Annotated in this window: 52 protein-coding genes and 2 riboswitches (2 of these 54 cut by a window edge); of the genes, 27 read left to right on the forward strand and 25 right to left on the reverse strand. The window is 55.9% G+C overall.

Going from position 1 to position 57,671, the window contains the following annotated elements:
* The 3 genes from ACXAF0_RS16240 to ACXAF0_RS16250 form a co-directional block, all read left to right on the forward strand.
* Positions 1-692 carry the 3' portion of a DMT family transporter gene (locus ACXAF0_RS16240; RefSeq protein ID WP_475346884.1) on the forward strand. The gene continues 181 nt to the left of window position 1, outside the view, so only the last 692 of its 873 coding nucleotides appear in the window; the start codon falls outside the window, past its left edge; its stop codon occupies positions 690-692.
* A 312-nt stretch (positions 693-1,004) separates the two neighbouring features.
* Positions 1,005-1,565, forward strand: a complete 561-nt coding sequence (locus ACXAF0_RS16245; protein WP_475346885.1) for a gamma-glutamylcyclotransferase — start codon at positions 1,005-1,007, stop codon at positions 1,563-1,565.
* Entirely contained in the window at positions 1,565-2,539 is a 975-nt protein-coding gene (locus ACXAF0_RS16250; RefSeq protein WP_475346886.1) for a DMT family transporter, read from the forward strand. The genes ACXAF0_RS16245 and ACXAF0_RS16250 overlap by 1 nt, the downstream gene beginning before the upstream one ends.
* Positions 2,540-2,610: 71 nt before the next feature.
* On the opposite strand, the gene ACXAF0_RS16255 is transcribed toward ACXAF0_RS16250, so the two are convergent.
* The 4 genes from ACXAF0_RS16255 to ftsE all read right to left on the reverse strand — a co-directional run bounded on the left by ACXAF0_RS16255 (position 2,611) and on the right by ftsE (position 6,267).
* Complete coding sequence (locus tag ACXAF0_RS16255; protein ID WP_475346887.1) at positions 2,611-3,441, reverse strand: lysophospholipid acyltransferase family protein; 831 nt, start codon at positions 3,439-3,441, stop codon at positions 2,611-2,613.
* Between the two features lie 76 nt (positions 3,442-3,517).
* Positions 3,518-4,246: a YdcF family protein gene (locus tag ACXAF0_RS16260; protein ID WP_475346888.1), complete on the reverse strand. Its 729-nt coding sequence runs from the start codon at positions 4,244-4,246 to the stop codon at positions 3,518-3,520.
* 381 nt (positions 4,247-4,627) lie between these two features.
* A complete protein-coding gene (locus ACXAF0_RS16265) occupies positions 4,628-5,530 on the reverse strand; it encodes a cell division protein FtsX (protein WP_475346889.1) in 903 nt (300 codons plus the stop codon).
* A gap of 59 nt (positions 5,531-5,589) precedes the next feature.
* A complete protein-coding gene (ftsE, locus tag ACXAF0_RS16270) occupies positions 5,590-6,267 on the reverse strand; it encodes a cell division ATP-binding protein FtsE (RefSeq protein WP_475346890.1) in 678 nt (225 codons plus the stop codon).
* Between the two features lie 375 nt (positions 6,268-6,642).
* Here ftsE and ACXAF0_RS16275 point away from each other — a divergent pair, with 375 nt between their 5' ends.
* On the forward strand, positions 6,643-7,473 hold the full coding sequence (locus tag ACXAF0_RS16275) for a DUF3426 domain-containing protein (RefSeq protein ID WP_475346891.1): 831 nt from the start codon (positions 6,643-6,645) through the stop codon (positions 7,471-7,473).
* A gap of 79 nt (positions 7,474-7,552) precedes the next feature.
* On the opposite strand, the gene ACXAF0_RS16280 is transcribed toward ACXAF0_RS16275, so the two are convergent.
* The 4 genes from ACXAF0_RS16280 to argH form a co-directional block, all read right to left on the reverse strand.
* The gene (locus tag ACXAF0_RS16280; protein ID WP_475346892.1) at positions 7,553-10,000 is read right to left on the reverse strand and encodes a DUF4175 domain-containing protein; all 2,448 of its coding nucleotides are present in this window, start codon (positions 9,998-10,000) and stop codon (positions 7,553-7,555) included.
* A 168-nt stretch (positions 10,001-10,168) separates the two neighbouring features.
* Positions 10,169-11,440 (reverse strand): diaminopimelate decarboxylase, encoded by a 1,272-nt coding sequence (lysA, locus tag ACXAF0_RS16285; RefSeq protein WP_475346893.1) that lies wholly within the window; start codon positions 11,438-11,440, stop codon positions 10,169-10,171.
* Positions 11,437-11,583: an LPS translocon maturation chaperone LptM gene (gene lptM / locus ACXAF0_RS16290; RefSeq protein WP_181838522.1), complete on the reverse strand. Its 147-nt coding sequence runs from the start codon at positions 11,581-11,583 to the stop codon at positions 11,437-11,439. The genes lysA and lptM overlap by 4 nt, the downstream gene beginning before the upstream one ends.
* Positions 11,580-12,995 carry an argininosuccinate lyase gene (gene argH, locus ACXAF0_RS16295; protein WP_475346894.1) on the reverse strand — a complete coding sequence of 472 codons (1,416 nt, stop codon included), beginning with the start codon at positions 12,993-12,995 and terminating at the stop codon, positions 11,580-11,582. Before argH ends, lptM begins: the two co-directional genes overlap by 4 nt.
* A 31-nt stretch (positions 12,996-13,026) precedes the next feature.
* On the opposite strand from argH, the gene ACXAF0_RS16300 reads away from it, so the two are divergent.
* The gene (locus ACXAF0_RS16300) at positions 13,027-13,587 is read left to right on the forward strand and encodes a TlpA disulfide reductase family protein (protein WP_475346895.1); all 561 of its coding nucleotides are present in this window, start codon (positions 13,027-13,029) and stop codon (positions 13,585-13,587) included.
* Positions 13,588-13,605: 18 nt separating this feature from the next.
* On the opposite strand, the gene ACXAF0_RS16305 is transcribed toward ACXAF0_RS16300, so the two are convergent.
* From ACXAF0_RS16305 to ACXAF0_RS16335, 7 genes are all read right to left on the reverse strand, one after another.
* Positions 13,606-14,532 carry a ribokinase gene (locus ACXAF0_RS16305; protein WP_475346896.1) on the reverse strand — a complete coding sequence of 309 codons (927 nt, stop codon included), beginning with the start codon at positions 14,530-14,532 and terminating at the stop codon, positions 13,606-13,608.
* Positions 14,533-14,682: 150 nt separating this feature from the next.
* Entirely contained in the window at positions 14,683-16,149 is a 1,467-nt protein-coding gene (gene xylB / locus ACXAF0_RS16310) for a xylulokinase (protein WP_475346897.1), read from the reverse strand.
* Between the two features lie 162 nt (positions 16,150-16,311).
* Positions 16,312-17,199, reverse strand: a complete 888-nt coding sequence (locus ACXAF0_RS16315) for a 3-hydroxybutyryl-CoA dehydrogenase (protein WP_475346898.1) — start codon at positions 17,197-17,199, stop codon at positions 16,312-16,314.
* Positions 17,200-17,267: 68 nt separating this feature from the next.
* Entirely contained in the window at positions 17,268-18,203 is a 936-nt protein-coding gene (locus ACXAF0_RS16320) for an electron transfer flavoprotein subunit alpha/FixB family protein (protein WP_475346899.1), read from the reverse strand.
* A gap of 15 nt (positions 18,204-18,218) precedes the next feature.
* Complete coding sequence (locus tag ACXAF0_RS16325; RefSeq protein WP_167720998.1) at positions 18,219-18,968, reverse strand: electron transfer flavoprotein subunit beta/FixA family protein; 750 nt, start codon at positions 18,966-18,968, stop codon at positions 18,219-18,221.
* A 242-nt stretch (positions 18,969-19,210) separates the two neighbouring features.
* Positions 19,211-19,783, reverse strand: a complete 573-nt coding sequence (locus ACXAF0_RS16330) for a cob(I)yrinic acid a,c-diamide adenosyltransferase (protein WP_475346900.1) — start codon at positions 19,781-19,783, stop codon at positions 19,211-19,213.
* Positions 19,784-19,822: 39 nt separating this feature from the next.
* Positions 19,823-20,017, reverse strand: a complete 195-nt coding sequence (locus tag ACXAF0_RS16335; RefSeq protein WP_475346901.1) for a twin transmembrane helix small protein — start codon at positions 20,015-20,017, stop codon at positions 19,823-19,825.
* 364 nt (positions 20,018-20,381) lie between these two features.
* Here ACXAF0_RS16335 and ACXAF0_RS16340 point away from each other — a divergent pair, with 364 nt between their 5' ends.
* Positions 20,382-21,086 carry a glutathione S-transferase N-terminal domain-containing protein gene (locus ACXAF0_RS16340; RefSeq protein WP_475346902.1) on the forward strand — a complete coding sequence of 235 codons (705 nt, stop codon included), beginning with the start codon at positions 20,382-20,384 and terminating at the stop codon, positions 21,084-21,086.
* Positions 21,087-21,190: 104 nt separating this feature from the next.
* Complete coding sequence (locus ACXAF0_RS16345) at positions 21,191-22,357, forward strand: adenosylhomocysteinase (protein WP_475346903.1); 1,167 nt, start codon at positions 21,191-21,193, stop codon at positions 22,355-22,357.
* Positions 22,358-22,466: 109 nt separating this feature from the next.
* Here the strand turns inward: ACXAF0_RS16345 and ACXAF0_RS16350 are convergent, their stop codons facing one another.
* From ACXAF0_RS16350 to ccrA, 3 genes are all read right to left on the reverse strand, one after another.
* Positions 22,467-24,557: a methyl-accepting chemotaxis protein gene (locus ACXAF0_RS16350; protein WP_475346904.1), complete on the reverse strand. Its 2,091-nt coding sequence runs from the start codon at positions 24,555-24,557 to the stop codon at positions 22,467-22,469.
* A 235-nt stretch (positions 24,558-24,792) separates the two neighbouring features.
* Positions 24,793-26,460: an acyl-CoA dehydrogenase family protein gene (locus ACXAF0_RS16355; RefSeq protein WP_475346905.1), complete on the reverse strand. Its 1,668-nt coding sequence runs from the start codon at positions 26,458-26,460 to the stop codon at positions 24,793-24,795.
* Between the two features lie 451 nt (positions 26,461-26,911).
* Complete coding sequence (gene ccrA / locus ACXAF0_RS16360; RefSeq protein ID WP_475346906.1) at positions 26,912-28,192, reverse strand: crotonyl-CoA carboxylase/reductase; 1,281 nt, start codon at positions 28,190-28,192, stop codon at positions 26,912-26,914.
* Positions 28,193-28,482: 290 nt separating this feature from the next.
* Between ccrA and ACXAF0_RS16365 the strand changes: the two genes are divergently transcribed.
* Complete coding sequence (locus ACXAF0_RS16365) at positions 28,483-30,540, forward strand: methylmalonyl-CoA mutase family protein (RefSeq protein WP_475346907.1); 2,058 nt, start codon at positions 28,483-28,485, stop codon at positions 30,538-30,540.
* Between the two features lie 88 nt (positions 30,541-30,628).
* Here ACXAF0_RS16365 and ACXAF0_RS16370 read toward each other — a convergent pair whose 3' ends face one another.
* The 4 genes from ACXAF0_RS16370 to ispH all read right to left on the reverse strand — a co-directional run bounded on the left by ACXAF0_RS16370 (position 30,629) and on the right by ispH (position 35,683).
* Positions 30,629-32,989, reverse strand: coding sequence for a putative bifunctional diguanylate cyclase/phosphodiesterase (locus ACXAF0_RS16370; protein WP_475346908.1), 2,361 nt, complete (start codon positions 32,987-32,989; stop codon positions 30,629-30,631).
* 267 nt (positions 32,990-33,256) lie between these two features.
* Positions 33,257-33,706, reverse strand: coding sequence for a ribonuclease HI (gene rnhA / locus ACXAF0_RS16375; RefSeq protein WP_044828176.1), 450 nt, complete (start codon positions 33,704-33,706; stop codon positions 33,257-33,259).
* A gap of 25 nt (positions 33,707-33,731) precedes the next feature.
* Complete coding sequence (locus ACXAF0_RS16380) at positions 33,732-34,700, reverse strand: homoserine kinase (RefSeq protein ID WP_475346909.1); 969 nt, start codon at positions 34,698-34,700, stop codon at positions 33,732-33,734.
* 35 nt (positions 34,701-34,735) lie between these two features.
* Positions 34,736-35,683 (reverse strand): 4-hydroxy-3-methylbut-2-enyl diphosphate reductase, encoded by a 948-nt coding sequence (gene ispH, locus ACXAF0_RS16385; protein WP_475346910.1) that lies wholly within the window; start codon positions 35,681-35,683, stop codon positions 34,736-34,738.
* A gap of 258 nt (positions 35,684-35,941) precedes the next feature.
* Between ispH and ACXAF0_RS16390 the strand changes: the two genes are divergently transcribed.
* The 7 genes from ACXAF0_RS16390 (at position 35,942) to ACXAF0_RS16420 (ending at position 43,013) form a co-directional block, all read left to right on the forward strand.
* Positions 35,942-36,499: a hypothetical protein gene (locus ACXAF0_RS16390; RefSeq protein WP_475346911.1), complete on the forward strand. Its 558-nt coding sequence runs from the start codon at positions 35,942-35,944 to the stop codon at positions 36,497-36,499.
* Positions 36,500-36,602: 103 nt separating this feature from the next.
* Positions 36,603-36,700, forward strand: a riboswitch (glycine riboswitch).
* Between the two features lie 3 nt (positions 36,701-36,703).
* Positions 36,704-36,811: riboswitch (glycine riboswitch) on the forward strand.
* A gap of 61 nt (positions 36,812-36,872) precedes the next feature.
* Positions 36,873-37,982 (forward strand): glycine cleavage system aminomethyltransferase GcvT, encoded by a 1,110-nt coding sequence (gene gcvT / locus ACXAF0_RS16395; protein WP_475346912.1) that lies wholly within the window; start codon positions 36,873-36,875, stop codon positions 37,980-37,982.
* A 69-nt stretch (positions 37,983-38,051) separates the two neighbouring features.
* Complete coding sequence (gene gcvH / locus ACXAF0_RS16400; RefSeq protein WP_475346913.1) at positions 38,052-38,423, forward strand: glycine cleavage system protein GcvH; 372 nt, start codon at positions 38,052-38,054, stop codon at positions 38,421-38,423.
* Between the two features lie 2 nt (positions 38,424-38,425).
* Complete coding sequence (gene gcvPA / locus ACXAF0_RS16405; RefSeq protein ID WP_475346914.1) at positions 38,426-39,781, forward strand: aminomethyl-transferring glycine dehydrogenase subunit GcvPA; 1,356 nt, start codon at positions 38,426-38,428, stop codon at positions 39,779-39,781.
* Positions 39,778-41,274 carry an aminomethyl-transferring glycine dehydrogenase subunit GcvPB gene (gene gcvPB / locus ACXAF0_RS16410; protein WP_475346915.1) on the forward strand — a complete coding sequence of 499 codons (1,497 nt, stop codon included), beginning with the start codon at positions 39,778-39,780 and terminating at the stop codon, positions 41,272-41,274. The genes gcvPA and gcvPB overlap by 4 nt, the downstream gene beginning before the upstream one ends.
* A 202-nt stretch (positions 41,275-41,476) precedes the next feature.
* Complete coding sequence (locus ACXAF0_RS16415) at positions 41,477-42,397, forward strand: protein phosphatase CheZ (protein WP_475346916.1); 921 nt, start codon at positions 41,477-41,479, stop codon at positions 42,395-42,397.
* 211 nt (positions 42,398-42,608) lie between these two features.
* Entirely contained in the window at positions 42,609-43,013 is a 405-nt protein-coding gene (locus ACXAF0_RS16420; RefSeq protein WP_475346917.1) for a hypothetical protein, read from the forward strand.
* Between the two features lie 95 nt (positions 43,014-43,108).
* Here ACXAF0_RS16420 and ACXAF0_RS16425 read toward each other — a convergent pair whose 3' ends face one another.
* Entirely contained in the window at positions 43,109-43,588 is a 480-nt protein-coding gene (locus tag ACXAF0_RS16425; protein WP_475346918.1) for a redoxin family protein, read from the reverse strand.
* Between the two features lie 216 nt (positions 43,589-43,804).
* Entirely contained in the window at positions 43,805-46,021 is a 2,217-nt protein-coding gene (locus ACXAF0_RS16430; RefSeq protein ID WP_475346919.1) for a protein-disulfide reductase DsbD family protein, read from the reverse strand.
* A gap of 318 nt (positions 46,022-46,339) precedes the next feature.
* Between ACXAF0_RS16430 and ACXAF0_RS16435 the strand changes: the two genes are divergently transcribed.
* A complete protein-coding gene (locus tag ACXAF0_RS16435; RefSeq protein WP_475346920.1) occupies positions 46,340-46,918 on the forward strand; it encodes a YqgE/AlgH family protein in 579 nt (192 codons plus the stop codon).
* An 87-nt stretch (positions 46,919-47,005) separates the two neighbouring features.
* On the opposite strand, the gene ACXAF0_RS16440 is transcribed toward ACXAF0_RS16435, so the two are convergent.
* Complete coding sequence (locus tag ACXAF0_RS16440) at positions 47,006-47,830, reverse strand: hypothetical protein (RefSeq protein ID WP_475346921.1); 825 nt, start codon at positions 47,828-47,830, stop codon at positions 47,006-47,008.
* 791 nt (positions 47,831-48,621) lie between these two features.
* Here ACXAF0_RS16440 and coxB point away from each other — a divergent pair.
* From coxB to thrC, 11 genes are all read left to right on the forward strand, one after another.
* A complete protein-coding gene (coxB, locus tag ACXAF0_RS16445) occupies positions 48,622-49,470 on the forward strand; it encodes a cytochrome c oxidase subunit II (protein ID WP_475346922.1) in 849 nt (282 codons plus the stop codon).
* Positions 49,471-49,481: 11 nt separating this feature from the next.
* Positions 49,482-51,065, forward strand: coding sequence for a cytochrome c oxidase subunit I (ctaD, locus tag ACXAF0_RS16450; RefSeq protein WP_475346923.1), 1,584 nt, complete (start codon positions 49,482-49,484; stop codon positions 51,063-51,065).
* An 80-nt stretch (positions 51,066-51,145) separates the two neighbouring features.
* Positions 51,146-52,072 carry a heme o synthase gene (locus tag ACXAF0_RS16455; protein WP_475346924.1) on the forward strand — a complete coding sequence of 309 codons (927 nt, stop codon included), beginning with the start codon at positions 51,146-51,148 and terminating at the stop codon, positions 52,070-52,072.
* Positions 52,069-52,209 carry a hypothetical protein gene (locus ACXAF0_RS16460; RefSeq protein ID WP_200892645.1) on the forward strand — a complete coding sequence of 47 codons (141 nt, stop codon included), beginning with the start codon at positions 52,069-52,071 and terminating at the stop codon, positions 52,207-52,209. The genes ACXAF0_RS16455 and ACXAF0_RS16460 overlap by 4 nt, the downstream gene beginning before the upstream one ends.
* Positions 52,210-52,215: 6 nt before the next feature.
* Positions 52,216-52,806, forward strand: a complete 591-nt coding sequence (locus ACXAF0_RS16465) for a cytochrome c oxidase assembly protein (protein ID WP_475346925.1) — start codon at positions 52,216-52,218, stop codon at positions 52,804-52,806.
* A gap of 84 nt (positions 52,807-52,890) precedes the next feature.
* Complete coding sequence (locus ACXAF0_RS16470; RefSeq protein WP_114097826.1) at positions 52,891-53,691, forward strand: cytochrome c oxidase subunit 3; 801 nt, start codon at positions 52,891-52,893, stop codon at positions 53,689-53,691.
* Between the two features lie 104 nt (positions 53,692-53,795).
* Positions 53,796-54,083: a DUF983 domain-containing protein gene (locus ACXAF0_RS16475; RefSeq protein WP_363928341.1), complete on the forward strand. Its 288-nt coding sequence runs from the start codon at positions 53,796-53,798 to the stop codon at positions 54,081-54,083.
* A gap of 6 nt (positions 54,084-54,089) precedes the next feature.
* Positions 54,090-54,821 (forward strand): SURF1 family protein, encoded by a 732-nt coding sequence (locus ACXAF0_RS16480; protein WP_475346926.1) that lies wholly within the window; start codon positions 54,090-54,092, stop codon positions 54,819-54,821.
* 78 nt (positions 54,822-54,899) lie between these two features.
* Complete coding sequence (locus ACXAF0_RS16485; protein WP_475346927.1) at positions 54,900-56,387, forward strand: carboxypeptidase M32; 1,488 nt, start codon at positions 54,900-54,902, stop codon at positions 56,385-56,387.
* A 116-nt stretch (positions 56,388-56,503) separates the two neighbouring features.
* Positions 56,504-56,923, forward strand: a complete 420-nt coding sequence (locus ACXAF0_RS16490; protein ID WP_475346928.1) for a cyclic nucleotide-binding domain-containing protein — start codon at positions 56,504-56,506, stop codon at positions 56,921-56,923.
* Positions 56,924-57,117: 194 nt separating this feature from the next.
* On the forward strand, positions 57,118-57,671 hold the 5' portion of the coding sequence (thrC, locus tag ACXAF0_RS16495) for a threonine synthase (RefSeq protein WP_475346929.1). The gene runs 844 nt beyond the window's last position; 554 of the gene's 1,398 nt are visible here — the first part of the coding sequence; its start codon is at positions 57,118-57,120; its stop codon lies beyond the right edge, outside the window.

Raw genomic sequence — 57,671 nt, forward strand, 5'->3', positions numbered from 1 at the left:
CGAAAACCTGGCGCGAGGCGGCCCATATCGGCACCACCGGTGTGCTGGTGCATGGGGTTTATCTTGGTGGGGTGTTCTGGGCGATTGATACCGGACTGCCTGCCGGGCTGGCGGCCCTGATTGTCGGGTTGCAGCCGGTTGTGACGGCATCGGTTGTCGGGTCGCTTCTGGGTGAGCGGGTCTCAATACGCCAGTGGGGCGGCTTGATCCTTGGCCTGATTGGTGTGGCATTGGTGCTGTTGCCCAAGATCGGCGACGGTGTGGGCATTACCGCATTTGGCATTGGATTGGCGGTTGCTGCCCTGCTTGGCATGACGGCGGGGACACTTTATCAAAAACGGTTCTGCACAGGCATGGAGCTTATGAGCGGCACGGTCGTGCAATATGTCGCTGCCAGTGTCTTTGTTGGTGTCGTTGCCCTGTTCAAGGAACCACTGCACGTTGAATGGAGCATGGATTTCATTCTGGCGATGGCGTGGCTAGTTTTGGTTCTGTCCATCGGGGCGATCATGCTTTTGATGGTGCTGATCAAGCAGGGCGAAGCCACCCGTGTGGCCAGCATGTTCTATCTTGTGCCGCCCACAGCTGCGTTCTTTGCCTGGCTCCTGTTTGACGAGCAACTTGGCGTTCTTGGCTTTGCCGGATTTGCAATTGCGGCCCTTGGGGTGGCATTGGTGATCATGAAGCGCTAGGGTCCAAATTCATTCACATGACCGTCCCGGCAACTGATATGAGAGAAAAACAAGGAAAATGCCGCGGAGCGCGGTGATCCCCGGTCAAGGGATTTGACGTAGAGGTTTTCTCCCATATCAGTTGTCCTTCGGATCCCCCGGATTGGCACGGGCTATTTTGTCGCAAAATCTTGAAAGATGTAGATCTTCCTGCGATTTTGCTCCGCATATCCGCACAAATCCGGGAGACCGGGTCGATCATGTGAATGAGTTTGGACCCTGTTTCCCGTAAACCAACTAATCAAATGAACAGCAAAGCTGTCGGAGGAAAGTTTGACGGACGCCCGCGAAAAATGGGTTTTTGGATATGGTTCGCTTCTGTGGCGGCCCGGTTTTGAGTTTGCCGAGTGCGCGCGTGCGCTGCTGCCGGGCTACCACCGGTCGTTCTGCATCTATTCCCATCATTACCGCGGCACCCCGGAAAATCCCGGTTTGGTTCTTGGCCTGAACAAGGGCGGGGAATGTGTCGGTAACGCGTTTCGCATCACGCCGGAAAACTGGTCAAAGGTGAAAGCTTATCTTGATGAGCGCGAACTTGTGACCAACACCTATATCCCGGCGGATGTCGAGGTCGAGCTTGATGACGGGCGCAAGGTGATTGCGCACACCTATGTTGCCGATCCGACCCACGAACAATATGCCGGGAACCTGCCGGTGCGCACGGCGGTCGAGATCATCGTGGCGGCCCATGGCAATGTCGGCCCGAACCTTGAATATCTTGAAAACACGGTGAGCCATCTCGACGAGATGGGCATCATTGATCCGCCGCTGCATGATCTGATGGATCTGGTCCGCCGCGAATATGGCGAGATCAACATGGGAGCGGGTATCTGATGAGCCAGTCCAGCGGAAGCGCCGTTGCTTCTGGTCAGAGTGGTGCGCAAACACCCATGACCGTGGCCTATATCATGTTGGTGTGCTGCACGTTGATGTGGGGGTCAAACCACGTCGTGGCACGTGGTATCAATGAAACAGTGCCGTTTGAAGCACTTTCCTTCTGGCGCTGGATCGTCGCGATCTGCCTGTTGTTGCCGTTCTGCGCCAAATATTTGCGCCGCGATCTTGCGATCATGTCCGAACACAAACTGTCGATGTTCTTGATCGGCTTTACCGGTGTGTTCCTGTTTTCCGTAGTGATTTATCTCGCGGCCTATAACACGACGGCGGTCAATACCGGGCTTTTGAATGCGACGACACCGATCTGGGTATTGTTGTTTGCAGCCCTTTTAACCGCCGACAAGCCGCGTCTTGGTCAATGGCTGGGTGTGCTGATTGCCGGGGCGGGGACCGCGACCATCATCGCCAAGGGTGATCCGTCGGTTTTTGCCCGTATGGATTTCGTTCTGGGTGATGTTCTGGCAATGATGTCGGCCATGGTCTGGGCAGCCTATTCGATGTTTTTGAAACGCGCACCCAAAGGTGTGCATCCGCTCAGCCTTGTGTTTGTGTCGGCCCTGATCGGTTTGTGCTTCCTGACCCCGCTTTATATCTGGGCGCTGGTGGTAAATGGAAAGCCGTTCTTCACCACCCTTGATCCGGTTTGGCCCGATATGCTCAAGATTTTCTATATCGGGGCGGGCCCGGCGTTTTTGGGCTATATGTTCTGGAACAAGGGGGTGTCGATGGTCGGCCCGGCCAAGGCCGGGGTGTTCATGTATCTGATCCCGGTCTGTTCAAGTGGCCTTGCGATCGCGTTTCTGGGCGAGGCGCTGCATCTTTATCATCTGGCGGGGATCATTCTGATCGTGTCGGGCATCTGGCTTGTGACCCGCAAAAAGACAGAGCGTGTTCGCGTTACAAAGCCATAGATAAAAAAGGCCCGCATGCCAGATGGTGTTGCGGGCCTTCTTGTTTATGGAAACTGCTGTGAGCCAGCCGTTCAGGAGACCTTGTTGCTGCTTGGGTCTTTGACAGGGTCGACGCCAAGTTGCGCGTCCTCTTTTTCCTGCTTTGCCTCGATGTCATCTGTGGTGAGCATGGGCAGCTGGAATTCAGCCTGTGCTTCGCTCTCAAGCTCGCGGGTGCGGGTATCAATGCGGTGCTTGATTTCCTTCATGAAGGTCTTGCGATCCAGTCCGGCTTCCATGGCAGGCAGGAATTCCATGGTGACCCGACCGCCATATTTCATGAAGCTGTCGCGTCCCCAGAACATGCCGGAATTGAGCGCAACCGGAATGACCTTGGTATCGGGGAAGGCTTTGTAAAGCGCGAAAATTCCCGGGTGATACGGGCGGTTTGAGCCCGGTGGGGTCCGCGTGCCTTCGGGGAAGATGACCACCTGACGGTTTTCTTCCAAAGCCTTGCCGGCCCCCTTGATCATGTCCTTGAGGGCAGCACTGCCTGCCGACCGATCAACGGCGATCTGGCCCGACAGGACAAGGAACTGTCCGACCAGCGGAATGCGTGTCAGTTCCTTTTTGAGGATATAAGCCGGATCGCTGACCACAGTATGAAAGGTCAGGGTTTCCCACGCCGATTGGTGTTTGGCGACAATGATGCAGGGGCCACTGGGCAGATTTTCCAGACCGGTAAAGCGTTTGCGCATGCCAACCGAATAGCGCAGCGCCAATTGGGTCAATCGACACCAGGCATGCCCGACAAACTGGTTGGCCTTGCGGCCACACACCATCAAGGGCATCAACACAATGCACAGAATGGCAGTGCCGCCGAAAAACAACACGTTAAAGAGCAACGCGCGCAATGCAATCATTCAGACAAAATCCTTCATGGGCCGAAATATTCGCTGTTTTGTAACAGCAATATGACGATCAGAAAATGCCGATTGTTCAGCCATCCTTGCCCGTGACATTGGATGCGGAATAATCATCAAGGTCCGGGGCGTCACCGGATGTTCCGCCGGGGCTGCGCAGGGCCTTGCGGTCACCGTTCGGCAACCAGTTGAGCAAGGTGTTGCGCAGGCTGGCAAAAACATACTTGTTATATTCGCTGGCGATCAGCGCGGTGCTGCCCGGGAAACGCCACCAATTGTCGATTTTGACATTATCGGGAAAAACCGGGTGGGCGATGATTTCGACATCGGGCATCAGGCTTTTGAATTCCAGAAGCGATCTTGGCATGTGGTAATTGGCCGTGACGATGCGCAGGCTTTTATAGTCTTCCTCATACATCCAGACGGCAGTTTCAATCGCATTGCCACGCGTGTTTTCCGCGACATGGCCCAGAACGACACAGCATGAAATCAGGCGCGGGTCGGATTTGCCAACCGAGAGCAATTCATCAACTTCAACACCGCGATAGACACCCGATATGAACAGCTTGTCGGCAAGACCGCGCAACAGAAGACGACGACCTTCGGACAGCCGTTCGCTGCCACCGGTCAGAACGACAATGGCGTCGGTTTTTTCGGACGGGCTATCGACGGCCTTGGGGATGTAATCGACATACCACACAAAGCCCGCCGCCCAGATCAGCCCGCAGACAATCAGGGTCGAAAGCAAAAAACGAAACCGCCGGAAGCGGCGGCGATGCTGCACACTAAGCGGGGGCTTGTTCATGAATGCGTGCCTAAAGCATGTTGCATTTAATCTGCTCCATTGTGTTTGTTTTTGGCGTGTCGTTTGGCAAGGCACAGCGTGCAGAGCGATGCGGTGCATCGGTCAAACGGTGTAACGCCGCGAAACGTCGCCAAAATCAAACCCTCCGGGCCGGGATAACCTTCGGCCCCGCAGCGTCAAGCTCCTTGCACGTAGCCCCGCTACGTACTGCGGTCCTTTCCTTGCCGGACAGAAGGTTCTCTCCGGCAAAATGGGGCAGATTAGATGCAATATGCTTTAAGTGGGGGCAATCTGGCATGAATTCGGAGCTCCTGAGAGGGCTAAGGCCATGATCCCGAAAGGGAAGTGGTAACAACCGACTATACGAAGACCATCAACGGGTTACAACATCCGGTGTAGGACACGCAGCACGGTTCGGGTGGCGGTGATACCTGCGACCATCGCAACAATGAAGGGAATGGCGACGATCAGGCCGATAAAGGTCGGGCTGAGAACAAGGGACGGAACCGGCCAACCCGCACGCATGCCAAGCCAGCCGATCAGGGCCGATACCGGCAGCGCAATCAGAAGACCGATCAGCGCGCCAAAGAAGGCCAGGCGTTGATTGTGACGGCCAAACTGACGGGCGATATAGCCATCCTGCGCCCCGATCAGATGCAGCAATTCAATGATGCGATGATGGATCGAAAGCCCGGACCGGGTGGCAAAAACCACCGACAGCATGGTCGCGCCAAACAGAACAATGATCAAAAGGGCGAGTGCGAGTTCAACCGAAAAGGCGACATCGGCAATGCGTTCGATCCAGATGCGGTGATCATCCAGAACGGCTTCGGGGGCGATCACGCCCAGACGCCGTTCAAGCGCATCAAAGTTGAACCCGGTTTCAGGGGTGACTTCGATGATGCGCGGAATGGGAAGTTCGCTGACGACTTCATCGGGGCCGAGCCACGGTTCGAGCAGGGCGGCCATGGTGTCGGGGCTGAGTTCCTCGATCCGGGCGATGCCAGACATGGTGGACACCTGTTCGATGATGCTGTCGACTGTTCCTTGCAGGGCCGCTTCACGTTCGGCAGGGGTTCGGTTGGCAAGCTCGGTCGGGGGGACCTGGATCGACAGGCTGCCTTCGATCTGGCCCGACCATTGGCCGACACTGTCATGCAGGGCCGCCAGCCCTACGATCGAGAAGGTCAGAAGCGCCACCATCAGGGCGACGATGCTCGGCAAGAAGCGCGAGGAAGAGTCGCTTTCAAGAGGAAGGTGCGATGGTGGTGCGCGAAATGCCATGATCGTGTGTTGGTCCTGTTGATCCCGTTTACGAGTCTTGAAGGTTAAGAGGTCGGGCGTTAGCCGCTGTTGGTGACGTCATGCAAGGTACCACCTTCAAGCAGCCATTGGGTATGGCCAAAGCGCCGGACAAGGTTGCGGTTGTGGGTGGCGATCAGAACGGTGGTGCCGAGCTTGTTGAGCTCTTCAAACAGATAAAGCAACCGCATGGCGATTCGGTCATCGACGTTACCGGTCGGCTCATCGGCCAGAAGCAGGGCCGGGCGACCAATGACGGCACGCGCGATGGCAACACGCTGTTGCTGGCCACCAGACAGGCGCGAGGGCGGTGCATTGACGTGATCGCCAAGCCCAACCCATTCGAGAAGTTCGGTGACGTTTTTGCGAATCTGCAAATCTTCGACGCCCGCCACACGCAGCGGCAGGGCAACGTTTTCGAACGTGGTCAGGTGGTTGATCAGGCGGAAATCCTGAAACACGACGCCGATCTTGCGGCGAATCGCGGGCAGTTCTTCACGCGGGATGCGGATATTATCGCGCCCGAAAATCGAAATTTCGCCCCGTGTCTGACGCAGTGCCAGATATAAAAGCCGCATCAGGGTCGATTTGCCTGCGCCCGATGCGCCGGTCAGGAAATGAAAACTGCCGCGGCCCAAAGAAAAATTGAGGTCGCGCAGGATTTCCGGTCCGGATTCATAGCGGACTCCGACATTCCTGAAACTGACGACGTCGGTCAAAACTCTTGCTCCATCTGGGCGAATGACGGTCTTTGCGGGCAGAAGGCTTGGGTTGGGACCCTAGCAGTTTATAACGGCTTTCTCCATTATCTGACAGGGTTGGAAAGCGGCCCTGTCATGACAATATCGAAAATGAATTAACTGGTTAGAACGGTTTCTTGTCTATTTTAGGGTGTCATGAACAGCGGGGCTATCCGGTGGTTTGACACCCAAATCCGGGCAGCTTCTGTTATCTGTGCTTAACAGTCTGTTAAATCGCGGCTATTTACATATAGTGTAAGTCTTCACTGACGGCACAGGGGGACCGTCAGTCGCGATCAGCTACTTACCTTCCCCCGTGTTTGACGCCGCCGTCATCGATATGCCAGGTTTGCAATGATCATTACTTGCCCAGAGTGTTCCAAGAAATACTCAGTTAAGACAGAAGCAATCGGCCCCAAGGGCCGAACCGTGCGCTGTAAAAGCTGCGGCAATAGCTGGCATCAGGACCCGCCCGGCGCAAAGAAGGCTGCCCCGGCACCTGCTCCGGCCCCGGAAAGTGATATCCCGGCCCCGTTCAACGAGGAAGGATCGCTTGGTGCTGATTTCAATGCAGATCAGATGGGCGGAGCCCCGGTTGATCCGGGCTTTGAAGAAGCCGACAAAATCCCTGATCCGCCCCCGATTCCCCAGCAGCTGATTCGCAACAATCCCAAGCCGGAGCCCAAAAAGAAAAAAGGCATCATTGGCTGGATCATCTTCCTGCTGTTGCTTGGCGGGATTGGTGCGGGCGCATATTTCGCCAAGGACCAGATCATCGAGATGTGGCCGCCGATTGCCAAGGTCTATGACATGGTCGGGCTTGATGTCCCGCATGTGGGCGAAGGTCTTGATATCCGCGAACTGCCGCCGACCCGTGAAGAAGAAGACGGGGTTGATGTGCTCGTGGTGCGGGCCGAGATCGTCAATGTCAGCGAAGAGCCGCGTGCGTTGCCTTACCTTCTGATCGAGCTGCTTGATCCGCTTGATCGTGTGGTTCAGCGCAAGAAGGTACCGCTGATTTATGATGAGTCGCTTGTCTCGACCGGTGCGGAAATGCCGATGGAGCAGCAGATGCTGCCGACTGGCGAAAGCATGCAAGTCGAAACCAAGATCCGCCGTCCGAACCCGACGGCAACCCGCCTGCAGGTGACGTTCCTTGACCCGCGTGAGGCGATTGAGCCTTAAGCGACCGGGAATGATCCAGAAAATGAGAAAGGCAGCACACTGTGTGCTGCCTTTTTTGTTTGCGGGCAGTGCCGGATGATCAGAACCGTTTGAGAAGGCGGTCGATATATTCCTGTTCGATCTGCGGGCGGTCAGGATCGCCCGATCGACGCCGGAGTTCTTGCAAGATGCGCCAGGCGCGCTCAAGGGTGTTTACATCCGGGATGATGGTGGTGCCATTGCCGCCGACCGGTCGGCCCAGCGGATCACGGCGGCCCGATCCATCAAGATCTTCGAGCATCGGGGCCATCTGACTGAGGCCTTCGAGTGCGCGGCTGATTTCACCAATGCCCTGTTGCAGGGCGTCCATGGCCTGGCGTTGGTATTGCAGCGCCTCGTGCGATCGATTGTGTTCAAGCGCATCGGCGGCACCGCGCATGGCATCAATCACCGAATTCATGCCGCTGACATCGCCAAACTGACCAAGACCGGGATCGTTGAGAATTTGACCGGCATCATCGGCAAGGCCCTGTTGCTGGCTGGCGCGCGGGCCATTGCCGTTCTGGGTGGAGGCATTATCCCCATCATTCATCAGGTCCTGCTGACGGCGCGACAGATCACGCATGCCATCGAGCATCTCGCGAAGCGTCGAGGTGATATCCATGCCGCCTTCGCCGGTGGTGACCTGCATGTTTTCGACAAGTTCACGCAGACGATCAATCAGTTGGCGGGCCTGATCACGGGCACCCGCCCGCATCAGAGCATCAATCTGATCAATGATGCGTGACAGGTCCTGTTGTTCCAGCGTTGCACTGGCGGCCGGTTGTTCTTCGGTCGCTTCGGGGCTTTCGCGCATCAGGGCGGCGAGATATTCATTCAGCGCCTGACGGTATTCATCAATCAGTTGCGCGATTTCACTTTCGGTGACGTCCGGGTTCGCAAGCGCTTCGAGCAGGCGTTCCTCGGCCTCCATCAGGTTGCGTTCGGCAATGCCGTAAGATCCACGCTCGATCTCCTCGGCGACGTGCCAGAGAAGGCCTGCTACGTTCTGATGGGTGTCACGTTTATGCAGGTTGGCGGCCAAGCGGTTCTCGGCAACCGACAGGGTCAGGAAGACGCCGAGGTGGCCGTTGAAAGCCTGCGGCGCGAACAGGATCGGCAACAACGCATTGTGCATCTCAAGAGCGCGGTCGGGATAGCGCAGCAAGCCACGCCGGATGGCAATCAGCTTTTGCGCTACCGGATGGCTGAATTCGCGTTCGGGCAGCATCAGCGATCGGATATCGCTTTCGCCGCGCTGATCGGCATTGTCGCGCGAGACCATCTGAATATTGACCGGCAGGCCCGCCCAGGGATGGGCAACAAGGTCGACAAAGCGTGGGCCATCAATGCGGGTCGGCATGGCGCCCGAACCAACAGCACCACCTGTACCCGCCGCGTCGCCCTTAAGATCAATCACGACCTGCTCAATCGGGCCATATTGTTTGATCGTGCCGTTTTCGGCCGCAGGCGTAATGACAAGGTCAAGACTGGCCAGGCCGTAATCGTCACTGGCAACATAATCAAGGCGGACGTGATCACGGCGAGTGACAGTGGGCGGGCTGACAAAGGACAGGCTGGGGACGTTGTCGGCCAGAAGTTCGATATTCAGTGTCAGACGATCATTGCCCCAGACCGATATCCGCCACTGGCCGGGTTGATCGATGGCCGTCGAAAGCACATAGCTGTTTTCACTGCTTTCGGTGAAGGTCTGTTCACCGCCTGGCGTGGTCAGGGTCGGTTCCCAGATGCTCGATATGCTGCCATCAAGGGTAGAGCCCGCCGGGACCTGAACCGTCATGACATTGCTGGTGCGGGCCGATGTGCTGTCGGCATCGCCATCGGCGCGGCTGGCGGCATCATCGGAGAGCGAGCTGAATTGCAAGATGCGCGGGATTTGCCCGGTATAGGCCGGCGGGGTAACCCACAGGGTGGCGGTGAAGTCGGCTGCGCCAAGACGTTGAAGCGGGCTAAAGGCCTTTGAAAAGCGTTCGGTGACATGATCCGTCCCGGTCATGAGGCCGACAAACAGCAACAAGACCGGAATGGCGGTCAGGCCAAATCGGTCAACATGCGTGATGGTGGGTCGGGGACGCGACAGCCGGAGCTTGGCAAGTGCTGCTTCATGCAGGCCAAGCTGGCGTTGCCAGAGAAGGCTGGTCAGCGGATCGTCGGTTTCGGGGATGTGATCTTCAAGGCTTTGCAGCGGGTTGTTATCAAGATGGTTGTCGATCTCGATCCGGTGCAGCACATCGCGCCGGGTGGGCATTTTGAAATTGCGCCACGGGGCGACCACCGAAACCATGACCGCAACCGACAGAATGGACAGCAATATGATGTGCCCGGTTGCGGGCAACAGTTCGAACACGCCGGTCAATGTCAGACCAACCACCAGAAGCCCGATCGACAGGGCCGGGATCAGGCAGGGCCAGACGGATTCCCACACCATCACCATGCGCGTCTTGCGCACATGACGTTCCATCTCGGGATAGGGTGGTATCAACGACATGCGTCTGGTGATCCCTGCTTGCCGACAATGTGCCTATTCTAGCACAACCCGCTTTTTTAAAGCTTGGGGTTTTGCGCGGTCGGGTCAAGCAGTTCGGGCGTTCGGCGCGAAATAAAAGGGCGGCTGGCTTGTGGCCAACCGCCCCTAAAGCAGGTCTGATACTTTGCCTTATGCGTTGCTCAGCCACGAGGGGACCTGATCCATGTTGATCAGATCATCGATTTCCTGACGTGGGCGGACGATGGCGAAGTTGTTGCCCTTAACCAGCACTTCCGGCGTCAGCGCGCGGGTGTTGTAGGTCGAAGACATCACCGCACCATAGGCGCCCGCTGACATCACAGCGACCAGATCACCGGCCTTGAGATCATCGGGAAGGTCGCGGTCCTTGCCAAAGGTGTCGCCGGTTTCACATACCGGGCCGACCACATCGACCTTGACCTGTTTGTCGTCTTCAGACTGTTCATCGACCGGGATGATTTCGTGATAGGCGCTGTAAAGCGTCGGGCGGATCAGGTCGTTCATCGCGGCATCAAGAATGACAAAGCGTTTGGCTTCGCCTTCCTTGATATACATGACGCGCGAAACCATGATCCCGGCATTGCCGGCAATCAGACGGCCCGGCTCCAACGTGATGTGGCAACCAAGATGGCCGACGGTTTCGCGCACCATCTGACCATAGGCATCGGGAAGCGGCGGTGTTTCGCCCTGATAGGCGATACCAAGACCGCCCCCAAGATCAAGATTGCGGATATCGATGCCTTCGGAGCGCAGCTGTTCGACGAGATCGGCCAGACGTGTGAAAGCCTCGCGGAACGGGGCAAGGTCGGTTAGCTGGGAGCCGATATGCATGGCGATGCCGGTAACTTCGATGCCGTCCATGGCGGCCGCGTCGCGATACACTTCAATCGCGCGGGTCCAGTCGATGCCGAACTTGTTTTCGGCCTTGCCGGTCGCGATCTTTTCATGGGTTTTGGCATCAACATGCGGGTTCACGCGCAAGGCAATGCGGGCCTTTTTGCCCATGCTGATGGCAACGCTGTTCAGTTCAACCAGTTCGGGAATGCTTTCGACATTGATCTGGGCAATGTCGGCCTCAAGGGCTTCGCGCATTTCCGCATCGGCCTTGCCGACACCCGAAAAGATGATCTTTGCCGGATCCATGCCCGCACGCAGCGCACGGCGCATTTCCCCAACCGACACCACGTCCGCACCCGCACCAAGATTGGCAAGGGTCTTCAGAACCGCCTGGTTTGAGTTTGCCTTGACCGCGAAGCAGATGGTGGCATCCAAGCCGTCAAATGCGTCGGCATAGACATTGTAGTGGCGTTCAAGGGTCGCGGTCGAATAGCAGAAGAACGGGGTGCCGACCTTATCAGCCATTTCCCGGATCGAGACGCCTTCGGCGTAAAGTTCGCCGTTGATATATTCAAAATGGTTCATTGGGCCGGGTAATCCCTTGGATATTCGTAACCTTTGTCGGTCGGCGGTTCGAGCGGGCCTTTTTTGCCACACGCCGCAACCGACAGTCCCAGCATGATGGCCAGCGTGACCACGGTGCCGCGTTTCAACAGGCTGTTGTTCATTTCAGAAACCTTTCCTTTGCGGCCGCAACGGATTCCTTCACACGGACCGGGGCGGTGCCGCCAAAGCTTTGGCGGGCGGCAACCGATGCCTCGACGGTCAGGACGTCATAAACCGCATTGGTGATCTTGGGTTCGATCCCCTGCAGGTCTTCAAGTGACAGCTGATCAAGATCGCAGCCCTTGGTTTCGGCAAGTTTCACGGTCGCGCCAACAACATGGTGGGCATCACGGAACGGCATGCCAAGCTCGGCAACCAGCCAGTCGGCAAGGTCGGTCGCGGTGGTGTACCCCGCACCGGCAGCGGCACGCATATTGTCGGCAAAGACTTTCATGTCGGCGATCATGCCGGTCATGGCCGCAACACACAGACCAAGATGGTCATGGGCCTCAAAGACCGGTTCCTTGTCTTCCTGCATGTCCTTGGAATAGGCCAGCGGCAGGCCCTTCATCGACAGCATCAAACCGTTATAGCAGCCAACAATGCGCCCGATTTTGGAGCGGATCAGCTCAGCCGCATCCGGGTTGCGTTTTTGCGGCATGATCGACGAGCCGGTCGAGAATTTGTCGGACATACCGATAAAGCGGAACTGGGCAGAGCACCAGATGACCATTTCTTCGGCGAGACGCGACAGATGCATGGCGGCAATCGATGCGGCATTGAGATATTCAAGCGCAAAGTCACGATCCGAGACGGCATCTAGCGAGTTCGCCGTCGGGCGATCAAAGCCAAGCGCGCTTGCCGTCATGTGACGGTCAATCGGATAGGGCGTACCGGCAAGGGCGGCAGAGCCCAGCGGGTTTTCATTGATGCGCGTGCGGCAATCGGCAACGCGCCCGCGATCACGACCAAACATTTCGACATAGGCCAGAAGATGATGACCAAAGGTGACCGGCTGGGCTGCCTGCAGGTGGGTGAAGCCGGGCATGATGGTTTCAGCATGGGTTTCAGCCTGCGTGATCAGGGCGTCCTGAAGGCCCTTAAGGCCAGCTTCGAGATCGCCAAGTGCGACGTCACGGACCCAGAGTTTGAAGTCGGTCGCGACCTGATCATTGCGCGAGCGCGCGGTATGCAGGCGACCAGCCGCCGGGCCGATCAGTTCGCGCAGGCGGCTTTCGACATTCATGTGGATGTCTTCAAGGGCAGCGGAAAACTTGAACGCGCCGCTCTCGATTTCTTGAAGAATCTGGTCTAGACCGTTGGTTATCTTTTCGCCATCTTCTGCAGGAATGATCTTCTGCTTGACCAGCATGGCGCAATGGGCCTTGGAGCCCTGAATGTCCTGGGCGTAAAGGCGTTTGTCAAAGCCGATGGAAGCGTTGATTTCTTCCATGATGGCTGACGGGCCTGCTTCAAAGCGGCCGCCCCAAAGGGAGTTTGCGTTTTTCTGGTCAGTGGCGTTTTGGTCGGTCATCGTGATCCGCAGTCTTGGAAAGGTGGGTGTTGTGAAAGCATTGCTTCGTTACGTAAAACTTGGCGTGATTGTCGCCATCTCGGGCATTTATGCAACCCCTGCCTTTGCTGATACGCAATTCCCGCAAGAACTTTCAAAGATGGTCATGCCATCGGATGGGGGTTCTTTGCCCGAAGATCTGGCGTTTGTCGATGAAAATGGCAATGAAGTCGCCTTTAACAGCCTGAAAGGACAGGTTGTTCTGGTCAATCTATGGGCGACCTGGTGTGTGCCATGTGTCAAGGAAATGCCCGATCTGGATCGTCTGGCCGTTGAAATGGATGGCAAGCCGTTTCGGGTTCTGGCGTTAAGTCAGGACCGCGGCGGGGCAGATGCCGTCAAAGAATTCTTTGATGAGAATGGAATCGAGAACCTTGATGTGGTGCTTGATCCTCGCGGGGCGCTTGCACGCACCATGGGCGCACGCGGACTTCCGACCAGTTTTGTCTATGACGCCAAGGGTGATTTGCGCGGTAAGCTTGAAGGCATTGCGCGCTGGGACGCACCAGCGGTCATCAGCTATTTCGATACGTTGATTGATCAGACGTCCTGAGGATTTCAGGAAAGGTTTCTAGGCCGCGCGGGTTTCAATCAGGTTCAGAACATCTTCAAGAAGCGGTGCGGCATCGGCCGCGCCATTGCTTGTCGTGGCAAGTGCGCCGGTGGCACAGGCAAAGCGCACAGCATCATCAAGGGCCTGACCGCCATGCAGGGCAACCGCGAGCCCGGCATTAAAGCAATCCCCGGCGCCGACCGTATCAATCGTGTCGACGTCAAAGCCCTGGACCATCCCGGTTTGCCCGTTCGATGAATAAAATGCTCCAGCACCGCCCATTTTGAGGATGACGGTTTCCGGGCCCATTTCATGGAGCTTGAGGCTGGCGGCACGCGCGGTGGCGCCGTCCACCGGTTCAATCCCGGTCAGGGCCAAGCATTCGCTTTGGTTCGGGGTGACGATATGGGTGAGTGCGAGCAGGTCCCGCATGACGACCAGATCGGCAACCGGGGCCGGGTCGAGCATGACCTTGGCATTGCCTTCACGGGCATATTTGATGGCGCAATCAATGGCGACCACCGGGCATTCCAACTGCAACAGCAAATAGTCGCAATCGCGCAGGTAACCCTGTTTTTCATACAGGTCGGAACGGGTCATGGTCATGTTGGCGCCGCCAACCACCGTGATCATGTTTTCGCCCGCCTCATCAATCGAGATCAGGGCAATACCGGTTTGCGCTTCGTTGGCGACGATCAGATGGGTGGTATCAAGCCCCTCAGCGGCAAGCGTTTCAATCAGCTGGTTGCCCAGCATGTCATCACCGATTTTGGAGATGAAGACGGGATCAACCCCAAGCCGTGCAACCGCAAGCGCCTGATTACAGCCCTTGCCGCCCGGCCCGGTTTTATAGCCCTGGGAGGATACGGTTTGTCCCTGTACTGGAAGCTTTGCCACACGGGCGGCAAAATCAAAGTTCGAGCTTCCAACCACTGCAATCGTCATGTCTGTCCTTGCTTGTAAATTAATGCCATTATTTTGATGTTGGCACCCGGGAGGGGGTTTAAAAGGCGCGACTGGAAAATTTCGCCAAGATCGCAGAATTTTCTTTAAAAACGGGCCTTTAGCCTATCCTTTGGATGGGGAATAGTAGCCCTAATTCGGGGTGAATTCGTCTGACAGGGCGGCGTAGATACGCTGGAACTTGGCAAAGCGGGGTTGATAGGCCTCGTGGTGGGCCAAATCGGGCTCCATGACTTCCTCGATCGACGGTTTGACGCAGACATCCGCAACCGCCTCGTTCGTCAGGGCCAGACGGGCCAGTCGGGCTGCACCAAAGGCCGGGCCCTTGGTCGCCCCTTCATAACGGGCAAGCGGTTTGTCAAGGATATCGGCGATCAGCTGAATCCAGTATCGGCTGCGTGCGCCGCCACCAATCACGCCCGGCAGATCGCAGTGGGTTCCGGCCTTATTCAGGCGGGACTTGGCGTCACTTAATGCAAAGCCGACCCCTTCCAGCACGGCCTGGACTATGATTTCACGGTCCGTGTCACTGCCCAGACCAAAGAAAACACCACGGGCATAGGGATTGTTGTGCGGGGTACGTTCCCCGTTGAGATAGGGCAGAAACAGCACATCAGACGGTGCCTTGTGCTGTGCCTCCACCCGGTTGAGCAAGGCGGTGATATCGCCTTCGCGCAGAAGGTCTGCTGCCCATTTCAGGCAACTGGCGCCGTTTAGCAGCACCGCCATCTGGAACCATTGGTTCGGGATGGCATGCGCAAAGCTGTGCAGCAGTTCTTCGGGTTTGGGCCGGTATTTGTCCGAGGCGACGAAAATCTGCGAAGAGGTGCCAAGCGAGATAAAGCCATCGCCATGGGAAACTGCCCCGACCCCGATGCCCCCGGTGGCGGCATCACCGCCACCCCCGGCGATGATGACGTTATGGGTCATGCCCCAGCGCTGAGCCAGTTCGGCACGAAGCGTACCGGTGATATCAGACCCCTCGACCAGTTTTGGCAGTTGATCGGGGCTCAGGCCGCAGGCGGCAATCGCACTTTCATTCCAGCTTCGGCTTTGTTCATCAAGCCACAGCGTGCCTGCGGCATCCGACATTTCGGTCACCTTGTCGCCTGACAGGCAAAAGCGGATGTAATCCTTGGGCAGCAAGATGGTTTTGATCTTGGCGAAAACATCCGGTTCGTGCTTTTGCAGCCAGATCAGCTTGGGGGCGGTCATGCCCGACATGGTGGCAACCCCGGCCTGTTGCCCCAGATTTGGCAGGGTGGTATCAAGTTCGCCGCATTCGCGCGTGGCGCGACCATCATTCCACAGGATGGCCGGACGCAGCGGCGTGTCATCGCTACCGAGCAAGGTCGCGCCATGCATCTGGCCCGAAAGGCCAATGGCACGGGTCGCGGCAATGGCCGCGGGGTTTTCGCGCTGCAAGGTGTCGATGGCCTTCTGGGTGGCGTCCCACCAATCGGTCGGGTTCTGTTCGCTCCAGAACGGGTGGGGGGTCGATACGGACAAGGGGATATCGGCCTCGGCACGGGTTACCGAGTTTTCGTCAATCAGCAGTGCCTTGACTGCCGATGTGCCGACATCAATTCCGAGATACATTTTCGGACGGCCTCCTGAAACCGCTTTGATTGTTCCCTACATCGTGATTGTGCGGGTTTGAGTAGCGTCTATTCGAGATGCTTGTCGCGTTGATTGCAACAAAAAAAGCCGCTGCGGGGCAGCGGCTTTGATGTCTTGATGCCAATGACGACCAGCGATGCCTTAGCGGGTCGGGGTCGGTTCATCACCGCTATAGTCATAGAAACCACGACCAGCCTTGCGGCCAAGCCATCCGGCTTCGACATATTTGACCAGAAGCGGGCATGGGCGATATTTGGTATCGGCCAGACCATCATGCAGGACATGCATGATCGACAGGCAGGTATCGAGACCAATAAAGTCGGCCAGCTGCAGCGGACCCATCGGATGGTTCGCACCCAGACGCATCGCGGTATCGATGGACTCGACGTTTCCCACACCTTCGTAAAGGGTGTAGATCGCCTCGTTGATCATTGGAAGCAGGATACGGTTGACGATAAAGGCCGGGAAGTCTTCGGCACTTGCCGTATTCTTGCCGAGCTTTTTGGTCAGTTCGTGAATGGTGCGGTAGGTGGTTTCGTCCGTAGCAATACCGCGGATCAGTTCCACCAGCTTCATCAGCGGTACCGGGTTCATGAAGTGCATGCCCATGAACTTCGCCGGGCGGTCGGTATAGGACGCCAGACGGGTGACCGAGATTGATGACGTGTTGGTCGCGATGATTGCTTCCGGGCCAAGCACCGGGCACAGAGCCTTGAAGATCTGTTTTTTGATCTCTTCGTTCTCGGTTGCCGCTTCGATGACCAGATCACAGTCCGACAGGAAGGAATATTCCGTTCCGGTTGAGATCAGCTTCAGCGCCGCATCTTTTTGCGCTGCAGTAATAATCTCTTTTTTGACCTGACGGTCCATGTTCTTTTCCATCACAACGATGGCCTTATCAAGGGCATCCTGCGAGATGTCGAGAATTCGGACGTCGTAGCCGGCAAGGGCGATCACATGTGCAATGCCATTGCCCATCTGACCGGCGCCAATTACGCCAATGGTTTTAATATCTTCTAGCGAAGCCATTTGTTCCCCACTCGTCCCCAAGGGTCAAAACAAGAGTATGCGCTGTTTTGACCCTAACGGGGATCAGATTATTTGTCGAGTTCGCTCGCCAGAGCGGGAAGGGCCTCGAACAGGTCACCGACAAGTCCGTAATCCGCGACCGAGAAGATCGGCGCTTCTTCGTCCTTGTTGATCGCGACAATGACCTTACTGTCCTTCATGCCGGCAAGGTGCTGAATAGCACCCGAAATGCCTACAGCAATGTATAGCTGCGGTGCAACAACTTTGCCGGTCTGGCCGACCTGCCAGTCGTTCGGGGCATAACCCGCATCAACCGCAGCGCGAGAGGCGCCGATGGCAGCGCCGAGTTTGTCGGCAATCGGTTCGATCAGGTGGAAGTTTTCACCCGAACCCATGCCACGACCGCCAGAGATGACGATGCCAGCAGCGGTGAGTTCCGGACGTTCCGACTCGGTCAGTTCCTGACCAACGAAGGACGACTTGCCAGCATCAGCTGCCACAGAAACGGCTTCGACGGCAGCAGAACCGCCTTCGGCCGCAACCGCATCAAAGCCGGTGGTCCGGACGGTGATCAGTTTGAGGCTGTCAGACGACTGCACGGTCGCCATGGCGTTACCGGCATAGATCGGACGAACAAAGGTGTCGGCATCGACAACGTCGGTGATGTCGGAAATCTGTGCGACATCTTTCTTGGCAGCAACGCGCGGCATGAAGTTTTTGCCCGACGAAGACGCCGGAACAAGAACGTGGCTGTAATCGCCTGCCAGTTCGCCAACCAGGCCTGCCATGTTTTCGGCCAGGAAGTGACCGTAGGCAGCGTTGTCTGCGAGGAGAACCTTGGAGACACCTTCGACCTTGGCAGCGGCGTCAGCAACGGCTTGGCAGCCTTCGCCCGCGACCAGAATGGTGATGTCGCCACCGATTTTCTGAGCAGCAGCAACGGTATTGAGCGTGCCACCCTTCAGTTCGGTATTGTCGTGTTCGGCAATAACAAGAATGCTCATTTGATTGATCCCCGCTTAGATTACTTTTGCTTCGTTGCGGAGCTTGTCGACAAGCTCTGCGACGTCGGCAACTTTGACACCTGCCTGACGTGCTTCCGGTTCGGAAACTTTCAGGGTTTTCAGGCGCGGCGCGGTATCAACACCAAGGTCGGCCGGGCTCATGGTGTCGAGCGGCTTTTTCTTGGCTTTCATGATGTTCGGCAGCGACGCGTAGCGCGGCTCGTTGAGGCGCAGGTCGGTGGTAACGATTGCCGGAAGATCAATCTTGATGGTTTCAAGACCACCGTCGATTTCACGCGTGACATCAAGCTTGCCGTCAGCAACGACAACCTTGGACGCGAAGGTGCCCTGCGGCCAATCCAGCAGCGCAGCCAGCATCTGGCCCGTCTGGTTGGCATCATCGTCAATTGCCTGTTTGCCGAGGATCACGAGATCCGGGCTTTCCTTGGCAACGACTTCTTTCAGGAGTTTTGCAACAGCCAGCGGCTGGAGTTCGTCCTCGGTTTCGACCAGAATGCCGCGATCGGCACCCATGGCAAGGGCGGTGCGCAGGGTCTCCTGGCACTGTTTAACGCCGAGCGAGACAGCAACCACCTCGGTGGCGGTGCCGGCTTCCTTGAGGCGGATGGCCTCTTCAACGGCGATTTCGTCAAACGGGTTCATGGACATCTTAACGTTGTTCAACTCAACGCCAGACTGGTCCTGTTTGACACGGATCTTGACGTTGTAATCCACAACGCGCTTAACGGCGACAAGAACCTTCATGACAGACCTGTTCGTTTTTGTTGTCGAAACTGCGGGCTTTGCCCCCGGCCTAGGCCGAACGCAAGCGGACCCGCATGGTAATGTTTTCCCCGCGACGCACAATAGGTAGTGCTACGCAGGTTGTCAATTTACGTAAAGGTGTTGACGTTAACGACAACTTCTTCACGAAAATCTTGATGCCCTTCGCAGCCTTGATACGGCAAAAATCCGCAAGGGAACAAGGATTTTGTCCGATAAACTTGTTATCGGGTTTTGCCAGGTTGCCAGAGCACATCATCCTTGCCGTCGTTATTGGCATGGCGGGCAAGGACAAACATGTGATCCGACAGGCGGTTGATATAGCGAACGGCTTCCGGGTTGATCGTTTCGATCCCGGCCAGTTCAACAATCAGGCGTTCGGCCCGGCGCGACACGGTGCGCGCGACATGGAGCTGTGCCGACAATGCGCTGCCACCGGGCAGGACAAATGATTTCAGCGGATCGAGCGATGCGTTGATCTGATCGATCTCGGTTTCCAGGCGTTCGGTCTGGGTGGCAGTAATACGCAGGGCGGGCTGTTCGGGGTTATCGTCGCTGCCATCGCCCGGGGTGCAAAGATCGGCACCCAGATCAAAAAGATCATTCTGGATTCGCGCCAGCATGTCGTCCACAGCACCATCCGCATGCAGGCGGGCGACACCGATCACGGCATTGGTTTCATCAACGGTGCCATAGGCATCCACGCGGACCGCGTTTTTGGGAACGCGCGTGCCATTGCCAAGGGCGGTTTTTCCCTTGTCACCGGATTTTGTATAGATACGAGTCAGTTGAACCATGTGGCGTCTGTAATCCTGATTTGTCTGTTTGGGGTTTGTTTAGGAGCCGACCGCCATCAGCGACAGGATGAAAAGCAGCAGCAGCGCCAGACCCTGCAACAGGACGCGCATTTGCATCAGTTTGTTCTGTTTGCGGGCATCCTTGCCACGTGCCATGGAAACGATGCCCATGATCAGCACACCTGCAACCGCTGCCATCGCAAGCAAAACACCAATCTGTAAAAAACCAGTCATTCCTGTTTCTTCCCTGTTTCTGCCTGCAGAATTATGCCGCAAATGCGGCTTTGCAATGGTCACATCTTCGCGCCTTTGAACGCGATTGTGCGCCGTTTAAATGTCAGGCGGCGATATGCTGCGCCAAACGGAGGCAACAGGCAACCAGACGATGGGATATTTCGCAATTAGTCGATGGTTTCGCTTTCCCCGAAGCTGCGGCGGTCGATTTTGAATTTCTTGATACGCAATGTCGGTATGCCTAGTTTTACTTTTTCGCGCGTAAAATCAGGAAACAATAAGTTGCCAGATTGCCGGTGGCGCATTTTCCATGATCGTCTAAATCTTATGGTCAACAACACATTGACTTGGAAAGGGCTTTATCATGGCTGATCTGTCGAGCTTCGACATTACCAAACGCTGGCCTGCACAAAATCCGGATGTCATCCAGCTGTATTCCCTGCCGACCCCGAACGGGGTGAAGGTTTCGATCATGCTGGAAGAAACCGGTCTGGACTATGAACCGCATCTGATCAATATCGGCGAAGACGAAACCTGGGCGCCGGATTTTCTGTCGCTGAACCCGAACGGCAAGATCCCGGCGATCATTGATCCGGACGGGCCGAATGGCGAGCCGATTGGTCTGTTTGAATCCGGTGCGATCATTCAGTATCTGGCGGAAAAAACCGGCAAGCTTTTGCCCGCTGATCCCGCCAAACGCATTGAAGCCATCCAGTGGGTTTACTTCCAGATGGGTGGACTTGGTCCGATCTTTGGCCAGCTTGGCTTCTTCCACAAATTTGCCGGCAAGGAGATCGAAGACAAGCGACCACTTGATCGATACCGCAATGAATCCAAACGGTTGCTCGGTGTTCTTGAAACCCGTCTTGAAGGGCGTGACTGGATCATGGGCGATGAATATTCCATTGCCGACATTGCGTCGCTGGGCTGGGTGCGCACCATCAATGCGTTCTATGAAGCCGGTCATCTGGTCGAGTATGACAAGCTTAAAAACGTTCCGGCGTGGCTTGAGCGCGGACTTGATCGCCCGGCTGTGCAGCGCGGCTTGAACGTTCCAGCGCGCGACTAACCGATGCTGATTTTGACCGGATGGATACAAATGCTTTCCATCCGGTCAGGCTGGTCTTAATTAATGGGGTAATCGGATTTTCCCACGAAGCTAAGAGACCAAACATGACCAGCCGCATCAAGGACGCTGCCCTTGCCCAACAGATCACAGACGAGACCCTTGCCTGGCGCGAGGTGATTTGTCCGGTGACGGCGAAATACGGAAACTATGTCGCCAAGCGTGATTTGCGCGACAAGACCATCGTCAGTTTCCAGCACGTTCTTGAAGACACCATTCCCACATTGCTGCCCTTTGTGAAGGCGGGGGCAACGGTCAAGGTCGGGGCGTGTAACCCTGACAGCACCGATGACGTTTCTGCCGCATACCTTGCCGCCAACGGTGTGGAAGTCCATGCCTTTTCGGGGATGACACCCGAAGAATACGGCAAAAGCATTGATATCCTGTCGTCCGAGCCCGCCGACATTATTGCGGATATGGGCGGCGAGTTGATCGAGGCGTTTGTTCAAAAGGGCCACAAGGTTGATGGTGCGCTTGAAGCGACCACGACCGGTGTCCATCGCGTGGAAAAACTCGATTATTCCTTCCCGGTGTTTAACTGGAACGACATTGCCATCAAGGACCGCCTGCATAACCGCCATCATGTGGCGCAGGAAATGTGGCCGGTCTTTTCCAATGTGACGGGGCTTGCGCTTTATGGCCGTTCCGTCCTTGTGATCGGCTTTGGCCCGGTCGGGCGTGGCGTGGCCGAACGTGCGCGCAATCTGGGAGCGGTGGTCTCGGTCGCCGAACGTGACCCGGTGCGCGCGCTTGAAGCACAGCATCATGGCTGCCGGGTTGTCAGCCTTGAAGATGGCCTGAAGGATAACGCGATCATTGTTACTGCCACGGGCCTGAGTGGCATTTTGGGTGCAACGCAGATCAAGCAGTGCCGTCGCGGTGCGATCCTGGTCAATGTCGGTCATTCCAATACCGAGATTGATGTCAAATGGCTTGATACCCAGACGCGCACGAAAATGCGCCGCCATATCGAACGGTTCGAGCTTGATAACAGCCGCGAAGTTTATCTTCTTAATCGCGGCAGCTTGCTGAACCTGGCACCGGGCATGGGGGGATCGGGCAAGGATCTGTTTGATCCGTTTTCGGCCATTCTGATCCGCGGTATCGACTGGCTGGTATCGGGCGGGGCGACGTCATTCAAGCCGGGCTTTTATGCCTATCCCGAAGATGTCGAACGTGAAATCGTCGAAGCGATCCTGCAGTCCCATAGCTGAGTTGCCGTGATATCTGTTTAGTCCATCAGATATTGAAACACCCCGGTCAACGAATGACCGGTGCGTTTTCTTTCTGTGTGCTCGGGTCTGATGCGTTGGCACCCACAGATCAGGACTTGTAACCGATCCGAAGGTTCCCCCACTGTTCGCCATTGACCATGATCGGAACGTCACATTCCTTCATGAAGACGACGCTGTCGCCCATATCGCGGAAATAGGTCTGCAGGAGATGGGGCTTGGTATTGCGCCCGGCCATCAGACCAGCCCGGTCATCAAAGATGCGCCGGTTACGGCAATTGCCCATGTTCCAGGCAGGTTCGCCTGGACGCTGGGGCTGGCTATAGACCTTGTTATGGGTCGGCAAAAAGCCGTTGGTATCCACGCCCGCGGCAAAGACGATATGGTCGTCTTTATCAAGCATCGCTTCCTGAAGCGGGGTGAAGTTGCGGTCAGTGAACGGAATATAGGGTGTCATGAACTGCTTGGGATTGGTGTCAGGGATCGGTTCATAACGGGTGTTGAACAGGTCTTCACGGGTGAATTCCTGATTGCGCAGCCCGCTTTCAAGAACCTTGCCCAGCTCGCCTGCCAGTTCCTTGCCAAGACCGGCGATCCTTTCGTCATGTTCGCTGGTTTTCTTGAGCAGTCCGAGGATGACCTGTGTTGCGGCCTCGTCGACTTCGGTGAACTGGATGTGTGTGCCAAGGGTGGAGTGGGCTTTGATAATCCCCTTAAGGCGCGTACCGTCTTCCATGGTGATCGTGATCGCCTTGTTGCGATCTTCTTCGTTGGCCTCGATGCGTGCAAGGAGCCCTGCGATCGACATATCGGCAGTGACACCGTCGCGGACGTCGCCATTGCCAAAGTCGACCTTGATATCAATGGCAATCGGCACGCGTTCTTCGTGACGGCGGTTTGTGCTGTCTGCACTGCGCAGAACCATGCGGAACCGGGTTTCCATCTCGTTGATGTCGTTGCGGATGTTCGATGACAGAATGCGCAGGTTTTCGGCCGTCTGGCTGGCATTGTGCGACTTTTCGCTGGCCAGTTCGATGTCGCTGGAAATGCCTTGCATGTGGGTGGAGACTTCCTGGGCGCTTGTTGAAATCTCGGAAATGGCCGCAGTTTGCTGTTCCACCGATGCGGAGATGTCGCTTGAGAGCTGACTGACCTCGTCAATGGCGCCGCCGATGCCTTCGATGGCGGTGACCGCCTCGGTGGTCGCACCCTGAATGGCGGTGATCTGGGCGTTGATATCAAGGATGGCTTTTTCGGTCTGGGTCGCGAGGTTCTTGACCTCGTTCGCGACAACGGCAAAGCCCTTGCCGGCATCCCCGGCACGGGCGGCCTCGATCGTGGCATTAAGGGCCAGCATCTTGGTCTGATCGGAAATGCGTTTGACGATATCAACGACCTTGCCGATTTCGGTCGCGGTTTCCGACAGGCTGCCCATCGTGGTGGATGTTTCCTGGGCGCGGATTACGGCCTGACCAGCAATGTTATTGGTTTTGTGAATACGATCGGCGATTTCGTGGCTGGATGCCTGCAATTCTTCGGTCGCAGAGGCTACGGTGGCGACATTGTTGCTGGCGATATCGGTGGTGGCGGTGATGCGTTCGACCAGTTGCGAAAGTTCGCTGGCATCGCTTTCCATGGCCTGGGCGACATCATTGGTGCGGCCAGCCTGAAAACCGACTTCGGAAATGATGTTATCGGTTTCACGTTCGATGATTTCCGACATCGACTGGATTTCGGAAGCGGATCGGTCGCCGGTCAGGGCAATCTGGCGGGCTGCGATCAGGCTGCTCATATCCGCCATCAGCAGGCAGCGCGCAGCATCGGCCGCCGCAGCACCGCCTTTGGTGCGCGCGGCCAGGGTGGCGCCATTTGCCGAAACCTGGTGATAGGCCAGCACAATCTGATCCGGTGCCAGTCCGGTGACGGCATCGGCCAGGACGTGATCGTCAAGGCAGTCATTGAGTGCGGCGGCGCTGCTTGCATTAGCCAGTGCGGCGAACCTTGCGGTCAGGCCTTCGACGTGGCTTTTCGGATCGGTCGGGACGGCACTGTTTTGCCCAGAGCCCAGCAGTTCCGAAACCAGATTTTCTGCAAGCTGTTCGCCGTGCTGCGCAAAAAGGTCTTTTGCACCTTCAATGCGCGCATAGATTGTGTTTTCCGGCATTGCAGAAGTGTGTTTCATTTACGTTTCACTCCCTTATTCCATGCGTGCGTTTTAGCCCGCTTTTCACAGATTTTTAGCCTTCTGTGTGTGCTTTTGGAGAGTGTAGCACCTTAGGTAAGTCTAGAAGATATCATACTTTAGGTTGATATAGAAAAAGGGCCCGCCAGAGATGGCGGGCCGAGTTCGCCCTCGTTGTTCACAGGGGCCACGGTTCGAATGTCAATTTCATCAGTAAATCAGAATGTTATCAGATTCACCGGGTCAGGATGCCACGGGTGACGACCTGTGCCTGAATCTCGGCAGCGCCTTCAAAAATATTGAGAATTCGGGCATCACACAGAACACGGCTGATCTGATATTCCAGCGCATAACCGTTGCCGCCATGGATTTGCAGGGCGTTATCGGCATTCGACCAGGCGACGCGTGCGCCCAGAAGTTTGGCCATCCCGGCCTCGATATCGCAGCGGATATCCTGATCTTTTTCAAAGGCTGAGAAGTAAGTCAACTGACGTGCAATCATGGTTTCGACAACCATCCATGCAACTTTTCCGTACACCCGCGGGAAAGCATAAAGCGGCTTGGAAAACTGAACACGGTCCTTGGCATAGCGCATGCCGATCTCAAGCGCGTTCTGGGCTACACCGACCGCACGGGCAGCGGTTTGAATGCGCGCGGACTCAAAGGTCGCCATCAGCTGTTTGAAACCCTGGCCTTCTTCGCCGCCCAGCAGGTTTTCGGTGGGCACTTCAAAGCCGTCAAAGGACAGCTCGTATTCCTTCATGCCGCGATAGCCAAGCACCTCGATCTCACCGCCTGACATGCCATCGGCCGGGAAGGGATTTTCGTCCGTGCCACGCGGTTTTTCGGCCAGCAGCATGGAAAGGCCGCGATAACCGGACTCGTCCGGGTTTGTGCGCGTCAGAAGCGTCATCAGATCAGACCGCGCGGCATGGGTGATCCAGGTTTTGTTGCCGGAGACTTTATAGCTGTCGCCATCCTTGACCGCGCGGGTGCGCAAATGCGCCAGGTCCGATCCATTGTTGGGTTCGGTAAAGACCGCGGTCGGCAGGATTTCACCCGATGCCAGTTTGGGCAGGTAATGTTCCTTTTGCGCGTCCGTGCCGCCAAGGCGGATCAGTTCGGCCGCGATTTCGGAACGTGTCCCGAGCGAACCGACACCTATATAACCGCGTGAGAGTTCCTCGGTCACGACGCACATGGCGGTTTTGCCCATGCCAAGGCCGCCGAATTCTTCGGGGATGGTCAGGCCGAAAACGCCAAGTTCAGACATTTCAGTCACGATGTCGATCGGGATCAGTTCGTCACGTTCATGCCAGCCATGGGCATGGGAGGATACCTTTTCCTCGACAAAGCGGCGGAACTGATCACGGACCATATCAAGGGTTTCGTCCTCAAGCCCGGTTTCGCCAAAGCGCCCGGTATCAAGGCTGTCTTCGATTTCGGCGGCAATCGCACGGCGTGCGGCATCCGAATTGCCATGTTGGGCAAGGGTTGCCACCGACGGGTTTGCCGCAAGCGAAGCAATCAGGTTATCCGCGACACCAAGGGTCGAAAGACGGATGATCTCGCCTTGTGACATCGGAATGCCGCCGATGATCTGGGCGAGATACTCCCCAAAGGCCGATTGCAGGATCAGATGTTCGAGTGTTCCGAACTTGTCCTGATCCTTAAGCCTGCTTGCCCATGCCTTCATTTGCCCCAGGGCCGTGACATAGGTGGTGAACCAGGCAAAGCCATGTGCGGCAAACTGGTTTTCATCAAAGGCGTCGGCATTGACCCGGCCATCGACCGTGACAGCGGTGCGCAGGGCATATTCAGCCGCATCATAGACGGGGCTGAGTGCAGAAAGCGCGTCATCGCACAAACGTTCGAGGTCAGGTAAAAGGGCATTGTCAGTCATTATTCAGGTCCTCGGATCGGGTCCTCGTTGTGCAATCCTGTGGGGCGATTGCGCGGATGGTTTACAAAGTTCAGAGGGTGGTGGCACCCCGGCGCAAATCGGGCGAGAATGCGCACAGGGTGCCAACAATCAGTCGAAGGTCAGGCCCCAAACGACTTGGGAGAATCCGGGGCCTGATGTGGGGTTAAGGGTCTGAACTCACTCCAATGATTGAAATGGTCGAGACGGATCTGTGCGGATATCAGGAGTTTCGCTGCAGCAAGGCTCGCTGCCTTGCAAAGTGAAACGACGCAATATGCCGTGCTGATCCGTCCGATCCGAAGGACGTCAGAACAAACTGCGATCTGCAGCGTCAACCGCCTTGCCCGGGGTGAAGCCCCGCGCAGCGGCGATTTCCTTACATATCTTGCTTGTTCTGGCGCCATTTTAACCATTGGTGTGTGTCCAGACCCTAACCTTCGACTGCTTCTTCAAGGGTGCGCATGCCCGGGCGTTTGGCCTGAACCAGAACGGCCATGTTGCCGGGCTTGTGTTCGTTGCGCATCATCTTCATGTGTGCACGCGGGATGTCTTCCCAGGCGAAGACTTCGGACATGCTGGGATCAATCCGGCGTTCAACCATCAGGGTGTTGGCCTGTGCCGCCTGTTTGAGGTTGGCAAAGTGGCTGCCCTGAATACGTTTTTGACGCATCCAGACGAAACGCGCATCAAATGTCAGGTTAAAGCCGGTGGTACCCGCACAGAACACGACCATGCCGCCGCGCTTAACAACGTTACATGAGACCGGGAAGGTCTGTTCGCCCGGATGTTCAAAGACGATATCAACGTCGTTGCCCTTGCCGGTGATGTCCCAGATCGCCTTGCCGAATTTGCGGACTTCTTTCATATAGTTGCCAAACTCCGGGCCATTGACGGTGGGAAGCTGGCCCCAGCAATTGAAGTCCTTGCGGTTGATCACGGCCTTGGCGCCCAGTCCTAGGACAAAGTCGCGCTTTGTTTCATCGGATATCACACCAATCGCATTCGCCCCGGCGGTCGTGATCAGCTGGATCGCCATGGAGCCAAGGCCCCCGGATGCCCCCCAGACCAGAACATTATGCCCCGGACGCAGGATATGCGGGCGATGGCCAAACAGCATGCGATAGGCTGTGGCAAGGGTCAGCGTGTAGCACGCGCTTTCTTCCCAGGTCAGATGTTTGGGGCGCGGCATCAGCTGCTGTGCCTGAACGCAGGTGAACTGCGCGAATGACCCGTCGGGGGTTTCATAGCCCCAGATCCGCTGGGTCGGAGACAGCATCGGATCGCCGCCATTACATTCTTCGTCGTCGCCGTCATCCTGGTTGCAGTGAATGACAACTTCGTCGCCGACTTTCCAGCGGGTCACCTTCGATCCCACGGCCCAGACGATGCCCGATGCATCCGATCCAGCAATGTGGAACGGGCAATCATGGACGTTAAAGACCGAGATCGGTTTGCCGAGCGACGCCCACACGCCGTTATAGTTCACGCCCGCCGCCATCACGAGAACGAGGACTTCGTGGCTGTCAGGCTGGGTGACCGGCAGCGCTTCGCACTGCATGGCGGTATCGGGTTCGCCGTGACGTTCTTCGCGAATCGCCCAGGCATACATATTTTTCGGCACATGACCGAGCGGCGGGATTTCGCCGATTTCATAAAGATCTTTTTCTTCCTGACCGCCACGGAAAGGCAGCACTTCAGCGGACGTGTTCATGGCCTTCACTCCTTGTTCGGGGTCGATCCGGTTTGCAGGGTAATGAAATTACCTATGCTGCGTTGCGGTCGACGAATCCTCCAAGCCACGGAATTTGTTCTATTTCCCCGGGCAAATCCCAGTTTTCTGCGGATTAATCGCAGGCAAAACCGGAGCGATATTTGTTTTCGCTTTTATCGCGTTGCACAAATTGTTATATAATTACTTGGACATTGTCTAGTGGATAATTTAATAACGTTTTCACGTAATTATCGTAAAGAAAATCGGTAATAAAAATACAAGAGGTCGCGATGTCTATGGAAAACAAGCGCAATGCAGCAAAGCCGGAACGCGATCGCCCGTGGCTGATCCGCACCTATGCCGGGCATAGCTCGGCACAGGCATCAAACGCGCTGTATCGCCAGAACCTGGCAAAGGGGCAGACCGGACTTTCGGTGGCCTTCGATTTGCCGACCCAGACAGGATATGATTCCGATCATGTTCTGGCGCGTGGTGAGGTCGGCAAGGTCGGCGTGCCGGTTTCGCATCTGGGCGACATGATGACGCTGTTTGATGGCATTCCGCTTGATCAGATGAACACATCGATGACGATCAATGCGCCGGCGGCGTGGCTTTTGTCGCTTTATATTGCGGTGGCCGAAAAGCAGGGCACGGCACGGGCAAGCCTGCAGGGCACAACCCAGAACGACATCATCAAGGAATATCTGTCGCGCGGGACCTATATCTTTCCGCCGGCCCCCAGTCTTAAGCTGATTACCGATGTGGCGGCCTTCACCTACCGCGAGGTTCCTAAATGGAACCCGATGAATGTGTGCTCGTATCATTTGCAGGAAGCCGGGGCGACGGCCGAACAGGAACTGGCCTATGCGCTGGCAACGGCGATTGCGGTGCTTGATGCGGTGCGCGATTCGGGACAGGTGCCCGAAGAAGATTTTGCCAAGGTGGTCGGGCGGATTTCGTTCTTTGTGAATGCCGGGATTCGGTTTGTCACCGAAATCTGCAAGATGCGGGCGTTCTGCGAATTGTGGGATGAAATCACCCGCGCGCGTTACGGCATTGAAGATGCCAAATATCGTCGGTTCCGCTATGGGGTTCAGGTCAATTCATTGGGCCTGACCGAGCAGCAGCCCGAAAATAATGTCTATCGCATCTTGATCGAAATGCTGGCCGTGGTTCTGTCAAAAAATGCGCGGGCCCGTGCGGTACAGTTGCCGGCCTGGAACGAGGCGCTTGGTCTGCCGCGTCCTTGGGATCAGCAATGGTCGCTGCGCCTGCAACAGATCATGGCCTATGAAACCGATCTTCTGGAATATGAAGACCTGTTTGATGGCAACCCGGCGATTGAACGCAAGGTCGGAGCGCTTAAGGAAGGGGCACGTGAAGAGCTTGCCAAGATTGATGCCATGGGCGGGGCGATTGCCGCCGTGGATCGTGGCTATATGAAGCAGGAACTGGTGCGGTCCAACGCGCTGCGACTGGCTGATATTGAAAGTGGGCTCACCAAGGTGATTGGTGTGAATGCCTTTACCGAGACCGAACCATCGCCGCTGACATCGGGTGAAAAATCGATCCTGACCGTCGATGACATGGCCGAGCAGGAACAGATCGAAAAACTGAAAGCCTGGCGATCAGATCGCGACCAAAAAGCAGTTGATAGCGCGTTGGCCGATCTGAAATCGGCTGCCAGCGAAGAGCGCAATGTTATGGAAAGCTCGATTGCCTGTGCCCATGCCGGGGTGACGACGGGGGAGTGGTCGGAAACACTGCGCGATGTGTTCGGTGAATACCGGGCACCGACCGGGATCACATCCATGATTGTCACAGGCGAAGAGGAAAACCTTCAGGATTTGCGTGAGCGTGTTGATCAGGTTTCCGACAAGCTTGGCGAACGCATGAAGATGCTGGTCGGCAAGCCGGGGCTGGATGGCCATTCCAACGGGGCAGAGCAGATCGCCGTCAAGGCGGGCGAAGCCGGGATCGAGGTGCTGTATGAAGGCATTCGTTGGACGCCCGAAGAACTTGTGCGCAATGCGATCGAAGACGGCGCGCATGTGATCGGGCTTTCGATCCTGTCTGGATCGCATGTGCCGCTTGTTCGCGAAGTGGTCAATGGATTGCGCGCGCAAGGGGCTGGTCATATCCCGGTGGTTGTCGGGGGCATCATTCCCGAAGCCGATATGCTGGTGCTGCGCCAGATGGGGATTTCGGCAGTCTATACCCCGAAGGATTATCAGCTGGCCAAGGTCATTTCCGAGATTGTCGATCTGGTTGATAAAAAGTCGTCGGACAAATCCGTCGTGTCGCCAAATGGGGCACAAGACAATCAGGGTGACGCCACGCTGTATTGACGACCACGCGACCGACACAGGTCATAAAAAAAAACGGTCGCGCCAAGATTGGGTGCGACCGTTTTGCCTTCGGGATCAGTTTCGCGGATCAGGATTTCGCCGTTGCCGGTTCCTGCAGGATGCCGTGACGTTCGTTGACCCAGCTTTCAAAGGTTGAGGCTGGCAGCGGCTTGGCAAACAGGAAGCCCTGAATGAAGTCGCAGCCCTTTTCCTGCAGATAGACAAGCTGTTCGACTTCTTCCACGCCCTCGGCAACCACTTCGAGGTTGAGGCTGTGGCCAAGGCCAATCACCGCATCGACGATTGCCTTGTCATCCATATCGACATGGATGTCGTTCACAAACGAACGGTCGATCTTGATCGAGGTCACCGGGAAGCGTTTGAGATAGTTCAGCGAAGAATAACCGGTGCCGAAATCATCAATCGCGATCAGAACGCCCAGTTCCTTGAGTTCCTTGAGCGTCGAGACGGCTTTTTCCGGGTTGTTCATCAGGATGGATTCGGTGATCTCAAGTTCGAGCGTGCCTTCGGGCAGGGCGGTGTCCTTGACGATCTTTGTGACACTGTCGACCAGTTCGGCATCCTGGAATTGGGCCGGGGACAGGTTGACGGCAATCCGCATGCCGGCAAGCGATGTTTCACGCCAGGCCTGCGTCTGTTTACAGGCACGTTCAAGCACCCAGGCACCCAGCCGGTTGATCAGACCGCATTCCTCGGCCACGGAAATAAATTCGCCCGGCAGGATCAGACCGCGTTCCGGATGGTGCCAGCGCACAAGTGCCTCGGCGCCAACGACGCGTTCGGTGCGGCAGTCGATTTTCGGTTGATAGTAAAGTTCGAGCTGATCCTGTTCGAGCGCGTTGCGCAGATCTTCCTCGATGGTTTTGCGTTCCTTGACCCGCTCATGCATGGAGGGCAGGAAGAAGCGATAATTGTTGCGGCCTTCGGCCTTGGCGGCATACATCGCCATATCGGCGTTTTTGACCAACTGTTCGGGGTTTTCGCCGTCTTCGGGGAACAGCGTGATGCCGACACTGGCGGTCGAATGCAGGCGGATGCCACGGCAATCGAACGGCTGGGACAGCTCGTCAATGATGCGCTGGGCCAGGGCGATGGTGTCTTCGATGTTTTGAACGTCGGTCTGGATGATCGCGAATTCATCGCCCCCAAGACGGGCGGCAGTATCGGAATCACGGATGATGCGTGACAGACGCTGACCCATTTCCTGAATCATCAAGTCACCGACATCATGGCCGAAGTGGTCGTTGATGTCCTTGAAGCGGTCAAGGTCAACAAACAGAACCGTGACACCACGCTGGAAGCGACGGGCGGACAGCAATGCCTGACGCAGGCGATCGAGGAACAGGGTCCGGTTCGGCAGGCTGGTCAGAACATCATGGACCGCAAGGTGGCGCATGCGGGCTTCGGTCTGTTTACGTTCGGTAATGTCGGTATAGGTCGCAACGTAACCGCCGCCTGGCATCGGGTTGTGATCAACCTGAATGACACGGCCATTCGGGCGGGTACGTTCCATGCGATAGGGTTCACGACGGCGCGCAATCGCAACACGGTCGGAAATCAGGGCCTGGATGCTGACATCGCCATATTCGCCGCGTTCGCCGTTATAGCGCAGGATATCGGAAAGCGGGGTGCCTTCCTTGACCAGATCGCGCGGCAGATTAAGCAGCTCGATATAGCGTTCGTTCCAGACCATCAGGTTCAGGTCCTGATCGAACAGACAGATGCCCTGACCGATATTGTGCAGGGTGGCTTCGAGCAGGGCCTGCTTACGCTGGGCTTCTTCCTGTGCCTGCCCCTGCAGGGCGACCATTTCATTGTATTCGCGGATCAGAAGACCGAGTTCGTCCGAGCTGTTCCATTCCACCGGACGGCGCAGACGGCCGTGCTTGGTCATGCGGATGGAATGCAGCAGACGGTTAAGCGGTTCCTTGATCGAACGTTTGTTGGCAATCAGAAGGCTGGCGGCCACGACCGAAATCAACAGGCCGAACAGGATCATGTCGATGGCGATGCGGCGGAACAGCAAATCCTGCACGCGATCATCGGTAAAGTAGATGACCAGTTCACCCACGTCGTGGCGGACATTGTTACGTTCGAAATAGACACGGCGCGACAGGCGCAGCGTATCGGCCAGTTCGGATTGCGAAACGCCGGTATGGGCGAATTCGGTGCCATCGGCGCCAAGCGCCTGCACGGCAACGATGTCGCTATCGCGCGCCATGGCGTTGAGCGCGGATTCGATGTTGTCGACGTCAAGATACCAGAATGGGGTTGCCAGAACGCGGGCGTTGATGTCGGCAGTCTGTTCGACTTTGCCGTTCAGATCATCGCGCAGCACTTTGTAGCTGACATAGCCAAAGACAACGAAAAGCGCCAATGAGAACAGTGAAACCAGCGGCAATGCAATAAACAGCAGCCGACTGCTCAAAGACTTTCGTTGTAAAAACCCGTACGATCCGCGCGACAAGCGTTCTCTCCCTGGCACCTACTTTGGGCTAGTCGAATATACTGTACTCGACGCTTGTATGGGTGCCAACTCCCCTGATATTTTCTCAAGTCAAACCGCACCTTGATGGAAGCTCAAGTTCGATTTCGCTAATTCGATAATTAACCGATATAGATCAGCAAGCTTGTCTATTTTGGTGTGAAGTCCTTTAGGTTCAAGCAGTTTTACCTGCCATCTGCGAAAATTTCGTTACCGTGGAACGGCTTCGCGTGCGAGTTCATCGCATCTTTCGTTTTCGGGATGACCTGCATGGCCTTTGACCCAGTGCCACTCAACCTGATGAGGTTCCAAGGCTTTTAGCAGGCGCTGCCACAGTTCCACGTTCTTGACCGGCTTCTTGTCAGCGGTTTTCCAGCCGCGTTTCTGCCAGCCGAAAATCCATTTGGTGATGCCGTCGCGGACATAGCTGCTGTCGGTATAGATATCGATGACACACGGGCGCTTAAGGGCTTCGAGCGCGCTGATCGCGGCCATCATTTCCATGCGGTTGTTGGTGGTTTCGGGATCACCGCCCGACATTTCCTTTTCAACACCCTTGAACCGAAGGATTGCCCCCCAGCCGCCGGGGCCGGGATTGCCGCTGCATGCGCCGTCCGTATAAATCTCGACGCGGTTATCGCCGCCGTTGCCTGAAGTCATGTCGTTGTGTCCCTGGCCGGTGGCCTTAATCGAGGCCATAGGCCGCTGCGTTGTCCACGCGCTGGTGGAAACGCAATTTGTTGATGTATTCGTGCGGATTTTTCGGCGTGACCAGCGCATCCTTGGGGGTGTTTACCCAGTCATAAAGGCGGGTCAGCAGGAAGCGCAGGCTCGCACCACGGGCAAGAATCGGCAGGGCCGCCTTTTCGGCATCCGAGATCGGGCGTACCTTGCTGTAATGCGACAGCAGGTTCTTGGCCTTGGTGACGTTAAAGCTGTTATCGGGTTCAAAGCACCAGGCATTCATGCAAATTGCGATGTCATAGCCAAACAGGTCATTGCACGCGAAATAGAAGTCGATCAGGCCGGATACTTCTTCCTTGCCCGGGAAGAAGAAAACGTTGTCGGGAAACAGATCGGCATGAATGACGCCCTTGGGCAGTTCATGCGGCCAGTTGGCTTCGAGATAGTCGAGCTCTTCGCGGATCATGTCGCCAAGACCCGGAACTTCGTCATTGGCGTGTTCCTGACAGCTTTCAAACAGTGAGCGCCATCCCGACACACTGAGTGCATTAGGCAGGTGCATCTCGAAATCGAGACCGGCGGTGTGAAGCTGTGCCAGGGCTGCACCAACACCGGCACAATGGTGGGGCTGGATGCGGCGCGGTGACATGCCGCGCAGGAAAGATGTAATGGCGGCCGGGCGATCACAAAGTGTGCGTAAGGCCACGCCATCCGTGCCATGGATCGGGGTCGGGCAGTTCAGCCCCTTGGCTGACAGGTGATCCATCAGTCCAAGGTAAAACGGCAGATCATCCGGATTTACCCGCTTTTCATAGAGCGTCAGGATAAAGGGCGCGATGCTGGTCTGAAGCAGGAAGTTGGTGTTTTCGACACCTTCGGCTATGCCCTTGAAAGAAACCACTTCACCGATATCGTATTCGGCAACGAAACGGGCGATATCCTCGTCTGAAACATCGGTATAGACGGCCATGGGCTTTATTGTCGTCCTGATCTAAAAGTAAGCAGTTAGCTGGCAAGCTGGCGCGGTAGTTTGAAAGTGACGTTCTCGTCGGTGAGCGTGATGGTTTCGACCGTCACGTCATAGCGTTCCCGGCAGGCATCGATAACTTCTTCGACCAGAACTTCCGGGGCGGATGCGCCGGCCGTGATGCCAAGGCTTTTGATGCCTTCAAGTTCCGACCAGTCGATATCCTTGGCGCGTTCAACCAGAACCGATCGCATGCAGCCTTCGCGCTTGGCGACTTCGACCAGCCGGTTGGAGTTCGAGGAATTCGGCGCGCCCAGAACCAGAATGGCATCGGCCTTTTCGGCAATCAGTTTGACCGCGTGCTGACGGTTGGTCGTGGCGTAGCAGATATCTTCTTTTTTCGGGACCGAGATCGACGGGAAACGCCGTTGCAGAATTTCGATGATCTTGGCCGTGTCATCAAGCGACAGGGTCGTCTGGGTCACGAAGGCCAGATTGTCCGGATCCGAAATTTCGATGGTTTCGGCGTCCTGTTCGGTTTCGACAAGCGTCATGCTGCCCGGCGGCAACTGGCCCATGGTGCCGATGACTTCCGGATGACCGGCATGACCAATCAGAAGGATATGCTTGCCATCCGCATGATGACGCTCGGCACCACGATGGACTTTCGAGACCAGCGGGCAGGTCGCATCAAGATATTCAAGCTTGCGGGTTTCGGCGGCCTCGGGCACGGATTTCGGTACGCCGTGGGCCGAAAAGATCACCGGAACCCCGTCCGGAACGGCATCAAGTTCATCGACAAAAACCGCACCCATGTCGCGCAGGCGATTGACCACGAATTTGTTGTGGACGATTTCGTGGCGGACATAGACCGGCGCACCATATTTTTCGAGCGCCTTTTCGACGATCTCGATGGCGCGATCAACCCCGGCGCAAAAACCGCGCGGGTTGGCGAGAACGATCTGAAGGCTGGCTTTGTCAGACATGATACAGGTCCGGCTTTCCCAATCGCGTGCGGGCGTTCCCGACGCATTTTTCAAACATTGTCGTTACATAACCCGCCTGATCATGTGGTGCAATGACTCTGCGGCAAAAGGGCCGTGTGTTGTGGCCGGAAATTTGAGCTTTTCTATTCCCGCGACCCGTTGAAGCGGGTTGTGCCGACACCCGTGAGGGAATAGACTGCGAGCGGGCCGTTCGGATAAGACACAGGCCTGAAAACATTTGGTTTGATAGAGGCTTGGATGACAATCGGTAACGGACTTCGGCGCGTTTTTGCATTTGGTATGGTCTCGCTTGGCGGATTGCTAAGTGCGTGCGGCGGCGGAAACCCGTTCGAAGAACAGCCCGTACCAGTTTGCCCGGCCGCCTATCTGCCAAAGGATACGGCGAAGCTGGTCGAGTTCAGTGGCGGTGGCCGCGATCTGACCGATGTGATCGTCGAGGCGGAATTTACCGGTTATATCGGTGACTGCGGCTATGATCTGGATGACCAGGAACTTGATGTCATCATCAGCCCGATCATCACCGCCGAGCTTGGACCGGCGGCGCAAAATCGCACTGTGCAGTTCGAGTATTTCGTTGCGCTTCGCGACCCGAATGGCAACTTCATCCAGAAGTCGGTGTTCAACATCAATATGGCCTTTGCCGACAATCTGAACATGGCGCGGATCCGCGATGAGCAGGTGACACTTTCAGTGCCGCTTGATGATGTCTGGACGGGTCCGGATTATGAAATCTATCTCGGTTTCCAGCTGAGTGCGGAGCAGCTGGAATATAATCGCCGCTTCGGAACTGATTGATTTATTGGGAAGTTTTGGTATTTCGGGCCGGTCGACAGCCCCCTTTGGGAAAATAGGGGCTGGTCGGTTTGCGCGGAACCCCGTATAACAGAAACACACCCAATTGATCCCCGTGGGAGAGGCCGCAGTCCTTTTGGATATGCGGACGCCGAAGGAGCAACCACCCCGGAAACTCTCAGGCAACAGGACCGCGCGGAGATGGGACTCTGGAAAGCAGGTGCTGTGATCAGCTTGATCAGAACGCACCTCGCCGAAGATGTAAGCAGACCGGTTTAGCCATTGGCTGTGATTCTTTCAGGCTCCGAGACAGAGGGGGAATGTGGTTGGCCAGTGGTCGGCTATGTTTCGCAACGATTGTCCCGGAGAAGGAAGAGTGGATCAACAGACCGAACCGCTAAAAACAGCCCTTTATGACCTGCATGTTGAACTCGGCGCCAAAATGGTGCCGTTTGCGGGCTATGCCATGCCGGTTCAATACCCGCTTGGTGTGAAGGGCGAACATCTTCATACCCGTGCAAAGGCTGGCCTGTTTGATGTCTCGCATATGGGGCAGGTACGCCTGACCGGCGAAAACCGCGTGGCAGAGCTTGAAAAGCTTGTGCCCGGTGATATCGCCATCCTTAAACCCGGTCGCACGCGTTATTCCGCCTTTACCCAGGACGATGGCACGATCCTTGACGATCTGATGATTACCAATGCGGGCGGTAGCCTGTTTCTGGTGATCAATGCGGCGTGCAAGGGTGACGATGTTGTTCACATGCGGGCCAATCTTGGTGATGGTGTATCCCTTGAAGAAATCGATGATCGCGCGCTGATGGCGCTGCAGGGCCCGGATGCGGCCAAGGTGCTGGCACGGTTTGCGCCAGTGGTTGCTGATCTGAAATTCATGAGCTTTGCCGAGATCGAGATCGCAGGCATCCCGTGCTTTGTGACCCGGTCGGGTTATACCGGTGAAGACGGTTATGAGATTTCGGTGCCCAATGCGGATGCCGAAACGCTTGCGCGTAAATTGCTGGCCGAGGACGAGGTCGAGGCGATTGGCCTTGGTGCGCGTGATTCTCTGCGTCTGGAAGCCGGTCTGTGCCTGTATGGCAATGACATTGACACCACCACGACCCCGGTGGAAGGCGATCTGAACTGGATCATCAACAAACGTCGCCGGGCCGAAGGCGGGTTCAAGGGATCTGACGTAATCCTGGAGCAGCTGGAAAATGGGGCAGACCGCAAGCGTGTTGGCATCAAGCCCGAAGGCAAGGCGCCGGCCCGCGAACATACCCAGATTTTGAATGCAGACGGCGAAGAGATTGGCGAGATCACGTCAGGCGGGTTTGGCCCGACCGTCGATGGTCCGATCGCGATGGGCTATGTTGCGATCGAGTTTTCCGAACCGGGAACCAAGATCGACCTGATGGTGCGCGGCAAGGCCCGCCCGGCCGAGGTGGTTGAGCTTCCGTTTGCACCGCATCGCTATTTCCGCGGTTGAGTATCCGAAATTATTGAGAGCGCGGCGACGCCGCATTGGCATTGAATTGATCAAGAGGGACAAAGGGAAATGACAAAGAAATTTTCGCAAGAACATGAGTGGATCGAGTTCGCAGATGGTGTGGCAACCGTTGGCATCACCGATTACGCGCAGCAGTCGCTGGGTGACATTGTTTATGTCGAGCTGCCGGAAGTTGGCAAAAAGCTGACCAAGGATGGTGATGCAGCCGTGGTTGAATCGGTCAAGGCGGCCAGCGACGTCTATGCTCCGCTTGACGGCGAGATCGTTGAAATCAATGAAGAGCTTGATGCCAACCCGGCGTTGGTCAACGAAGCCCCGGAATCAGAAGGCTGGTTCTTTAAAATGTCCCTTGCTGATGAATCCCAGCTTGATGAGCTGATGGATGAAGCAGCCTACAAAGACTTCGTCGAAGGTCTTTAAGCATGCGTTACCTCCCACTGACACGCGCTGATCGCGCTGCGATGCTTGAAACCATCGGGGCAGCATCAGTTGATGAACTTTATAGTGATGTGCCTGACGGCGCGTTGCTCGATAAGCCTGTTGATTTGCCATCCCACCTCGGCGAAATGCAGGTCGAACGCGATATGCTGGCCCTTGCCGGGAAAAACATGGGGGCGTCCAGCGTGCCCAGTTTCTTGGGGGCAGGTGCCTATCGCCACCATGTTCCGGCCACGGTCGATTACGTGATCCAGCGCGGTGAGTTCCTGACCGCCTACACGCCCTATCAGCCGGAAATCGCGCAAGGTACATTGCAGTATCTGTTTGAATTCCAGACCCAGGTTGCCTCGATCACCGAGATGGATGTTGCCAATGCCTCGATGTGGGATGGTGCGACATCCTGTGCCGAGGCGGTGCTGATGGCATGCCGGGCTACCCGTCGCAAAAAAGCGGTTCTGTCAGGTGGTCTGCATCCGCATTACCGCGAAGTGACGGAAACCTATTGCCAGTATAGCGACACCGAAGTCGCCGGGCGTGATGGGCATCCCGAACATCAGGCGACGGCCGACGAGCTTGATGATCTGATCGATGATCAGACGGCTTGTGTGGTTGTGCAGTACCCGGATGTGTTTGGTCGCATTCAGGATCACACCAAACTGGCCGATCTTTGCCATGCCAAGGGGGCGCTTCTGGTCGTGGTCTTTACCGAGGCGGTTGCCTTTGGTGCGGTCAAATCACCGGGCAGCTTTGGTGCCGATATCGTTTGCGGTGAAGGCCAGTCGATCGGTAATGCGCTGAACTATGGTGGACCGTATGTCGGTCTGTTTGCCACCACCCAGAAACTGGTGCGTCAGATGCCCGGTCGTCTGTGTGGCGAGACGGTTGATCAGGACGGCAAGCGTGGCTTTGTTCTGACACTTTCGACCCGTGAACAGCATATCCGTCGTGAAAAGGCGACGTCGAACATCTGTACCAACTCCGGTCTGTGTTCGTTGGCCTTTACGGTGCACATGAGCCTGCTGGGCGAAGACGGTTATCGTCGTCTGGCAACCCTGAACCATGAAAATGCCTGCAAGACAGCCGATGCGATTGACGCAGTCAATGGCGCGTCGGTGGTCAATGACAGCTTCTTTAACGAGTTCACGGTCAAGCTGACCAAACCGGCGTCAGAAGTCGTCGAGGCACTGGTTGCCAAGGGTGTTCTGGCGGGTGTGCCACTGTCGCGCCTGTATCCGAACCGAACGGATCTGGATAACTACCTGTTGGTGGCAGTGACTGAAACCAACACAGATGCGGATATCGCGGCCCTTGCGGACGCATTGAAGGAGGCGCTGGCATGAATTTCACAACCCATACCGGCAACCGCGGCCTTGTCATTGAAGAGCAGCTGATCTTTGAACAGGGCCAGCCCGGCCGCACCGGTGTTGACCTGCCCGAACCGGCAGGCACGAAAACCCGTCTTGGCGGTCTTGATCGTGACAGCGACGTTGGCCTTCCGGGCCTGTCCGAACCGCAGGTCGTGCGTCATTTCACGCGCTTGTCGCAGAAGAACTATGGCATTGATGCCGGGTTCTTCCCGCTGGGTTCGTGTACTATGAAGCATAACCCGCGCCTGAATGAAAAGGTCGCACGTCTGCCCGGTCTTGCCGATCTGCATCCGATGCAGCCCGAAAGCACCGTTCAAGGCGCGCTTGAACTGATCAACAGTTGCGCGCACTGGCTTCTGGTTCTGACCGGCATGCCGGCTGTTTCCATGTCCCCGGCAGCGGGCGCACAGGGTGAGCTTTGCGGCATGATGGCCATTCGTGCGGCCCTTGATGCGCGCGGTGAAAACCGTCGTCGCGTTCTGGTGCCGGAATCTGCGCACGGGACCAACCCGGCCACGGCAGCCGCCTGTGGTTTTACGGTTGATTCGATCCCGGCAACCGAGGATGGCCGTGTTGATCTGGCTGCATTCGAAGCCAAGCTTGGCGATGATGTGGCGGGGATCATGCTGACCAACCCGAACACGTGCGGTCTGTTTGAACGTGATGTGCGCAAGATTGCCGATCTGGTGCATGAAGCGGGCGGGTATTTCTATTGCGATGGTGCGAACTTCAACGCCATTGTCGGTCGCGTACGCCCGGCAGATCTTGGCATTGATGCGATGCATATCAACCTGCACAAGACCTTCTCGACCCCGCATGGCGGTGGTGGCCCGGGTTCCGGACCGGTCGTCTTTTCCGATGCACTGGCCGCGTTTGCCCCGATCCCCTATGTCGTCAAAAAGGGCGACGGTTTCCATCTGGTCGAAACCGCAGACGAAGACGATGGCATGCAGCCATTTGGTCGTCTGAAAGGCTTCCATGGTCAGATGGGCATGTTCATTCGTGCGCTGACCTATATGAAAAGCCACGGTGCAGACGGCCTGCGTCAGGCATCGGGTGATGCGGTTCTCAATGCGAACTATCTGCTGGCCCGTCTGAAAGACAAGCTCAGCGTTGCCTTCCCGGGCTATTGCATGCATGAGGCGCTGTTTGATGACAGCTTCCTGAAGGATACCGGTGTTTCGACACTGGATCTGGCCAAGGCGATCATCGACGAAGGGTTCCACCCGATGACGATGTATTTCCCGCTGGTCGTGCATGGTGCGTTGCTGATCGAGCCGACCGAGACGGAAACCAAGGAATCGATCGACCAATTCTGCGATGCGATTCTGGCTCTTGTTGCCAAGGCCGAGTCGGGTGATGCGGAATTCTTCAAGAATGCACCGTATCTGACACCGCGCAGACGCCTTGATGAAACGGCAGCCGCACGGAAGCCGGTTTTGCGCTGGAAGCCTGAAACAGCTTGATAACCCAAGCAACCTTGCTGTTTGAAACACCCCGGTCTCTGGCCGGGGTGTTCTTTTTCAAGGACTTGGACTTGAAACCCATTGGACTTGTCGCAATCTGCACCCTTATACTTGTCGGAATTGTAATGAACGACGTCATCAAAGACGCGTTTGGGGATTTAGAGGTCGGACTGCTGTCCGTTCCGGAGGTTTGAAATCAGTCATGTCTCGTCGCGTGCAAAAAGTATTCACTGCCGAACGTCGTCTTAAAGAACGAACCGGCGGTGTGGTTGAAGATTGGTCGGATTCCTTTTTCGACCCGACGCTGGAAAGTGGAATGGGTGCAGGCGAACCGATGCCAGTTTCCCTGCCCGCAGCGACGAGTGAGACCGATAACGCCGGAATGTCCCAGGCGGTGCTTGATGAAATCCGCGCCCTGCGTGGCGAAGTTTCGCAATTGCGTCAGGCAATGGCATCAGGTGCTGCACCAGCGACCGCTGAAAGTGCATTCGAAGCGCCAGAAGCATCAAATGATGCCCCTATGGATGCCTTGCCGGACCCGGTGACAAGCAACCCGACGCATTCCAATCGTCCGGGGGCTGCCGAGCCGGATCACGATGATCTGGAACTGATTCGCACCCAGATCGAGGAAATGAACGAGCACATCCACAAGGCCAAGGTTCAGATTGCCTCGTTGCGCCATCCCAAGGCGCAGGATGACCGTCTTGTCAGTGCTGCCTCGGAACTTGATGCCATCGTCAAGGATACCGAGATGGCGACCCACACCATTCTGGAATCTGCCGAGCAGATCGATGATCTGACAATGACGCTTAAAAACTCGGCACCAAGTGACTTTGTCGCCGATCACGTCGAACAGATTGCCTTTATCGTCACCAAGATTTTCGAAGCCTGTAACTTCCAGGACATTACCGGACAGCGCATCAACAAGGTTGTCAGCACGCTTGAGTTCGTTGAGGAGCGTGTCCACAACATGATCTCGATCTGGGGTGAAGAGGCCTTTAGCGAACTGCCAATACCCGAAGTTGAGGAAGAAGCACGGCCCGAAGATGCGGATCTTTTGAACGGCCCGCAGCTTGATGGCGAGGGTATCAGCCAGGACGATATCGATAAGTTGTTCGAATAACTCGAAAAATACTTGGTTTTACCTTGTGATTTAAGGTAGTAGCGTTAGCTATCTCTTCTTCGTTTGAGAAATGGCAGGCGTTTGTGCAGCGTCTTTTGTCAATCAAACGTTTACATATGTTAAGGTAAAGTCTTACCTATAAGAATAAGAAGCTAAGTTGGGATGCGTGTAACATTCGGTTGCACGTGTTTTGACGTGCTTGGAGGTTAGTATGGGATTTTGGTCTCTTGGTGCTATTCGCCAGCCTAAGGCGCAAGATATCAAATGGCGAAAGAGCCCGCGTGGGGATTACTATCGACTGTTTATGCTCGACGACGTTTCAGAGCTTGGTCTGAATGGCACGGGTGGTGTTTATCTGCTGTGGCATGGCGGTTTGAAGCCGTCCTGGCTTGTTGCAGGTGCAACAGAGGATCTTGGCCACAGCTTTGCCGAGCTGGCGCGTGATCCCGACATTCGCGAATATGATACCCGCGGTGGCGTTTATATGAGCTGGTCGCCGATCAAGGGCAGCTTCCGGGAAGGTGTTGTGCATTACATTGCCAAACACGCCAACCCGACCTTTGAATGCGATTTTGACAGCAAGGAAGATCCGATACCGGTCCTGTTGCCGCGCTAATCACGTGGCCGGACACTGTATCTGGAATGCAAAAAGCTCCGCAGTTGATGCGGAGCTTTAAGCGCTTCTGGCTTATGTTGAAAAGCAGGCTGGCCTTAGAGTTTGGCCATGACTGCTTCGGCGCTTGAAACGTCAAATGCGCCGGGTTCTTCGACCGCAAGATCGGTGACTTTGCCGTCTTCGACGATCATGGCAAAGCGGTTGGCACGTTTGCCAAGACCACGCCCGGTCAGATCAAGCTCAAGGCCGGTCGCATCAACAAACGCAAGGTCGCCATCCGAAAGCATGGTGACGTTATCTGCGTTTTCGGCATCTGCCCATGCCTGAAGCACGAAGGCATCATTGGATGCCAGGCAGGCAATCTCGTCGACACCTTTGGCTTTGATCTCATCGGCTTTGGCGACAAAACCCGGCAGATGTTTTGCCGAGCAAGTCGGCGTAAAGGCACCCGGTACCGCAAACAGGACAACTTTGCGTCCTGCGAAGAATTCCTTGGAATTGACGGCTTCGGGGCCGTCGCTGGTTGCGCGGAAAAGGGTAACTTCCGGGAGTTCAGAACCGATCGAAATGGTCATTGGTATCTCCGTTATTTGGCGCAATCCCGTTGACTGCGCGCTGGATCGCATGCCCGAATCAAACACTAAATCTGCTTGGCATTCAATGCATTCACGCAGAGTTTTTAAGAACTGTCATCTGCTTGACGTTTAACGTCAGTATGTTCGGACTTGTTCCCGTGAAGGCCTTGCCTGCAGACAGGGATGGTTAAAATAGGCATCGCCAACCAAATGTGATTACTCTGCCGAGCTGGCAAGGCTTGCTGATACCTTTGCATCTTCAAGCGCGCCAAGAACCTCATCCACGCTGAGCAATTCGGAAAGCAGGATGCCCTCGGGGGCCGCTGGGCCAAACACGGCATTAAACGGAATACCAAAGCGGCCATAGGACGCCAGATAATCGGCAATCTGTTGATCCGGGCGGGTCCAGTCGGCCTGCATCAGAACGACACGGTCCTGCGAAAGTGCGGCGCTGACATCAGGTTTTTCGAGCACCAGTTTCTTGTTGACCTGACAGGTGACACACCATTCTGCGGTAACGTCAATCACGACGGTCTTGCCATCAGCCACAAGCGTATCGATGGTGTCCGGCGCAAAAGCCTGCCAGGCGAGGGTACTGTTGCCTGATGACGCGCTGGGTGATGATGGCGGCTTGGAAAAGCCTGGCGCAAACAGGGCGACCATAAAGCCCGCGACAGCAAGCGCGGTAAAGGCAAAGCGCGGGCGCAGGTTTGATGTGCGCTTGCGTACCCAGATGAAAATACCACCCGCAATCAGCCCAAGCCCAACCGCGACCGCGCCACCCATGCCGATCTGGATCGACAAAACGCCAAGCAGCCAGATGGCCGTGCCGATCAAGGCAAGACCCAGAACGAATTTGACACCATTCATCCAGCGCCCCGGTTTGGGCAGGGTATGGGCCACGCGCGGTTGGATGGCGATGGCGAAATAGGGCAGGGCCAACCCAATGCCAAGCAGCGTGAAGATCCAGAAGATATCAAACACACTTCCGGCCAGCGCAAATCCGACAGCCGTGCCGAGGAACGGGGCAGAGCAGGGGGTTGCCAGCAAGGTGGCAAACATCCCGGTCAGGAAATTGCTGCTGATATGGCGGCCGTGGCTTTCGCTGCGTGTGATGGCATCATTGGCCGCGTTGCCAAGCTGATCCGGGCCGGAAATCTCAAACAGGCCCCACATATTAAGCGCAAACAGGGCAAGAATGATCGTCATCACGGTCAGGAAAAGCGGCTGCTGGAACTGAATGCCCCAGCCAATCGTGCCCCCGGCCAGTTTGATGCCTACCAGAACAGCGGCAATCACCCAGAAAGATGTGATGATCCCGGCCGCACTGGCAAGAAATCCAACGCGCACCCGATTGATGTCCTGTTCGCGGGCCTTGAGTGCGGACATGACCTTGATCGACAGGACTGGCAAAACGCACGGCATGACATTGAGGATCAAGCCACCCAGCAGGGCAAAAAGGCCGATCATCCAGAAGCTCATGCCATCGGTTGCGCCCGCGGTCGATGTGGAGGATGCCGTTGCAACCGTGCCTGCGTCGACAGAACCAACGATCAGGTCTTGTTCGATGGAAAGCGGACCGGCAATGACCGTGACGGTAACGGCTTCATCGCTTAGCGACTGGTCTTCGCTTAGCCCCATCACAGCGATGTCGAAATATTTGGTCTCAGAGCTGTTGTCGTTGGTGGCCGCAGGTTTTGGCAAGCCAAAGCCCGCACGAAGGTCGCTTTCGATAATGATGTCGTCAATGGCGACACCAGCAGTATCAAGGCCGTGCACAGCAAGGCGGAGACTGGTTTGATCGCCCGAGTTTGCCGTGGTCAGGCTTGTGACATCGATGGGAAGGCCGGTGCCCGTGAGCGGCACGCGCGAGACAAACTTTTCGATCTGATGGGCATGGGGGCTGGTGATCGATCCGCCGGTGCTGCCAGCGGCATCTGCGGGAATGTCGAGATTGAAGTTGGCCGTTGCCGGAATGCAGATGTCGCTACAGACCAGATAATCAACATTGAGACGGATCGATACGGACTGTGCGAGATCAGGGATCGTCACATCAATCGGCAGGATGATCTGATCCTTGTAGCCGAATGTTTCCAGACCAAAGATCGAAAAGCGATGCGGGGCAGGCCACAGTATGTTTGCGTCGCCAACGTTTTGCGATCCGGTCCAGTCCAGCTGCGGCGGGAAACCGGCATCACCGGCACTGCGCCAGTAAATCTTCCAGTCGGGTTGCAATTCATATTCAAGGCCGAGACGCAGTGTTTCTTTGCCGCCGGTTTCGGTTTGCGCGCTGATCAGGCGAACAGATGTGAAATCCTCGTCAATCCAGTCGGTTGCCATATCCGATGCCGCCATGGCAGCGGTTGTCGCGCCGATGGTCGCAAGGCAGAGGGCAAACATACATGTCAGGCGGACGATCAGGTGGCGAATCACGTGTTGTTCCTTAAGCACGAAAAGCGGTTGGCGCAGTGTGGGCCAAACTTGTGGCACAAAACAGGCGTAGTTCGAGCCCGCGTTCAAATCAAGCCACGACTATGTGAACGTCCTATCACTAACACAGCTGTCGTGTGGCTTGGCATGATCCAGAGCAAATGCGACCTCGTTCATTGGCGTATGACAGGTTTGCTGCCTACATGGCCTATATGGGAAGCAGAAATGTCAAACGACAAATTATCGCGGTTTCCGGGGTTCTTGATGGTAATGGAAGGGCATTCGCGCTAGGCTTTATGAAACAGGAGAGAAAGTTTCGATATGGGTGAAGGTATAGACACAGGCGATTATCTTGGCGGGAAGCTTTTGATCGCGATGCCGGGAATGCGTGATCCGCGCTTTTCGCAAAGTGTGGTCTATATCTGTGCGCACAACAAAGATGGTGCGATGGGGCTTGTGATCAACCGCCTGATCGACAGCATTACTTTCCCGGAACTGCTTGAACAGCTTGGCATTGCGCGCCCGGCACCGACCATCGAAGACATTCAGGTGCATTTCGGCGGCCCGGTTGAAAGCAGCCGTGGCTTTGTGTTGCATTCAACCGATTTCTCGAACGAAGCCACCCTGCATGTCGATCGCGGTGTGTCGGTAACGGCCACGGTTGATGTCCTTGAACAGATTGCGGTCGGTGAAGGCCCGCAAAGCCGGATTTTGGCACTTGGCTATGCCGGATGGCGCAGTGGGCAACTTGAAAGTGAAATCCTTGCCAATGGCTGGCTTCACGTCGATGCCGATGCGGATCTTCTGTTTGATACCGATTGCGAAGACAAGTGGGAGCAGGCGTTCTCGCGGCTTGGCTTTGCCCCGGAGCTTTTGTCTGGCGAAGCTGGACACGCCTGAGCACGGCTTTTCCAAATCCTGCTAATTACCCAAAGAAAAAACCTGCCAGCTTGGCAGGCTTTTGTGTTTTGTGCTGGTTCGATGTGATCAATCGAACAGGGCGTCGATTTCTTCCTGTGAGAAGATCTGGTCAACCTCATCCTGCGAAACGCGGTTGGCGTTCTGCGGTGCCTTGGTGACGGTTTTGTCCAGATTGTCGAGGCCCTTGGGATCTGGCGGCAGGTCGAATTCATCAAAGTCGTCTTCGCCCCAAATCTCGATCACGCGGGTAACGCGTTCCTCGATATATTTCATGGTATTGACGACTTTGGTAATTCGCTGTCCGGTCAGATCCTGGAAGTTACAGGATTCAAACACCTTGACCACAAGCTCGACAATGTCGTCTGCCAGCCCTTGCGTATAGTCGTCTGGTGCTGCAGAACGAATATTATGGGCGACTGCATCGATCTTTTCGACGGTCTCAAGAATATTGGCGGTCGCGTCTTCGGTCGCGGCCACGACGGAATCAAGTTCACCCTTCACGATATTGATACGCGTGCCACTGTCATCCTCGGGCGCGGTATAAAGGGCGGCGATTTCCTTTTTGGTTTCCTGAATGGAATTGGCAAGCGCGCGGACTTCGTTTTTCACCAGGCGGAGCTCATTGCGGGCATCGGCCTGTTCATTATCGTCCGGGGCGGCGGCCTTGTTTGCCTTTTTCTGTTCCTCCATCATCACCCGGATGTCGGAAAGCAGTTCAAGCTTGAGATCCTCGATCGCGGTATGCAGGCTTGAAATATCGGCACCACCGGCAGCGCCATTCGGATCGGTCGGCATTTCGGTCGGCAGGGCGACCATGTCACTCATGGTTTCGAGTTTGTTGAGCAACCGCATTTCTGCGGTAAATAGTCTTTTACTTCCTGAGCGTGCCATAGACGAACCTCTGTCTTTGTACCGTCTGCATCGGGCAAGGGCCAGTCTGGCTGTCTTGCACGGAACATCGGGAATGCATACGTGTGGGTAGAATAGTCCGCAAAACTGATATATCCAACCGAATTTCTATCCTTGATATTGGGGAAAAGCCCGCCCAATTAAAGGGTTCGGTCCGTATTTTTGCTTTTGGGAAATAACAGGGTGCCAAATTCGGGCGCCGAATCGTTTGCAAAACCGATTTTTGTGCGGTGTGCGGCAAAAAAAACGGGCCGTCTTTCAAGGCGTCGAGGATGCCGTAACGTTGTGTCGATCGGATGACGTTTCAGCGCCGTACGTTTTACAACAAAACGGCTTTAGCCATTGGTTGAAGTGATTCTAAGGTCTTTTGCGCATATATTGCAAAGCAGCAAACCTGACTATGGGAAAATCCGGCCGAAAGGAATGGCGGTTTTTCTATCCAAGGGTGGGTGTTTAGAACGATTTCAGCTAAAACCAGAGCGCTAATTTGATATCTTATCAAATACATTTTTTGTGCAACGCAGCGAGGTTTTTTCTGGAACAGGTGCCGAAGATACGCTATTTGCCTGCGTTACCAATGTACTTTCATGTGCAGGCTATTTAAGAATAAGATATGTCAGAGGAAATGCTCCGGTCCGTCAATTTTTAATCTTTGGTTGATATGGTGGAAAGCTTCCAAGAAGGAACCTTGAAACCCGGTCAGTTCAAAGAGACGGAGGTGGGGAAGAGTGAGGCATATCGCCTTGAGATGTAATGCGAGGGGGCAGATTCGCATGTCGATCAAGAAGCTATTTCCCATTCTGTTGTTGGGATTGGCGGTTATTACCGGGTTTGACAGTGCAGCACTTGCTGTTGGTCAGCCCGAGCCGTGGCAGCTTGGGCTGCAGGATCCGGTTTCACCGGTGGCTGTTGAAGGCCAGAAATTCTTTAATCTACTGATCTGGTTGATGACGATCATTACCGTGATCGTCCTGCTTTTGCTGCTGTATGTTCTTTTCCGCTTCAGCGCGAAACGCAACCCCGTGCCGTCGAAAACGACCCACCACACCCTTCTTGAAGTGGTCTGGACGGTTGTCCCGGTACTGATCCTCCTTGTGATTGCAATCCCGTCCTTCCGCCTGCTGTATTTCGCAGACCGTGTCGAGGATGCCGATCTTACGCTCAAGATCATTGGCAAGCAGTGGTACTGGACCTACGAATATCCGGATAACGGCAACTTCACGTTTGATTCCTTGATGATCGATGAAGAAACCGCCGTTGCAGAGGGCATGAACCGCCTTCTGGATGTGGACAATCCCGTTGTCCTGCCGGTGGACCAGAACATTCGCCTGATCATGACGTCTGACGACGTGATCCATAACTGGGCCATGCCTTCGCTGTTCATCAAACTTGATGCCGTTCCTGGCCGTCTCAATGAAACCTGGACCCGCATTCCAGGCGAGTATGCCGGTACGACATTCTATGGGCAGTGCTCTGAGCTGTGCGGCGTGAACCACGCCTATATGCCGATCGCAGTCAAAGCTGTTACCATGGAAGAATACGAGGCCTGGGTAGCCAAGGCCCAAGAAGAGTTCGCATCTGCTGATCTGCCGTCTGCGGTATCAGTGGCATCGGCAGAGTGAGGGAGAGACTGATGGCTCACGCTGACACACATGATCACGATCATACCCCGGGCTTCTTTACCCGTTGGTTCCTGTCGACCAACCACAAAGATATCGGGACGCTTTATCTTATCTTCTCTGTGATCGCCGGTTTGATCGGTGGCGCGTTTTCGGTGTGGTTCCGTATGGAACTGGCACAGCCGGGAACCCAGATCATTGAAGATCACCATTTCTTCAACGTGCTCGTGACCGCACACGGCATGATCATGGTCTTCTTTGTTGTCATGCCCGCCATGATTGGCGGTTTCGGCAACTGGTTTGTTCCGATCATGATTGGCGCGCCGGACATGGCGTTCCCGCGTTTGAACAACATTTCGTTCTGGCTGATCGTGCCGGCCTTCCTTCTGCTGATGCTCTCAGCTGTGGTGGGCAGTGGTGCGGGGACCGGCTGGACGGTTTATCCGCCGCTTTCGGGCGTGCTGGGGCATCCTGATGCCTCTGTCGACCTTGCGATCTTTGCGCTGCACCTTGCCGGTGCCAGCTCGATCCTTGGTGCGGTGAACTTCATTACCACCATTTTCAACATGCGTGCGCCGGGCATGACCCTGCACAAGATGCCGCTGTTTGCATGGTCGATGCTGGTCACAGCCTTCCTGCTGCTGCTGGCGGTGCCGGTTCTTGGTGGCGCGATTACCATGCTTCTGACCGACCGTAACTTTGGCACGGACTTCTTCAATCCGGCCGGCGGCGGTGACCCGATCCTGTATCAGCACCTGTTCTGGTTCTTCGGGCATCCGGAAGTTTACATCATGATCCTGCCGGGCTTTGGCATCATCAGTCACATCATCTCGACCTTCTCGCGCAAGCCGGTCTTCGGCTATCTCGGGATGGCCTATGCGATGGTGGCGATCGGTGTTGTCGGCTTTATCGTCTGGGCGCACCACATGTACACGGTGGGCATGGATGTTGACACCCGTGCATACTTCACCGCGGCGACGATGGTGATTGCGGTGCCGACCGGGGTTAAGATCTTCTCGTGGATTGCGACCATGTGGGGTGGCTCGATCACCCTGCGCGCACCGATGCTTTGGGCGATCGGCTTCATCTTCCTGTTCACTGTGGGCGGTGTGACAGGTGTGATGCTGGCCAACTCGGGCATGGATCTGCCGCTGCATGACACCTACTTTGTTGTGGCGCACTTCCACTATGTGCTGTCGCTTGGTGCGGTCTTCTCGATCTTTGCCGGTTTCTATTACTGGTTCAGCAAAATGTCGGGTTACGAGATTTCCGATCTCGGTGCGAAGATCCACTTCTGGCTGTTCTTCATCGGCGTCAACCTGACCTTCTTCCCGCAGCACTTCCTCGGACTTGCTGGCATGCCGCGTCGTTATGCCGACTATCCGGATGCGTTCGCGGGCTGGAACATGGTTTCGTCCTATGGTGCCTATATCTCGTTTGCGGCAACCATCTTCTTTATCGGTGTGGTGGCGCATGCCTTCATCCGTGGCAAGAAGGCCGAGGCAAACCCGTATGGGGAAGGTGCCGATACGCTGGAATGGACTGTGAGCTCTCCGCCGCCGTTCCATACCTTTGACGAACTGCCGCGTATCAAGTAAGTGACACTGGTTTAAGTCCCCCGCAGACCCCGGTTTGCGGGGGACATCCTACCGCCCCAAAAGAGAAGACCAGAGTTCAAATGACCAAGCAGGTTGCCGACCAGACCCTAGCACTCGAAAACGCAGTCACTCTGCCGGTTTCGGACGTACGCGACTATATTGCATTGCTCAAACCCGGCGTGATGACCCTTGTGGTTTTCACCGGTGCCGTTGGTCTGTTGATTGCCCCGGGATTGATCCATCCGTTCCTCGGACTCGTCGCAATCGCCTGTATCGCCGTTGCCAGTGGCGCGGCAGCATCGATTAACATGTGGTACGATCGAGACATCGATATCCACATGAAACGTACCCAGAGTCGACCGATCCCGGCCGGACGGGTTCCTGCGGACGAGGCATTGTCGCTTGGCATTGCGTTGTCGATTGTTTCGGTAACCGTCATGGCGGTTGCCATCAATATTGCGGCTGCGGCTTTGCTGGCGGTATCGATCGCGTTCTACGTGTTCGTTTACACCATGTGGCTCAAGCGCAGCACACCACAGAATATCGTCATTGGCGGTGCCGCCGGGGCCTTTCCCCCGATGATCGGCTGGGCGTCGGTGACAGGCGGGGTTGATCTTAATTCGATCGCGCTGTTCATGATTATCTTTATGTGGACTCCGCCGCATTTCTGGGCGCTGGCGCTGTTTCGCTGTGGCGACTATGCCAAGGTCGGGGTTCCGATGATGCCCGTCGTTGCCGGCGAGGCTGCAACGAAGAAGCAGATGCTGATTTATACGCTTCTGTTGTTGCCGGTGACCCTGGTACCGGTCGCGACCGGATTGCTTGATGTGTTTTATGGCGTGACGGCGGCTCTGACCGGGCTTTGGTTCCTGCGCCATGCGGTTCGTGTTTTGCGCAATGCCGAAGAACGCGCGCCGCACAAGATGTTTGGATATTCCATTCTGTATCTGTTTGTCCTGTTCGGGGCGATGGTTGCAGATGTCTGGCTTGGCGGGTTGATCGCATGAGTGAGCAGCCCAAAATGAACAAGGCGGAACTCGAAGCGTTCTATGCCAAGCGCAAGAAGAAGAACTGGGCGTTTCTGGTCATCCTGACCAGTCTGATTGTTCTGTTCTTTGCGATAACCATTTTGAAGATGAGCTAGGAAACCATGGCTGATCAGAAACACACAGATAATATCAAGGCGCGCAACAAGCGCGTTTTGCTGAGCTGTGTTGTCGTCGTTGGCGGCATGATCGGTCTGTCCTATGCCTCTGTACCGCTTTATGAGCTATTCTGTCAGGTCACCGGTTTTGGCGGCACCCCGCAGGTGGGTAAAGATAGCGGGATTGCTGTCTCGGAAAAAACCATCAAGGTGCGGTTCAACGCCGATGTGAATTCCGGTTTGCAGTGGCAGTTCAAACCCGAACAGCGTGAAATCACGGTGCGTCTGGGTGAAGATAATCTGGCGCATTACGTTGCCGAAAACATGGCGGTCCAGCCGATCACCGGTCAGGCCGTTTACAATGTGACACCACTGAAAGCTGGGCAGTATTTCAGCAAGATCGCGTGTTTCTGTTTTGACGAGCAAACCCTTCAACCGGGCGAGCGTGTCGACATGCCGGTCAGTTTCTATGTTGATCCTGCCATTGCCGAAGACATCAATACCCAGGACGTGAAGACGATTACCCTGTCATACACCTTCTTCAAATCCGAGGCATCGGTCGAAGCAGTTGGCGGGAATGAAGATCAGGGAGGCTGACAGAACACGGTTTCGTGGGCTGGACGGTCTTTGTTTAACAAAGCGAACTTAGAGTTTCTTTTGTAAGGATTGAGGGGGCAAGGAATGAGTGATCATGCACAAAAGCATCCGTTCCACCTGGTAGACCCGAGCCCGTGGCCGCTGGTGGCTGCGGCGTCGGCAGGTCTGTTCACCGGTGGCATGGTCATGTTCATGCATTCGGACCGCGCGCCGGCTGATTTCTGGCTGGCCGCACTCGGCATTGCGGGCATTCTGTTCGTGATGTTCCGTTGGTGGAGCAACGTGATCAGCGAATCACACATCTATCATAACAAGGTCGTTCAGATCGGCCTGCGGTATGGGATGTCGCTGTTCATCGCATCCGAGGTGATGTTCTTCGTTGCCTTCTTCTGGGCATTCTTCCACAACGCGTTTGTGATCTTCAGCCCCGGCGTGACCGAATGGCCGCCGGCAGGTGTCGAAGTGCTAGATCCGTGGGATCTGCCGTTCCTCAACACCCTGATCCTGCTGCTGTCGGGTTGCACCCTGACCTGGGCGCACCATGGCATTCTGGAAGGCAAGAAAAAGGACCTTGTTCAGGGGCTGGCACTGACCGTTGGTCTTGGCGTCATCTTCCTGTTCCTGCAGGCCTATGAGTACAGCCACGCGGCATTCGGCTTCTCTGACAACATCTATTCCTCGACCTTCTACATGGCGACCGGTTTCCACGGCTTCCACGTGTTTGTCGGGACGGTGTTCCTGGCGGTGTGCCTTGTACGTGCGATGAAGGACGGCTTCAAACAGGACCATCATTTCGGTCTCGAAGCAGCAGCCTGGTACTGGCACTTCGTTGACGTTGTCTGGCTGTTCCTGTTCTTTGCCGTTTACATCTGGGGTGGCGAATAAGCCACCCGCCGGAGACGGTTCAGAACATGGATGATTACTATCCAAACCTTTCCCCCATTCGTACCGGGCTGGCATGCAAATGCCCCCGCTGCGGTGGGGGAAAGTTGTTTTCAGGCTATTTGACTGTGCGTGAAACCTGCGAGGTTTGCGGACTGGATTTGCGCGGCCATGATTCCGGTGATGGTCCGGCCGTTTTCATCATTTTTATTTTGGGCTTTCTGGTGGTGCCGATGGCGCTTTGGGTCGAGATGACCTATATGCCGCCTTTGTGGCTGCACGCTGTTGTTTGGGGGCCTGTCATTCTTGGCGTGACCTTGGTCTTGCTAAGGCCGCTCAAAGGCATCATGGTGGCCCTTCAATATCGTCACCGATCGACATCCGAACAGGACTGACCTTTCATGCCTCTTCTTAAAACGCGTCCCAGTCTGGCGATGAAAATTTCCGCCGGACTGTCTCTGATCATCCTGTTGGTGCTGGGTTCCTGGCAGGTGGACAGGCTGTTCTGGAAACAAGGCATCATCGAAAGCCGTCAGGCACAGGCGCAGATGGCCCCGATCGCGGTGCCGACCGACACCACCCTTGATCCCGATATGGCGTTCCGGGCCGCCTATGCCGAAGGAACGTATCTGAACGATCAGGAAAAGTACCTGATGGCGCGCACCCGGCGTGGCAATGTCGGCTTTCAGCTGATCACCCCGCTTGAACAGGAAGATGGCCGCATCATTCTGGTCAATCGTGGCTGGGTACCACAGGATTACCGTGATCCTGCAACCCGTCCGGAAAGCCTGATTGAGGGGCCGGTTCGCGTATCGGGTGTTTTGCGCCTTCCGAGGGAAAAGCACTGGGCGCAGCCGGAAAACGACCCGCTGAAGAACCAGTGGTTCTATGTCGATGTTGATCACATGGCCGAAGATACCGGTGCGGAGCTTGCAAGTCCCTATTATCTGGAACTGGATGATACAGAGGTCCCGGGTGGTTTGCCGATTGGCGGACAGGCAAAGGTTGAATTGCCCAACAACCATCTGGAATACGCCATCACCTGGTACAGCCTCGCACTTACCCTGATCGTGATGTTTGTTCTGTACCATCGCCGTCCATCCGGCGATAAGGAAACCGACAGCCAGGCCTGATCCATCGTCCCACCGTTCCCATCTGATTGATATTTTGCGGACAGTCATCCTGACCCGACTGCCCGCGCAGGAGTTCCCATGACCGAAGCCTATAAAAAGCTTGAAGCCCGTTTTCACCGCATGAGTGTCCTGTCGGGGATTGGCGGCATGTTGCATTGGGATATGGCGGTGATCATGCCGGGCGGCGGGGCGGATGCCCGTTCCGAACAGCTCGCCACGCTGAGTGTTCTTGAAAACGAGCTGATCAATGCGCCGGAACTGGGCGATCTGATTGCCAGTGCCGAAACCGAAAATCTCGATGACTGGCAAAAGGCCAACCTTGCGGAAATGAAGCGCGGCTGGGTGCATGGCACGGCGGTTCCGGCCGATCTGGTCGAAAAGATGTCGCGCGCCGAAACCCGGTGTGAGGTTGCCTGGCGCAAAGCACGCGCCGAGAATGACTTCAAGGGACTGCTGCCGCAATTGCAGGAAGTGCTTGATCTGTCGATCGAGGCCGGCAAGGCCAAGGCAGAGGCACTGGGCACATCGGTTTATGATGCGTTGCTTGATCAATATGATCCGATGATGCGCTCTGAGCGGATTGATAGCCTGTTTGCCGAGCTGGGATCCTTCCTGCCCGATTTCACCGCCGATGTTATCGAGCGTCAGAAATCCGAAGACAAACCGATCAAACCGGTTGGTCCGTTCCCGGTTGAAACACAGAACCGCATTGGTCTTGATCTGATGAAGGCGGTCGGGTTCGATTTTGACCATGGGCGTCTTGATATTTCACATCATCCGTTCTGTGGCGGCATCCCGGAAGATGTGCGTTTGACCACGCGCTATGACGAGGATGATTTTACCTCGGCGATCATGGGCGTTTTGCACGAAACCGGCCATGCCATGTATGAGCGCGGCTTGCCCAAGGAATGGCAGAACCAGCCAGTTGGCACGGCACGCGGCATGACCATGCATGAAAGCCAGTCACTTCTGGTGGAAATGCAGGCTTGCCGGTCCGAAGAATTCCTGACCTATGCCGGACCGGTGTTTGAGGCGGCCTTTGGAGGCGACAGTTCGGCGTGGAAGCCCGCTAACCTGCATCGCCTTTATACCCGTGTTGAGCCGGGTCTGATCCGTGTGGATGCGGATGAGGTGACCTATCCCGCCCATGTGATCCTGCGTTATCGTATTGAACGGGCGTTGATCGAACGCAACATGAAACTTGCCGATTTGCCGGGTGCCTGGAACGAGATGATGCAGAAGCTTCTGGGCGTTGTCCCCGAAGATGACCGCAATGGCTGCATGCAGGATATCCATTGGCCGTCTGGTGCGTGGGGCTATTTCCCGACCTATACGATGGGGGCAATGGCAGCCGCCCAGATCTTTGCCGCGGCCAGGGACGCGAACCCGGAAATCCTGGGCGCATTGTCACGCGGTGACTTTGCGCCCTTGATGACGTGGCTTGGCACAAACATTCATGGCCCGGCATCGAGCAAATCCACCGATGCCATCCTTGAAGCCGCGACAGGAAAGCCGCTTGGCGTTGATGCATTCAAGGCCCATCTTGAGAATAGGTATGGCCGTTAAATTCAATTGAATGGATCGGGCAATCTGCTAGCATTGATTGATGGATTGGTGATATACGCTGCCAGCAATGACCGGGGATATAATCCCGGCTAAATTTACATGGGCACTGCAAAAACATGGGCATAACCGACGGCAACAAGAAGGTGATGGACCGACAGGTCTTTGCCATCGATCAGGTCATTTTTCGCGAAGGCAAACCCGGCAACGCCGCCTATGTTGTGCAGGAAGGCAAGGTCGAAATCTTCAAGACGCTGAGCGAAGGCAAAGAAGTCGTCCTGGGAACCATTGATGCAGGCGGGTTGTTTGGCGAACTGGCCCTTGTCGATAACCAGCCGCGCATGGCATCCGCCCGGGCCAAGGAACGTACCGTTCTGATCGCAATCAGCCGCCAGACGTTCGAAAAGAAGATGTCGGGCTCTGACCGGTTCATCAAGGCGGTTCTGCGAATCCTTCTGGGCAACTACCGTACAGTCGTCCGTCGTGCCGCCTTGGCCGAGGCCAAGCTCAAAGAACATGACATCCCGCTTGATGGCTAAGCCATCCTGGTTCCGATGTTTGCGGTGATGGCCTGCCTTGATCGTGCTTTATGCCCGGTGCGTGCCAGACCTGCTGTATTGCCCCTTGACTATAGCGGCGCAAACCCTCACTAAATCAGGCCTTGCCGTGTTTTTGGGGCGAATTGTCCCCGAACGCATGGAACCGGTATTTGCCTTATGCAGGAGCAGGTCTAGTGCGCTATGTCAGCACGCGGGGAAGCGCCCCCGTTTTGCAGTTCGATGAAGTTCTTCTTGCCGGTCTGGCCCGTGACGGGGGGCTTTATGTTCCCGAAACCTGGCCGACCTTTTCCAAGGACGATATTCGTGCGCTGCGAACTCTGACCTATGCCGAAGTGGCCTTCAAGGTGATCCAGCCGTTTGTGTCGGGCACCGTCGATGATGATGCCCTTAAGGCCATTCTCGAAGATACCTATAGTGGCTTTGACCACGAAGCGGTCGCACCGCTCAAGCAGCTTGGTCCGAATGACTGGGTCATGGAGCTGTTCCATGGTCCGACACTGGCGTTCAAGGACTATGCCCTGCAGGTCGTTGGTCGCCTGTTTGACCATGTTCTGGCCAAACGAGGCGAGCGGATCACGATTGTCGGTGCGACGTCGGGTGATACCGGGTCGGCCGCGATTGAGGCCTGCCGCGATCGTGAAAATATCGATATCTTTATCCTGCATCCCAAAGGCCGCGTTTCCGAAGTCCAGCGTCGCCAGATGACGACGATCCTGTCGGACAATGT

The sequence above is a fragment of the Thalassospira sp. ABD4_177 genome (assembly GCF_056160125.1).

Bases quoted from the DNA above. Each gene is read 5' to 3' on its own strand.
- ACXAF0_RS16250 (WP_475346886.1), top strand. From the start codon at position 1,565: ATGAGCCAGTCCAGCGGAAGCGCCGTTGCTTCTGGTCAGAGTGGTGCG.
- ACXAF0_RS16255 (WP_475346887.1), bottom strand. From the start codon at position 3,441: ATGATTGCATTGCGCGCGTTGCTCTTTAACGTGTTGTTTTTCGGCGGC.
- ACXAF0_RS16260 (WP_475346888.1), bottom strand. From the start codon at position 4,246: ATGAACAAGCCCCCGCTTAGTGTGCAGCATCGCCGCCGCTTCCGGCGG.
- ACXAF0_RS16265 (WP_475346889.1), bottom strand. From the start codon at position 5,530: ATGGCATTTCGCGCACCACCATCGCACCTTCCTCTTGAAAGCGACTCT.
- ACXAF0_RS16275 (WP_475346891.1), top strand. From the start codon at position 6,643: ATGATCATTACTTGCCCAGAGTGTTCCAAGAAATACTCAGTTAAGACA.
- ACXAF0_RS16280 (WP_475346892.1), bottom strand. From the start codon at position 10,000: ATGTCGTTGATACCACCCTATCCCGAGATGGAACGTCATGTGCGCAAG.
- lysA (WP_475346893.1), bottom strand. From the start codon at position 11,440: ATGAACCATTTTGAATATATCAACGGCGAACTTTACGCCGAAGGCGTC.
- lptM (WP_181838522.1), bottom strand. From the start codon at position 11,583: ATGAACAACAGCCTGTTGAAACGCGGCACCGTGGTCACGCTGGCCATC.
- argH (WP_475346894.1), bottom strand. From the start codon at position 12,995: ATGACCGACCAAAACGCCACTGACCAGAAAAACGCAAACTCCCTTTGG.
- ACXAF0_RS16305 (WP_475346896.1), bottom strand. From the start codon at position 14,532: ATGACGATTGCAGTGGTTGGAAGCTCGAACTTTGATTTTGCCGCCCGT.
- xylB (WP_475346897.1), bottom strand. From the start codon at position 16,149: ATGTATCTCGGAATTGATGTCGGCACATCGGCAGTCAAGGCACTGCTG.
- ACXAF0_RS16315 (WP_475346898.1), bottom strand. From the start codon at position 17,199: ATGGCTTCGCTAGAAGATATTAAAACCATTGGCGTAATTGGCGCCGGT.
- ACXAF0_RS16320 (WP_475346899.1), bottom strand. From the start codon at position 18,203: ATGAGCATTCTTGTTATTGCCGAACACGACAATACCGAACTGAAGGGT.
- ACXAF0_RS16325 (WP_167720998.1), bottom strand. From the start codon at position 18,968: ATGAAGGTTCTTGTCGCCGTTAAGCGCGTTGTGGATTACAACGTCAAG.
- ACXAF0_RS16330 (WP_475346900.1), bottom strand. From the start codon at position 19,783: ATGGTTCAACTGACTCGTATCTATACAAAATCCGGTGACAAGGGAAAA.
- ACXAF0_RS16335 (WP_475346901.1), bottom strand. From the start codon at position 20,017: ATGACTGGTTTTTTACAGATTGGTGTTTTGCTTGCGATGGCAGCGGTT.
- ACXAF0_RS16340 (WP_475346902.1), top strand. From the start codon at position 20,382: ATGGCTGATCTGTCGAGCTTCGACATTACCAAACGCTGGCCTGCACAA.
- ACXAF0_RS16345 (WP_475346903.1), top strand. From the start codon at position 21,191: ATGACCAGCCGCATCAAGGACGCTGCCCTTGCCCAACAGATCACAGAC.
- ACXAF0_RS16350 (WP_475346904.1), bottom strand. From the start codon at position 24,557: ATGAAACACACTTCTGCAATGCCGGAAAACACAATCTATGCGCGCATT.
- ACXAF0_RS16355 (WP_475346905.1), bottom strand. From the start codon at position 26,460: ATGACTGACAATGCCCTTTTACCTGACCTCGAACGTTTGTGCGATGAC.
- ccrA (WP_475346906.1), bottom strand. From the start codon at position 28,192: ATGAACACGTCCGCTGAAGTGCTGCCTTTCCGTGGCGGTCAGGAAGAA.
- ACXAF0_RS16365 (WP_475346907.1), top strand. From the start codon at position 28,483: ATGTCTATGGAAAACAAGCGCAATGCAGCAAAGCCGGAACGCGATCGC.
- rnhA (WP_044828176.1), bottom strand. From the start codon at position 33,706: ATGACTTCAGGCAACGGCGGCGATAACCGCGTCGAGATTTATACGGAC.
- ACXAF0_RS16380 (WP_475346909.1), bottom strand. From the start codon at position 34,700: ATGGCCGTCTATACCGATGTTTCAGACGAGGATATCGCCCGTTTCGTT.
- ispH (WP_475346910.1), bottom strand. From the start codon at position 35,683: ATGTCTGACAAAGCCAGCCTTCAGATCGTTCTCGCCAACCCGCGCGGT.
- ACXAF0_RS16390 (WP_475346911.1), top strand. From the start codon at position 35,942: ATGACAATCGGTAACGGACTTCGGCGCGTTTTTGCATTTGGTATGGTC.
- gcvH (WP_475346913.1), top strand. From the start codon at position 38,052: ATGACAAAGAAATTTTCGCAAGAACATGAGTGGATCGAGTTCGCAGAT.
- gcvPA (WP_475346914.1), top strand. From the start codon at position 38,426: ATGCGTTACCTCCCACTGACACGCGCTGATCGCGCTGCGATGCTTGAA.
- gcvPB (WP_475346915.1), top strand. From the start codon at position 39,778: ATGAATTTCACAACCCATACCGGCAACCGCGGCCTTGTCATTGAAGAG.
- ACXAF0_RS16415 (WP_475346916.1), top strand. From the start codon at position 41,477: ATGTCTCGTCGCGTGCAAAAAGTATTCACTGCCGAACGTCGTCTTAAA.
- ACXAF0_RS16420 (WP_475346917.1), top strand. From the start codon at position 42,609: ATGGGATTTTGGTCTCTTGGTGCTATTCGCCAGCCTAAGGCGCAAGAT.
- ACXAF0_RS16425 (WP_475346918.1), bottom strand. From the start codon at position 43,588: ATGACCATTTCGATCGGTTCTGAACTCCCGGAAGTTACCCTTTTCCGC.
- ACXAF0_RS16435 (WP_475346920.1), top strand. From the start codon at position 46,340: ATGGGTGAAGGTATAGACACAGGCGATTATCTTGGCGGGAAGCTTTTG.
- ACXAF0_RS16440 (WP_475346921.1), bottom strand. From the start codon at position 47,830: ATGGCACGCTCAGGAAGTAAAAGACTATTTACCGCAGAAATGCGGTTG.
- coxB (WP_475346922.1), top strand. From the start codon at position 48,622: ATGTCGATCAAGAAGCTATTTCCCATTCTGTTGTTGGGATTGGCGGTT.
- ctaD (WP_475346923.1), top strand. From the start codon at position 49,482: ATGGCTCACGCTGACACACATGATCACGATCATACCCCGGGCTTCTTT.
- ACXAF0_RS16455 (WP_475346924.1), top strand. From the start codon at position 51,146: ATGACCAAGCAGGTTGCCGACCAGACCCTAGCACTCGAAAACGCAGTC.
- ACXAF0_RS16460 (WP_200892645.1), top strand. From the start codon at position 52,069: ATGAGTGAGCAGCCCAAAATGAACAAGGCGGAACTCGAAGCGTTCTAT.
- ACXAF0_RS16465 (WP_475346925.1), top strand. From the start codon at position 52,216: ATGGCTGATCAGAAACACACAGATAATATCAAGGCGCGCAACAAGCGC.
- ACXAF0_RS16470 (WP_114097826.1), top strand. From the start codon at position 52,891: ATGAGTGATCATGCACAAAAGCATCCGTTCCACCTGGTAGACCCGAGC.
- ACXAF0_RS16480 (WP_475346926.1), top strand. From the start codon at position 54,090: ATGCCTCTTCTTAAAACGCGTCCCAGTCTGGCGATGAAAATTTCCGCC.
- ACXAF0_RS16485 (WP_475346927.1), top strand. From the start codon at position 54,900: ATGACCGAAGCCTATAAAAAGCTTGAAGCCCGTTTTCACCGCATGAGT.
- ACXAF0_RS16490 (WP_475346928.1), top strand. From the start codon at position 56,504: ATGGGCATAACCGACGGCAACAAGAAGGTGATGGACCGACAGGTCTTT.